At 71.8% G+C, this 57,671-nt stretch carries 45 protein-coding genes, 3 pseudogenes and 2 riboswitches (2 of these 50 cut by a window edge); of the genes and pseudogenes, 29 read left to right on the top strand and 19 right to left on the bottom strand.

Translation table 11 applies throughout. The features are described 5' to 3' along the window. The 4 genes from ABNF97_RS09550 to ABNF97_RS09565 all read left to right on the top strand — a co-directional run. Nucleotides 1-318, top strand: partial view of an MFS transporter gene (locus ABNF97_RS09550; RefSeq protein ID WP_130461725.1) — the final stretch only. The gene continues 969 nt to the left of window position 1, outside the view; only the last 318 of its 1,287 coding nucleotides appear in the window; its start codon lies beyond the left edge, outside the window; its stop codon occupies nt 316-318. Nucleotides 319-420: 102 nt separating this feature from the next. Next, nucleotides 421-1,296: a maleylpyruvate isomerase N-terminal domain-containing protein gene (locus ABNF97_RS09555; RefSeq protein ID WP_207230446.1), complete on the top strand. Its 876-nt coding sequence runs from the start codon at nt 421-423 to the stop codon at nt 1,294-1,296. Nucleotides 1,297-1,355: 59 nt separating this feature from the next. Further along, nucleotides 1,356-1,865, top strand: coding sequence for a hypothetical protein (locus ABNF97_RS09560; RefSeq protein WP_130461727.1), 510 nt, complete (start codon nt 1,356-1,358; stop codon nt 1,863-1,865). Nucleotides 1,866-1,904: 39 nt separating this feature from the next. After that, nucleotides 1,905-2,555 carry a 2'-5' RNA ligase family protein gene (locus tag ABNF97_RS09565; RefSeq protein ID WP_349338306.1) on the top strand — a complete coding sequence of 217 codons (651 nt, stop codon included), beginning with the start codon at nt 1,905-1,907 and terminating at the stop codon, nt 2,553-2,555. Between the two features lie 74 nt (nt 2,556-2,629). On the opposite strand, the gene sepH is transcribed toward ABNF97_RS09565, so the two are convergent. The 3 genes from sepH to ABNF97_RS09580 all read right to left on the bottom strand — a co-directional run bounded on the left by sepH (nt 2,630) and on the right by ABNF97_RS09580 (nt 6,396). After that, nucleotides 2,630-3,700, bottom strand: coding sequence for a septation protein SepH (sepH, locus tag ABNF97_RS09570; RefSeq protein ID WP_130461729.1), 1,071 nt, complete (start codon nt 3,698-3,700; stop codon nt 2,630-2,632). Between the two features lie 189 nt (nt 3,701-3,889). Beyond that, a complete protein-coding gene (gene serC / locus ABNF97_RS09575) occupies nt 3,890-5,017 on the bottom strand; it encodes a phosphoserine transaminase (RefSeq protein WP_349338307.1) in 1,128 nt (375 codons plus the stop codon). 272 nt (nt 5,018-5,289) lie between these two features. Further along, entirely contained in the window at nt 5,290-6,396 is a 1,107-nt protein-coding gene (locus ABNF97_RS09580; RefSeq protein WP_130461731.1) for a citrate synthase, read from the bottom strand. A 241-nt stretch (nt 6,397-6,637) separates the two neighbouring features. Between ABNF97_RS09580 and pdxH the strand changes: the two genes are divergently transcribed. The 6 genes and pseudogenes from pdxH to ABNF97_RS09610 all read left to right on the top strand — a co-directional run bounded on the left by pdxH (nt 6,638) and on the right by ABNF97_RS09610 (nt 12,198). Next, nucleotides 6,638-7,291: a pyridoxamine 5'-phosphate oxidase gene (gene pdxH, locus ABNF97_RS09585; protein ID WP_130461732.1), complete on the top strand. Its 654-nt coding sequence runs from the start codon at nt 6,638-6,640 to the stop codon at nt 7,289-7,291. Between the two features lie 128 nt (nt 7,292-7,419). Beyond that, nucleotides 7,420-8,637, top strand: a pseudogene (locus ABNF97_RS09590) (MFS transporter); the annotation flags it as partial. A gap of 235 nt (nt 8,638-8,872) precedes the next feature. Further along, nucleotides 8,873-9,811, top strand: a complete 939-nt coding sequence (locus ABNF97_RS09595; protein ID WP_349338308.1) for an aldose 1-epimerase family protein — start codon at nt 8,873-8,875, stop codon at nt 9,809-9,811. Between the two features lie 18 nt (nt 9,812-9,829). Then, nucleotides 9,830-10,483 (top strand): nitroreductase family protein, encoded by a 654-nt coding sequence (locus ABNF97_RS09600; RefSeq protein ID WP_349338309.1) that lies wholly within the window; start codon nt 9,830-9,832, stop codon nt 10,481-10,483. 197 nt (nt 10,484-10,680) lie between these two features. Continuing rightward, entirely contained in the window at nt 10,681-10,980 is a 300-nt protein-coding gene (locus tag ABNF97_RS09605; protein WP_130461735.1) for a type II toxin-antitoxin system VapB family antitoxin, read from the top strand. A gap of 33 nt (nt 10,981-11,013) precedes the next feature. After that, nucleotides 11,014-12,198: an acyl-CoA dehydrogenase family protein gene (locus ABNF97_RS09610; protein WP_349338310.1), complete on the top strand. Its 1,185-nt coding sequence runs from the start codon at nt 11,014-11,016 to the stop codon at nt 12,196-12,198. Between the two features lie 46 nt (nt 12,199-12,244). Here ABNF97_RS09610 and ABNF97_RS09615 read toward each other — a convergent pair whose 3' ends face one another. Continuing rightward, nucleotides 12,245-13,264 (bottom strand): ABC transporter substrate-binding protein, encoded by a 1,020-nt coding sequence (locus ABNF97_RS09615; RefSeq protein ID WP_349338311.1) that lies wholly within the window; start codon nt 13,262-13,264, stop codon nt 12,245-12,247. Nucleotides 13,265-13,465: 201 nt separating this feature from the next. On the opposite strand from ABNF97_RS09615, the gene ABNF97_RS09620 reads away from it, so the two are divergent. Continuing rightward, a complete protein-coding gene (locus tag ABNF97_RS09620; RefSeq protein ID WP_349338312.1) occupies nt 13,466-15,265 on the top strand; it encodes a glycoside hydrolase family 15 protein in 1,800 nt (599 codons plus the stop codon). Further along, complete coding sequence (locus ABNF97_RS09625; protein ID WP_349338313.1) at nt 15,265-16,032, top strand: DUF427 domain-containing protein; 768 nt, start codon at nt 15,265-15,267, stop codon at nt 16,030-16,032. The genes ABNF97_RS09620 and ABNF97_RS09625 overlap by 1 nt, the downstream gene beginning before the upstream one ends. A 124-nt stretch (nt 16,033-16,156) precedes the next feature. On the opposite strand, the gene ABNF97_RS09630 is transcribed toward ABNF97_RS09625, so the two are convergent. From ABNF97_RS09630 to ABNF97_RS09655, 6 genes and pseudogenes are all read right to left on the bottom strand, one after another. Next, nucleotides 16,157-17,326 carry an endo-1,4-beta-xylanase gene (locus ABNF97_RS09630; RefSeq protein ID WP_349338314.1) on the bottom strand — a complete coding sequence of 390 codons (1,170 nt, stop codon included), beginning with the start codon at nt 17,324-17,326 and terminating at the stop codon, nt 16,157-16,159. 211 nt (nt 17,327-17,537) lie between these two features. Beyond that, on the bottom strand, nt 17,538-18,983 hold the full coding sequence (locus ABNF97_RS09635) for an extracellular solute-binding protein (RefSeq protein ID WP_349338315.1): 1,446 nt from the start codon (nt 18,981-18,983) through the stop codon (nt 17,538-17,540). Then, the gene (locus ABNF97_RS09640; protein WP_130461742.1) at nt 18,976-19,479 is read right to left on the bottom strand and encodes a sigma-70 family RNA polymerase sigma factor; all 504 of its coding nucleotides are present in this window, start codon (nt 19,477-19,479) and stop codon (nt 18,976-18,978) included. Before ABNF97_RS09640 ends, ABNF97_RS09635 begins: the two co-directional genes overlap by 8 nt. A 57-nt stretch (nt 19,480-19,536) precedes the next feature. Further along, nucleotides 19,537-20,457, bottom strand: a complete 921-nt coding sequence (locus tag ABNF97_RS09645; RefSeq protein WP_130461743.1) for a tetrahydrofolate dehydrogenase/cyclohydrolase catalytic domain-containing protein — start codon at nt 20,455-20,457, stop codon at nt 19,537-19,539. 30 nt (nt 20,458-20,487) lie between these two features. Continuing rightward, nucleotides 20,488-20,575, bottom strand: a riboswitch (ZMP/ZTP riboswitch). Nucleotides 20,576-20,660: 85 nt separating this feature from the next. Beyond that, nucleotides 20,661-20,783: pseudogene (locus ABNF97_RS09650) on the bottom strand (bifunctional 5,10-methylenetetrahydrofolate dehydrogenase/5,10-methenyltetrahydrofolate cyclohydrolase); the annotation flags it as partial. Between the two features lie 53 nt (nt 20,784-20,836). Next, on the bottom strand, nt 20,837-21,079 hold the full coding sequence (locus tag ABNF97_RS09655) for a hypothetical protein (RefSeq protein WP_130461744.1): 243 nt from the start codon (nt 21,077-21,079) through the stop codon (nt 20,837-20,839). 385 nt (nt 21,080-21,464) lie between these two features. Here ABNF97_RS09655 and ABNF97_RS09660 point away from each other — a divergent pair, with 385 nt between their 5' ends. The 3 genes from ABNF97_RS09660 (at nt 21,465) to ABNF97_RS09670 (ending at nt 23,522) form a co-directional block, all read left to right on the top strand. Next, nucleotides 21,465-22,340, top strand: a complete 876-nt coding sequence (locus tag ABNF97_RS09660; protein WP_130461745.1) for a Scr1 family TA system antitoxin-like transcriptional regulator — start codon at nt 21,465-21,467, stop codon at nt 22,338-22,340. A gap of 11 nt (nt 22,341-22,351) precedes the next feature. Further along, entirely contained in the window at nt 22,352-22,540 is a 189-nt protein-coding gene (locus ABNF97_RS09665) for a DUF397 domain-containing protein (RefSeq protein WP_130461746.1), read from the top strand. Nucleotides 22,541-22,700: 160 nt separating this feature from the next. Then, nucleotides 22,701-23,522, top strand: a complete 822-nt coding sequence (locus ABNF97_RS09670; protein ID WP_130461747.1) for a DUF4230 domain-containing protein — start codon at nt 22,701-22,703, stop codon at nt 23,520-23,522. Here ABNF97_RS09670 and ABNF97_RS09675 read toward each other — a convergent pair. The 4 genes from ABNF97_RS09675 to ABNF97_RS09690 all read right to left on the bottom strand — a co-directional run bounded on the left by ABNF97_RS09675 (nt 23,503) and on the right by ABNF97_RS09690 (nt 27,265). Next, nucleotides 23,503-24,759 carry a hypothetical protein gene (locus ABNF97_RS09675; protein WP_130461748.1) on the bottom strand — a complete coding sequence of 419 codons (1,257 nt, stop codon included), beginning with the start codon at nt 24,757-24,759 and terminating at the stop codon, nt 23,503-23,505. The genes ABNF97_RS09670 and ABNF97_RS09675 overlap by 20 nt on opposite strands. After that, complete coding sequence (locus ABNF97_RS09680; protein ID WP_130461749.1) at nt 24,756-25,862, bottom strand: ThiF family adenylyltransferase; 1,107 nt, start codon at nt 25,860-25,862, stop codon at nt 24,756-24,758. Before ABNF97_RS09680 ends, ABNF97_RS09675 begins: the two co-directional genes overlap by 4 nt. Nucleotides 25,863-26,322: 460 nt before the next feature. Beyond that, nucleotides 26,323-26,529: a PspC domain-containing protein gene (locus ABNF97_RS09685; RefSeq protein WP_130461750.1), complete on the bottom strand. Its 207-nt coding sequence runs from the start codon at nt 26,527-26,529 to the stop codon at nt 26,323-26,325. A gap of 322 nt (nt 26,530-26,851) precedes the next feature. Then, the gene (locus ABNF97_RS09690) at nt 26,852-27,265 is read right to left on the bottom strand and encodes a nitroreductase/quinone reductase family protein (RefSeq protein ID WP_130461751.1); all 414 of its coding nucleotides are present in this window, start codon (nt 27,263-27,265) and stop codon (nt 26,852-26,854) included. 232 nt (nt 27,266-27,497) lie between these two features. Here ABNF97_RS09690 and ABNF97_RS09695 point away from each other — a divergent pair, with 232 nt between their 5' ends. The 5 genes and pseudogenes from ABNF97_RS09695 (at nt 27,498) to ABNF97_RS09715 (ending at nt 35,258) form a co-directional block, all read left to right on the top strand. Further along, a complete protein-coding gene (locus ABNF97_RS09695; RefSeq protein WP_130461752.1) occupies nt 27,498-28,868 on the top strand; it encodes an L-serine ammonia-lyase in 1,371 nt (456 codons plus the stop codon). A gap of 213 nt (nt 28,869-29,081) precedes the next feature. Beyond that, nucleotides 29,082-29,909 (top strand): ABC transporter permease, encoded by an 828-nt coding sequence (locus tag ABNF97_RS09700; RefSeq protein WP_130461753.1) that lies wholly within the window; start codon nt 29,082-29,084, stop codon nt 29,907-29,909. 11 nt (nt 29,910-29,920) lie between these two features. Then, nucleotides 29,921-30,655, top strand: a complete 735-nt coding sequence (locus ABNF97_RS09705) for an ABC transporter ATP-binding protein (protein ID WP_486484926.1) — start codon at nt 29,921-29,923, stop codon at nt 30,653-30,655. Next, a pseudogene (locus ABNF97_RS09710) lies at nt 30,655-32,784 on the top strand (DUF5941 domain-containing protein); the annotation flags it as partial. The gene ABNF97_RS09705 and the pseudogene ABNF97_RS09710, both read left to right, overlap by 1 nt. A gap of 194 nt (nt 32,785-32,978) precedes the next feature. Continuing rightward, on the top strand, nt 32,979-35,258 hold the full coding sequence (locus tag ABNF97_RS09715; protein WP_349338316.1) for a bifunctional glycosyltransferase/CDP-glycerol:glycerophosphate glycerophosphotransferase: 2,280 nt from the start codon (nt 32,979-32,981) through the stop codon (nt 35,256-35,258). Between the two features lie 52 nt (nt 35,259-35,310). On the opposite strand, the gene ABNF97_RS09720 is transcribed toward ABNF97_RS09715, so the two are convergent. After that, complete coding sequence (locus ABNF97_RS09720; RefSeq protein ID WP_165436643.1) at nt 35,311-36,963, bottom strand: glycosyltransferase; 1,653 nt, start codon at nt 36,961-36,963, stop codon at nt 35,311-35,313. Between the two features lie 129 nt (nt 36,964-37,092). Here ABNF97_RS09720 and ABNF97_RS09725 point away from each other — a divergent pair, with 129 nt between their 5' ends. The 6 genes from ABNF97_RS09725 (at nt 37,093) to ABNF97_RS09750 (ending at nt 47,064) form a co-directional block, all read left to right on the top strand. Next, entirely contained in the window at nt 37,093-39,189 is a 2,097-nt protein-coding gene (locus tag ABNF97_RS09725; protein WP_349338317.1) for a hypothetical protein, read from the top strand. Nucleotides 39,190-39,295: 106 nt separating this feature from the next. Continuing rightward, complete coding sequence (locus tag ABNF97_RS09730; protein ID WP_349338318.1) at nt 39,296-40,603, top strand: ABC transporter ATP-binding protein; 1,308 nt, start codon at nt 39,296-39,298, stop codon at nt 40,601-40,603. 66 nt (nt 40,604-40,669) lie between these two features. Further along, nucleotides 40,670-41,764, top strand: a complete 1,095-nt coding sequence (locus ABNF97_RS09735) for a hypothetical protein (protein ID WP_130461759.1) — start codon at nt 40,670-40,672, stop codon at nt 41,762-41,764. A gap of 365 nt (nt 41,765-42,129) precedes the next feature. After that, entirely contained in the window at nt 42,130-43,659 is a 1,530-nt protein-coding gene (locus ABNF97_RS09740; protein ID WP_130461760.1) for a multicopper oxidase domain-containing protein, read from the top strand. A 197-nt stretch (nt 43,660-43,856) separates the two neighbouring features. Continuing rightward, nucleotides 43,857-44,672, top strand: coding sequence for an HAD family hydrolase (locus tag ABNF97_RS09745; RefSeq protein ID WP_349338319.1), 816 nt, complete (start codon nt 43,857-43,859; stop codon nt 44,670-44,672). 16 nt (nt 44,673-44,688) lie between these two features. After that, on the top strand, nt 44,689-47,064 hold the full coding sequence (locus tag ABNF97_RS09750; RefSeq protein WP_130461762.1) for a glycosyl hydrolase family 65 domain-containing protein: 2,376 nt from the start codon (nt 44,689-44,691) through the stop codon (nt 47,062-47,064). A 23-nt stretch (nt 47,065-47,087) separates the two neighbouring features. Here ABNF97_RS09750 and ABNF97_RS09755 read toward each other — a convergent pair whose 3' ends face one another. Beyond that, nucleotides 47,088-48,116: a VldE C-terminal domain-containing protein gene (locus tag ABNF97_RS09755; protein WP_130461763.1), complete on the bottom strand. Its 1,029-nt coding sequence runs from the start codon at nt 48,114-48,116 to the stop codon at nt 47,088-47,090. Between the two features lie 3 nt (nt 48,117-48,119). Then, nucleotides 48,120-48,250: riboswitch (cyclic di-AMP (ydaO/yuaA leader) on the bottom strand. Between the two features lie 231 nt (nt 48,251-48,481). Between ABNF97_RS09755 and ABNF97_RS09760 the strand changes: the two genes are divergently transcribed. Then, nucleotides 48,482-51,124 (top strand): phospholipase D-like domain-containing protein, encoded by a 2,643-nt coding sequence (locus ABNF97_RS09760; protein WP_349338320.1) that lies wholly within the window; start codon nt 48,482-48,484, stop codon nt 51,122-51,124. A 90-nt stretch (nt 51,125-51,214) separates the two neighbouring features. Here ABNF97_RS09760 and ABNF97_RS09765 read toward each other — a convergent pair whose 3' ends face one another. Then, nucleotides 51,215-51,679 (bottom strand): cupin domain-containing protein, encoded by a 465-nt coding sequence (locus tag ABNF97_RS09765; protein ID WP_349338321.1) that lies wholly within the window; start codon nt 51,677-51,679, stop codon nt 51,215-51,217. Nucleotides 51,680-51,790: 111 nt separating this feature from the next. Between ABNF97_RS09765 and ABNF97_RS09770 the strand changes: the two genes are divergently transcribed. Then, entirely contained in the window at nt 51,791-52,267 is a 477-nt protein-coding gene (locus ABNF97_RS09770) for an Rrf2 family transcriptional regulator (protein WP_165436646.1), read from the top strand. A gap of 126 nt (nt 52,268-52,393) precedes the next feature. Here ABNF97_RS09770 and ABNF97_RS09775 read toward each other — a convergent pair whose 3' ends face one another. Together ABNF97_RS09775 and ABNF97_RS09780 are read right to left on the bottom strand one after the other, a co-directional pair. Then, the gene (locus ABNF97_RS09775) at nt 52,394-53,452 is read right to left on the bottom strand and encodes a TolB-like translocation protein (RefSeq protein ID WP_349338322.1); all 1,059 of its coding nucleotides are present in this window, start codon (nt 53,450-53,452) and stop codon (nt 52,394-52,396) included. Continuing rightward, the gene (locus tag ABNF97_RS09780) at nt 53,449-53,967 is read right to left on the bottom strand and encodes a SigE family RNA polymerase sigma factor (RefSeq protein ID WP_130461768.1); all 519 of its coding nucleotides are present in this window, start codon (nt 53,965-53,967) and stop codon (nt 53,449-53,451) included. Before ABNF97_RS09780 ends, ABNF97_RS09775 begins: the two co-directional genes overlap by 4 nt. A gap of 154 nt (nt 53,968-54,121) precedes the next feature. Here ABNF97_RS09780 and ABNF97_RS09785 point away from each other — a divergent pair, with 154 nt between their 5' ends. Beyond that, nucleotides 54,122-57,671, top strand: partial view of a S8 family serine peptidase gene (locus ABNF97_RS09785; RefSeq protein WP_349338323.1) — the 5' portion only. 170 nt of this gene lie beyond the right edge of the window; the window shows 3,550 of its 3,720 coding nt (coding positions 1-3,550); its start codon is at nt 54,122-54,124; the stop codon falls past the right edge of the window.

Here is a 57,671-nt window from a genome sequence, read left to right on the forward strand (position 1 = left end):
CTGACCGGGTTCTTCACGGTCTTCTTCGCCCAGGCGTCCAACCAGCGGGTGCAGCTCGGGGTCGACGCGGCGTTCCGGGGCCGGGTGATGGCGCTCTGGGTACTGGTGTTCCTCGGCACCAACCCGGTCGGCGCCCCGATCGTCGGCTGGATCGCCGAGCGCTACGGTGCCGGCGCGAGCATCTGGATCGGCGGCCTGATCTCGCTGGCCACCGCCGGTGCGGCGCTGATCTGGCAGTTGCACCGCACCAATACCCGGCTCCGGCTGCGCATCCTGCCGCTGCCGCGCTTCTACGTGGTGCACCCCGTCGACACCTGAGGCACGCCGCGGAGGTCTGCCGGGCGCCGCGGCGGGTGACGTCGATGCGCGCGGCGCCCTGCGGGCATCGGGCCCCTCTGGTTAGCTGGCCTCATGCTGCGCGTGCGACTTCTGGAGTGCCTGGCCGCCGACCAGGCCCGGCTGCGACAGGTGGCGTCCGCCGATCTGGCCGCCACGGTGCCGAGCTGTCCGGACTGGACCGTCGCCGACCTGGTCCGGCACGTCGCCCTGGTCTACCTGCACAAGGTGGAGTGCATGCGGACCGGCCGGATTCCGTCGTCGTGGCCGCCGGACCTGTCCGGCGAGGAGCCGCTGGCGCTGCTCGACCGGGCCTGTCTCGCGCTGCGCGCCGAGTTCGACAGCCGGGACCCGGCCGCGCTCGCCCCCACCTGGTACGACCCGGACCAGACCGTCGGCTTCTGGCTTCGGCGGATGGCGCAGGAGACGGTCATCCACCGGGTGGACGCGGAGCTGGCGACCGCCCAGCCCGTGACGGAGATCCCCGGTGATCTCGCCGCCGACGGCATCGACGAGGTGCTGCGGCTCTTCCTGGGATACGGCACCCGGCGGTGGCCCGAGGAGTTCACCGACGTTCTCCCCGATCCCGCCGTCCAGGTCCGGGCCACCGCCGGCCCGGCGAGCTGGCTGGTCCGACTCGGTCCGGAGGGTGCGACGGTCGCGTCCGGCCGAGCGGCGTCCGGCCGGCTCCCGACGCCGCGGTACGCCGCCCCGGACCAGGCACCGGTCATGCGGTCGACAGGTGTCGGCGGCGACCGCTCGGCGGCGACCGCCGACGAGGCGTCCGGGACGGGGGACGAGCCGCCGACCGAGGTCGAGCCGGCGGCGACGGTCAGCGCGAGTGCGGACCGGCTGCTGCTCTGGCTCTGGCGGCGCTCCGCCGCCGACGCCGTCAGCTGGGCTGGCGACCGGGCGGCGGTCGACCGGCTGCGCCTGGCCCTTGCCCCGGCTACCCGATGAATGCTCCTGATTGCAAAACCGGTGGCGGGCCCGGTTGACGCCGGTTAGCGTCGGAGGACATGGCCATCGTGCATGCTTTCGCGCTGCCGCTGGCCCTTCTTGCCGTAGCCTGCCTGCCGGTCGCCGTGGCCGCCCTGATCTGCGCCGACGAGCTGATCGGCAACTTCGTCCGCTGGTCCGTCGACCGCCGGGACAGCCGCCGGTCACGCCAGACGCTGAGCCGCCTAGACCGGGCGTTCGAAGTGGACGTGCCCGCCCGGGAGGTCGAGATCACCGAGTTCGACCAGCCGGGCCATCCGGCGATCGAGCGGATCGCCGCCGACCTGCGCCGGCTGGGCGACCAGCGGCTCGGCCTCGCCGGGCGGTCCCGGCTCTGGCAGGACGCGGTGCTGGAGGCGTACGACGACCGGCTGCGCCTGGCCAGCCGATGCCTGGGTGTGCCGGAACACCTCGCCGATCTCGACGGGATGGACCTGGAGATCGAGCGGGTACGCGTCGAGGGCGAGTTGCAGGCCGCCGGTCTGGTCCTGCCGTCCCCGCACGCCGGGCCGCGCCAGAGCAGCGGTTGAGCCGCCGACCGGCGTCCCGATGCCCGGAGCGGGGTTGAGATGCGGCTCTTCGTGGCCGTCTACCCGCCGCCCGAGGCACTGGACGACATCGTCGCGCAGACCCGCCGGCTCCGGATCGGGGCGGCGGCCGACGCCGGGATCAACGTACGGCTGGCCGCCCGGTCGAACCTGCACGTGACGGTCGCGTTTCTCGGTGAGGTGCCGGACGACCGGCTCCCGGCCGTGGCGGAGGCGCTTTCCCGGGCCGTCGCGCTGTGGCACCACCCACCGGTCCGGCGCCGCCGCTCGGCCGAACGCCGGCCTGCTCCGGTCGAGCGGGTCGGGGAGCCGCAGTGCGCGCGGCAGCGGGCGCCTCGGCTTCAGTTCGGCGGTGGTGGGCGGTTCGGGCGGGGACGGTTCACCGTGCTCTGGGTGGGGCTGCTCGGCGAGGTCGACGCCCTGCGCCGGCTGGCCGCGACGGTCCGCCGGGAGCTGCGCCGGTCCAAGGTCCCGTTCGACGTCCGACCGCTGCGACCGCACCTGACCCTGGCCCGCCCCGGCGACCGGCTGGACCGGGACAGTCTCGACGAGGACCTGCGCACCCTCGACGGGTACCTCGGACCGTCCTGGCCGGCGACCGAGTTGGTGCTGGTACGCAGCCACCTCGGCCCCCGGCCGACGTACGACCGGCTCGCGACCTGGCCGTTGTAGCGACCCTGTCCGGAGGAGGCCGAGCCGGGCCAGCCCCGGGAGCGAGTGGATCGACAGGCAGGCCCGGCGGGCGGTCAGGACGTTTCGCGGGCGGCGGGGCCGCTGCCGAAAAGGACGTCGTCCCAGCTCGGCAGGCGCTTGCGCGGCTTGCCGGAGGCGTCACCGGACTCGCCGGAGCCGGCCGCGGCGGCGCGGCGCGGCCGGAGCACCGCCAGCGACGGCACCGCCGGGACCTCCTTCGGGGCGTCGGCGTCGTCGTCGAACGCGGAACCGGAGCCGCCGCCGAGCAGCGCGGCGGCACCGCCGGAGACCGGACGCTGTCGGGGCGCGTCCGGCGACGCCATCGACGCGGCCGGGTCGAGGCCGCGACCGGCGGTCGAGCCGAGTGGCCGGTCGAGCCCGGCGAGCAACGCGTCCCGGCCGGCCCGGATCGGATCGCGGCCGGGCCGGGCGTGGTCGCTGGCTGCCGCCGGCAGGCCGTGCCCGCCACGACTCGGCTCCACCCGGGACGGACCGGGCAGGGCGTGGCCGCCGCGTTCCGGCGCGGGCTCCTGGCCGAGCAGCGGTGCGGGGCGCTCGGCGCAGAGGTACTGCGCCATGTCGTCGTGCGGGGTCACCGCCTGGCGGGCCTTGTCGAGATCCCAGATCGCCTGGGCGGTCGCCTTGCCCGAGGGCCAGGTCGCGATGATCCGCCAGGTGCCGTCGTCGCGCCGGTAGGCGTCCCAGGAGATCTTCTCGGTGTCGATCCCGTGCTGGGAGAGCCGGCCGTCGACGATCTCGGCGAGCGGCGCCTGGTTCTCCGCGTTCTTCAGCCGGGTCCGCCGGGCGTGCTGGGCGAGCATCGCCCGCTCCTGGAGCACCGGCCCGGCGTAGCGCAGCACCCGGTCGACCGGAACCCCGGCGATCCGGGCCACGTCCTCGGCGGACTCGCCGGAGCGGATCCGGGCCTGGATGTCCCGTGGCGACAGCGAGGGTGCCGGCTCGGTGCCGGAACCGGCCGCGACCAGTGGTGCGCTGCCGGGCTCGCTGTGCAGGACGGTCGCGACCCGCTCGTCGATCGGCAGCGCGAGAAGACGGCCCACCTCGTCGGTGAGCACCATAGCTTGGCCGTCCTCGGAGAGGGCGACGAAGCGTACTGGCCGCATCGCGTTGCCTCCGTCCCGCCTCGCTGGCCCCACGCCACAGGTCAGACACCCGGGCGTCCTCGTCACACGGTACGCTGCTCCGTCACCCGTTGGGGAGAGGCGCGCCCGCATGTCGCGGGTGAGCTGCACGAATTGATCACTCGGGTCGGGCGGCCCGGTCGACCAGCCCGGCCCGAGGGACGGTACGGCTCAGAGCCGATCGACCACGTAGTCGACGCAGGTGGTCAGGGCCTCCACGTCGCTGGGCTCGACGGCCGGGAAGAGCGCGATCCGGAGCTGGTTGCGGCCGAGCTTGCGGTACGGCTCGGTGTCGACGATCCCGTTCGCCCGCAGCGCCTTGGTGATCGCGGTCGCGTCGACACCGTCGGCGAAGTCGACCGTGGCCACCACGTTGGAGCGCAGTGCCGGATCGGTCACGAAGGGTGTCGCCACGGTGGAGCGCTCGGCCCAGCCGTACAGGATGGCGGCGCTCTCGGCGGTGCGCTTGGTCGCCCAGGCGAGTCCGCCCTGCGCGTTCATCCAGTCGGTCTGCTCGGCGGCCATGAAGATCGTCGCCAGTGCCGGAGTGTTGTACGTCTGCTCCAGCCGCGAGTTGTCGATCGCGGTGACCAGGTCGAGGAAGGCCGGGATGTAGCGCCCCGAGGACCTGATCTCGGTGGCCCGGGCCAGCGCGGCCGGCGACATCAGGGCGAGGAAGATCCCGCCGTCGGAGCCGAAGCACTTCTGCGGGGCGAAGTAGTAGACGTCGGTCTCCCGGACGTCCACCTCCAGGCCACCCGCGCCGGACGTCGCGTCGACCAGCAGCAGCGCGTCGTCGTCGGCGCCGGACACCCGGCGGATCGGCACCGCCACACCCGTCGAGGTCTCGTTCTGCGGGGTGGCGTAGACGTCGACGCCGGCCTCGGCGACCAGCGACGGTGCGCTGCCCGGATCGGACCTGCGCACGGTCGGCTCGCCCAGGAACGGCGCGTCCTTCACCGACTTGGCGAACTTGGCGCCGAACTCGCCGAAGCTGGCGAACTGTGCCCGGTCCCGGACCAGCCCGAAGGTGGCCACCTCCCAGAAGGCGGTGGTGCCGCCGTTGCCGAGTACGACCTCGTAGCCCTCGGGCAGGGAGAAGAACTCGGCCATGCCGCGACGCAGCCGGGCGACCTGGTCGCGTACGGTCTTCTGCCGGTGCGAGGTGCCGAGGTACGTCGTGGCGACCTCGGCCAGCGCGGAGACCGCCGCCGGACGCACCTTGGACGGGCCGCAGCCGAACCGGCCGTCAGCGGGTTTGATCTCGTCGGGAATCCGAATGGTCGATACGTCAGCCACGGTTACGAAGATCCTTCCGATGGGCCGAGGCGGCCCGGGAGCCGATGGGCCTGGAGGCCCAGAGCCGATGGGCCTGGGGGCCCGGGAGCCGAGCGGTTGGTCCGGCGACGCTGCCGTTGCCCAATCCTCGCACCTGCGCCGCGCGGTCCGGGGGACGATCCCACGGCGGCGGCTGAGTTCTGCCCCACATCCGCACCGGCCGGTTCGCCCCGAAGCGAACGAGGGCTCCCGCCCGGCCGCGCCACGCGCCGGGAGGGAGCCCTTTCCGCAGCTCAGACGTTGTGTCGAACGGCCTCCCAGCCCTCCACCTCGGCGGGCTTGCGCGGCCCCGGGCCGGTGTACCGGGCGGCCGGCCGGACCAGTCGCTTCAGTTTCTTCTGCTCCAGGATGTGCGCGCTCCAGCCGCCCATCCGGGCACAGGTGAACATCGAGGTGAACATGTGCGCCGGTACCTCGGCGAAGTCGAGCACCACGGCCGACCAGAACTCGACGTTGGTGGCGAGTACCCGGTCCGGCTTGCGGGCGTGCAGCTCCGTCAGTGCGGCCTTCTCCAGCGCCTCGGCGATCTCGAAGCGGGGTGCGCCCAGCTCCTTGGCGGTACGCCGGAGCACCCGCGCCCGCGGGTCCTCGGCCCGGTAGATCCGGTGCCCGAAGCCCATCAGCCGCTCGCCCCGGTCGAGTACGCCCTTGACGTACCCCTCGGCGTCGCCGCTGCGCTCCACCGCCTCGATCATGTGCAGTACCCGGGACGGTGCACCGCCGTGCAGCGGGCCGGAGAGCGCGCCGATCCCCGACGAGATGCAGGCGGCGGCGTCGGCACCGGTCGAGGCGACGATCCGGGCGGTGAAGGTGGAGGCGTTCAGACCGTGTTCGGCGGCGGAGATGAAGTAGGCGTCGACGGCCTTGACGTGTCGCGGGTCGGGCTCGCCGCGCCAGCGTTTCATGAACCGCTCGACGATGGTCTCCGCCTTGTCGATCTCCTTCTGCGGTACCGCAGGCAGGCCGAGCCCGCGCGCCGACTGGGCGACGAAGGAGAGCGCGGTCACCGAGACCCGGGCCAGGTCCTCGCGGGCCTGCTCGTCGGAGATGTCGAGGAACTGGGACAGCCCCCAGTACGGTGCCAGCATCGCCACCGCGGACTGCACGTCGACGCGGATGTCGCCGGAGTGCACCGGCACCGGGAACGGTTCGGCCGGGGGAAGGCCGGGACCGAACCGGCCGTCCACGAGCAGGGCCCAGACGTTGCCGAAGGAGACCTGGCCGATCAGGTCCTCGATGTCGACTCCGCGATAGCGCAGCGACCCCCCTTCCTTGTCGGGCTCGGCGATGGCGGTCTCGAAGGCGATCACGCCTTCCAGCCCCGGTTTGAAGTCGGACATGCGCGCTCCTGGATCGGTCGTCCGTGCATTCAGGGCCCGCCCGGCGGTACCCGGGGCGATCCCTTCGGAACTCAGCGATGTATTCGTGCCATCTTGCCCCTGGGTAACTAACTTTGCGAGAGGTCACGGCTGTGCTACGCGCGACACGGGCGGCGCGGACGCGCTCGCCCCGGGCCGCCCGCCGGCCGACCGGGTCGGCGCGGGTCCCGGCTCACCGACGGACGGACAAGGATGTGACGTGATGCGGGACACACCCCCGGCCGGGCTGCGCCGGGAGTACGGGTCGGCCGACGGGCTCGCCGAGGCGGACCTGGCACCCGACTGGTGGACGCAGTTCCACCGCTGGTTCCTCGACGCGGTCGCGGCCGGGCTCCCCGAGCCGAACGCGATGGTGGTGGCCACCGCCGACGCGAGGGGGCGGCCGAGCAGCCGGACCGTGCTGCTGAAGGGGTACGACGAGCGCGGGTTGGTCTTCTACACCAACTACGAGTCGCGCAAGGGCGTCGAGGCGCGGGTCAACCCGTACGCCAGCCTGCTGCTGCCGTGGTTCCCGATGCAGCGCCAGGTGGTGATCTGCGGCACGATCGGGCCGGTGGACCGGGCCGAGACGGAGGCGTACTTCGACACCCGCCCGCGCGGGTCGCAGCTCGGGGCCTGGGCGAGCCCGCAGTCGGCGGTGCTCCCCGACCGGGCCGGGCTCGACGACCGGTTCCGGGCGGCCGTCGAGCGGTTCCCCGAGGGTGTACCGGTGCCGCCGCCACCGCACTGGGGCGGCCTGCGGGTGGTGCCGACGACGGTGGAGTTCTGGCAGGGCCGGGCCAGCCGGCTGCACGATCGGCTGCGCTACCGTCGCACCGGTGCGGACAACTGGATCGTTGAGCGGCTGGCGCCTTGACCGGTGCTGACCCCGGCACCGGTCGGGTCGGCGGTGACCCGACGTCGAACACCGGTTCCCCCGTACCCCCGGACGGGACCGCCGCCCGGACCGCCGCCGGGACCGCGGGTCGGTTCTCCCGGTGGGCGATGGACGTCCGCCCGCTGCGGGTGCCGGCCTACCGGCGGCTCTGGATCGGCAACGGCGTGTCGATGTTCGGGTTCCAGCTCACCGCGGTCGCCGTACCGGTGGAGATGTTCGCGCTGACCCAGAAGTCCCTCTGGGTCGGTCTGCTGGGCATCGCCGGGTTCGTCCCGCTGCTGCTCTTCGGCCTCTGGGGCGGTGCGGTCGCGGACGCGGTGGACCGCCGCAAGCTGCTGCTGGCCAGCTCGGTGCTGATGTGGCTCTCCACCGGTGGCCTGCTGCTCCAGGCGCTCTTCCGGGTCGGCAGCCCGGTCCTGCTGCTGGCGTTGGTCGGGGTGCAGACGACCGCGTTCGCGATAAGTTCACCCGCCCGGCAGGCGATCATCGCCCGGTTGGTCCCCGCCGCCCTGGTGCCGTCCGCGAACACGCTCGGCTACACCACCTCCACCGCCGGTGGCGTACTCGGTCCGCTCGCCGCCGGCCTGGTCTTCTCGGCCGGGCCGGTCGAGGCGGTGCTGCCGGTGGCGTACGGGGTGGACGCACTGCTCTTCACCGTCTCGCTCTGGGCCACCTACCGGCTGCCCCCGATGCCGCCGCTGGACGACGGCGGGCCGCCCCGGCGGGTCGGCCTGGCCAGCGTGGTGGACGGGTTCCGGTACCTGGCCACCACTCCGGTGCTGCTGCTCTCGTTCGCCGTCGACATCATCGCGATGGTGCTGGCGATGCCCCGGGCGCTCTTTCCCGAGGTGGCACAGGAGCGGTTCGGCGGTGGTTCGGCGGTCGGCTGGCTGTTCAGCGCGATCGCGATCGGGTCGGTGCTCGGCGGACTCACCTCGGGCTGGATCAGCCGGGTCCGCCGGCAGGGCCTGGCCCTGGTCTGCGCCGTGGTCGGCTGGGGGGTGGCGATCGCCGTCGCCGGGCTGGCCCGGCAGCTCTGGCTGGCGGTGCTGCTGCTCGCGGTGGCCGGGGCTGCCGACCTGGTCAGCGCGGTGTTCCGGCAGTCGATGTTGCAGGTCTACGCCCCCGACCGGCTGCGCGGCCGGTTGCAGGGCGTGAACATCACGGTGGTGGCCGGTGGACCCCGGCTGGGCGACCTGCGCGCCGGCACCACCGCCGCCGCCTTCGGGGTGGGCTTCGCCTGGGTCGGCGGCGGGGTGGTCGCGGCCGTACTCGCGCTGCTGCTGGGAATCCTCTTCCCGGCGCTGGTGCGCTACCGGGCGCCGCACCCCGACGACGAGGATGCCGGGCCGGTGCGGCGGGAGGCGCGGCAGGGCCAGCCCACCGGTAGCGGGCCGGGCGGCGCGGCGGTCGGTTCCGAGGTGGTCGGTTCCGAGGTGGTCGGTTCCGAGGCGGGGAGCGGCGCGGCGGTCGGTTCCGGGGCGGCCGGTTCCGGGACGGGGAGCGGCGCGGCGTCCGGCCACCCGGGCGCCGCCGCCGGGTAACGGCTATCGTCCCGGCATGGACAACGTCACAACGACGGCCCGGTCGCTCTCCGGTGCACAGTGGACGATTTCTGCCGCCGGCCAGGAGGCCGTGGTGGTCGAGGTCGGTGGAGGGCTGCGGGCGTACCGGGCCAACGGCGTCGACTATCTCGACGGGTACGCGGAGGACGAGCTGCCGCCGGGCAGCGCCGGTCAGGTGCTGGCCCCGTGGCCGAACCGGATCCGCGACGGCCGGTACACCTTCGCCGGCCAGGAGTTGCAGCTTCCGCTGACCGAGCCGCAGCGGCACACCGCGATACACGGCCTGGTCAACTGGCTGCCGTGGCGGCTGGTCGAGCAGTCCCCGGAGGCGGTGGTGGTGAGCTGCGAGATGCCGGCCCAGATCGGCTATCCGTGGCCGCTGTCGCTGCGCGCGCAGTGGCAGATCGGTGCCGACGGGCTGCGGGTACGCCACGAGGCGACCAACGTCGGCACGGTGCCCTGCCCGTTCGGCTTCTCGGTGCACCCTTACCTGCGGCTGCCCGGGGTCGCCGTCGACGACATGCGGCTGCGGTTACCGGGCCGCAGCCGGCTGCTGCTGGACGGCCGGCTGCTGCCGATCGGGGCGGCGAAGGTGACCGGCGGGGAGTACGACTTCACCGAGCCGCGCCGGATCGGGCCGGCCGTGCTCGACCTGGCCTTCGGGGACCTCGACCCGGCACTGGTGCACGAGTGGGGGTCCAGCGTCACCCTCTCCGGCCCGGACTCCACGGCGGTGAGCATCTGGGCCGATCGGTCGTTCGGCTGGTGGCAGGTCTTCACCGGGGACACCCTGGTCGGGGAGCGTTACCGGCGGTCGGTCGCGGTGGAGCCGATGACCTGCCCGCCGGACGCGTTCCGCTCCGGGCGGGACGTGATCGTCCTCGAACCGGGGCAGACCTGGCAGGGGAGCTGGGGCATCCGGCCCGGCACCTGACACGACAGGGGGCGGGCGATGGAGTTTTCGACGGTGGTCCGGCGGCGACGGATGGTGCGCAACTACGACCCGGACCGGCCGGTACCGCCGGAGCTGGTGGATCGGCTGCTGGAGCACGCCGTCCGGGCCCCGTCCGCCGGGTTCGCCCAGGGCTGGGCGTTCCTGGTGCTGACCGAGCCGGCGGACCGCGAGCTGTTCTGGGCGGCGACCACCCCGCCCCGGGCTGAGGTGTCCGGAGGGGGCCCTTCAGCTACCGGGAACGACAAGCGGGGGCCCGTCCGCAACCGGTGGCTGACCGGGATGCGGCGGGCGCCGCTGATCGTCGTACCGTTGGCGAACCGCTCCGCCTACCTCGACCGGTACGCCGAGCCGGACAAGGGGTGGACGGATCGCGACGAGTCCCGCTGGCCGGTGCCGTACTGGTACGTCGACACCGGGTTCGCCGCCCTGCTGATGCTGTTGACCGCGGTGGACTCCGGGCTCGGGGCGTGCTTCTTCGGCATCCCGCCGGAACGGACCGGGTCGTTCCGGGAGGCGTTCGGGGTGCCGGACACCTTCACCCCGATCGGCGCGCTCAGCATCGGTTATCCGGCGCCGGATCATCGATCATCGTCGTTGCGTCGTGGTCGCCGGCCGCTGGCGCAGGTGGTGCACCGGGGACGGTGGGGCTGACACCGCTACCCACGCTGGTCCACGATGTCACCGGGAGGCAGTAACGAAACTGACATCCGTGGACAAACCACGGGCTAGTCGGAGGTCGTTAGGCTGACGGACGTCATTGGTACGGTGCGGCGCGCGAAACGGGCGGGCCGCCGGAGTAGCGGCAAGGGGTCGGGCCAGCACGGCCATGGGGAGGGGAGCGTGCCGTCGTGATCTTCAAAGCGGTTCGGGACGGGCGTCCCTACCCGGACCACGGGCTCACCTTGAAGCAGTGGGCAGAGATCCCGCCACGCCCGCTGCGCCTCGACCAACTCATCACGACCAAGCGGGAACTCGCACTGGACAAGCTGCTCGCCGAGGACTCCACCTTCTACGGCGACCTCTTCCCGCACGTCGTGCAGTGGGGCGGTGGCCTCTACCTGGAGGACGGACTGCACCGGGCACTGCGCGCCGCACTCCAGCAGCGCAACCAGATCCACGCCCGGGTCCTGGTGCTGCCGGCCTCCTGATCCGGGTGGGCCGCGCTGACTAGGGTGGCGGTCATGACCGAGGCGACCTCCGGGACATCCCCGCTCGACCTGCTCGACCTGGACGGTTCGTTGACCGAGGAGGACCGGCAGATCCGGTCCGTGGTGGAGCGGCTCGTGGCGAGCCGGGTACGCCCGCACGTCGCCGGATGGTACGAGACCGGCCAGGCCCCGGTGCGCGAGTTGGCGGTCGAGTTCGGTCGGGTCGGCCTGCTCGGCATGCACCTGACCGGGTACGGCTGCGCCGGCGCCTCGGCCGTCGCGTACGGGCTGGCCTGCCTGGAGCTGGAGGCCGGCGACTCCGGCGTACGGTCGCTGGTCTCGGTGCAGGGATCGCTGGCCATGTACGCCATCTGGCGGTACGGATCAGCGGAGCAGAAGCAGCACTGGCTGCCCCGGATGGCGACCGGCGAGCTGATCGGCTGCTTCGGGTTGACCGAGCCGGACCACGGCTCCGATCCCGCATCGATGACGACCCGGGCCCGCCGGGACGGCTCCGACTGGGTGCTCACCGGCGGCAAGATGTGGATCACCAATGCGCCGGTCGCCGACCTCGCCGTCGTCTGGGCGCGCACCGACGAGGGGGTGCGCGGCTTCGTCGTACCCATGGCGACGCCCGGGGTGACGGCCCGGGAGATCCGGCACAAGATGTCGCTGCGCGCCTCCTCGACCGGGGAGATCCTGCTCGACGAGGTCCGGTTGCCGGCGGACGCCCTGCTGCCGGAGGCGGCCGGGCTGCGGGCCCCGCTGGGCTGCCTGACCGAGGCGCGGTACGGCATCGTCTGGGGTTCGCTCGGCGCGGCCCGGGACTGCCTGCACGCCACGCTCGACTACGCCACCGGCCGGGAGCAGTTCGGCCGGCCGATCGCCGGCTTCCAGCTCACCCAGGCCAAGCTGGCCGACATGGCGGTCGAGTTGCAGAAGGGCTATCTGCTGGCGCTGCACCTCGGCCGGCTGGCCGACGCCGGGCGGTTGCGGCCGGAGCAGGTCAGCGTCGGCAAGCTGAACAACGTCCGGGAGGCGATCGCGATCGCCCGGCAGTGCCGGACGATCCTCGGCGCCAACGGCATCAGCGGGGAGTACCCGGTGCTCCGGCACGCCAACAACCTGGAGAGCGTGCTGACCTACGAGGGGACCTCCGAGATCCACCAGTTGGTGATCGGGCAGCGGCTCACCGGGCTCTCCGCGTTCGGCGGCTAGCCCGGCGAGCGCACTGCCGGCCGTGGTCGTCGTGGCGGCGTCCTGGTCAGGCCACCTTGCGGGCGGTGCGGAGCGCGGTGGCCAGCGTCTCCAGGGCGGCGGCGCTGCCGGCGTACGAGAACCGGGGCTCGCTGTTCCAGCCGACGACCTGGTTGGCCCGGACCGCCGGGAGCTGCTGCCAGGTGGGCTTGCCGGTCAGGTCCTTCGGCTGCAGCGTGGAGCTGCGGTTGTCCAGCAGCAGCAGGTCGGCCGGGTACTTGTCGGCGTTCTCCCAGCTCAGGCTCTCGAAATAGCCGCCGTCGTCGAGCTTGCCCGGCACGGTGATGTCCACGCCCAGCGACTTGTAGTAGTTGATGTCGGAGTTGACGCCCGGGTTGGAGGCGTAGAACAGATCCTCGGCGGCGGAGCAGGCGAGCACCCGGATCCCGGGGTTGGCGGCGAGGGCCTCCCTGATGCTGGTGGCGGCGGCCTCGAACCGGGCCTTGGCCTCGGTGACCTTCGGCGCGTTCAGGTCGGCGCCGAGCGCGGCGGCGAGATCGGCGTGCCGGCCGATCACCTTGTCCAGCGGGGTCCGGGAGGCGACCAGCGCCACGGTCGGCGCCAGCGGGACGATCTGGTCCTTGCTCTCGTCCGGCACGTACCAGAGCGAGTTCTTCTCGTACTCGTGCGTGACCAGCAGTTCGGGCTTGCTCGCGGCGTACGCCTCGATGTTGAACTCGCCCCAGGTGTTGCCGATGACGGTCAGCTCGGCCACCGGCAGGTCGCCGGCCTGTACGTCCGGGCTGCCGTCGGCGCGCTTCGTCGGGCCGAAGACCCCGACGATCTGGTCGGTGACGCCGAAGTCGTAGAGCGCGGCGGCGGTGCCGACGAACGCGACGACCCGGTCGGGCCGGCTCGCGGCGGAGGCGGTCTGGCCCCGGTCGTCGGTGAAGCTCCACGCGCCACCGGCGCCGGTGTCGGTGCCCGGATCGTCGTTCTGCCCGCAGGCTCCGAGCAGGGCGGTGAGGCCGAGGGCGCCGGCCGCGCCGAGCAGGTTCCGGCGGCTGAACTGGCGAGGGTGCGGCATGTCGTGGTGCTCCTTGGCTGAGCGCTGCGCGCAGCGGAACTGTCGGTCCGGGCGGCCTGCGCTCGCCCGGTGGGTAGGTTAGCCTGACCTAAGTTGTGGTTGTCAAGTCGCGGGCATCCGACGGTCGGCGCAGCACGAAGGGCCCGTGACCTCCCGCAGCGCTTCCGGATTAGAGCCGGTGGTCCGGGGGTAGGCCGTCGCGTGGAGGCCGGAGGGATCGCCGCGCACGGGCTGCTGGCCGACGGCCGGAGCGCCGCGTTGGTCGACCGCTCCGGCTCGGTCAACTGGTGGTGCCCGGAGCGGTTCGACGCGCCCTCGGTATTCTGCCGGCTGCTGGACGTCGCCGGTGGGCACTGGTGGATCCGGCCAACCGGGCGCTTCGAGGTGCGCCGCGAGTACCTGCCGGACACCCTGGTGCTGCGTACGGTGTTCCGGACCGAGCAGGGCGAGGTGTCGCTGACCGACGCACTGCTGCTGGAGCCGGGCGCCCGGGGACACGGGATCGGCTGCCGCTCCCCCGGAGTACTCGTCCGAATCGTGGAGGGGCTCTCCGGGATCGTTCCGATGGTGTTGTCGTACTCGCCCCGGTTCGAGTACGGCCGGCGGATCGCGTACCTGGTGTGGCGGGACGGGCGGCTGGTCGCGACCTCCGGGCCGACGACGTTGACGCTGACCGCCCCGATGCCGCTGGCGGTGCGGGGATCCGAGGCGACGGCCCGGTTCACCGTCGGCGCCGGACAGCGGGACACCTTCGTCCTCGCGTACCGGCCGACCTTCCACGAGGTGGCGTCGCACCAGGTCGACGCCGCCGACCCGCTCGGCGACACGGTCGCGGGCTGGCGGTCCTGGGCCGCCCACCACGACTACCAGGGCCGCTATCCGGAGCTGGTCCGGCGCAACGCCCTGGTGTTGCAGGGGCTCACCTACGCGCCGAGCGGCGCGGTGGTGGCCGCCGCGACCACCTCGCTGCCGGAGGCGCTCGGCGGTGACCGCAACTACGACTACCGGTACGCCTGGCTGCGCGACTTCAGCCTGACCCTGCGGGCACTCTGGGTCGCGGCCTGCCCGACCGAGGCGAACCGGCTCTTCGGCTGGGTCGCCTCGGCCGTCGGCCGGACCGACGGCGAGCCGGTGCCGATCATGTTCGGCGTGGAGGGGGAGCGGGACCTGACCGAGCGCCGGATCGAGACGCTGCGCGGGTACGCGGACAGCAGCCCGGTCTGGGTCGGCAACGAGGCGTGGCGGCAGCGCCAGCTCGACGTGCCGGGTGAGCTGCTGGACGCGGCCTGGCGGTTGCGCGACTATCTCGACCCGATGCGTGCGGAGGTCCGCGACCTGCTGCGCGACCTCGCCGACCAGACGGTGGCGAGGTGGCGGGAGCCGGACGCCGGGATCTGGGAGGCCCGGGACACCGAGCGGCACTACCTGTCGTCCAAGGTGGGGTGCTGGGTGGCGCTGGACCGGGCGATGCGGTTCGGTGACCGGCTGGGCGCCCCGGACGACCTGGCCCGCTGGGCGGCGGCCCGGGAGGAGATCCGGGAGACGGTACTCCGGGACGGCTGGAACGCCGAGGTCGGTGCTTACACCGGCGCCTTCGGCTCGGACCGGCTCGACGCCAGTGCGCTGCTCATGCCCATCGTCGGCTTCCTGCCCGCCACCGACGTCCGGATGCGGGCGACCATCCGGCTGATCGAGGAGCGACTCTCCCGGGGTGGCCTCGTCCGGCGCTGGGCGGGCGATCCGGCGGCGTTCACGATCTGCTCCTTCTGGCTGGTCCAGTGTCTGGTGCTGGCCGGCGAACGGGACCGGGCGGCGGCGATGTTCGAGAACGTGGCGGGCGTCGCCAACGACCTCGGGCTGCTCGCCGAGCAGGTCGACCCGCACACCGGGGAGCAACTCGGGAACTTTCCGCAGGCGTTCTCGCACGTCGGACTGATCGGTGCGGCCTGGGAACTCACCACCGTCCCGGCCGGGGCGGCACCGGCGGAGAGAGGAAGCTGATGTCCCTCTATCCACGCGCGATCGTCCCGATCGACCACATCGAACCCTGTCCCCGGCGCATCCGCGCCCTACTGAACGGCGAGTGGGTCCTCGACACGAGCAGCGCCCGGTACGTCTGGGAATGGCAGCACTACCCGCACTACTACATCCCGCTCGCCGACGTCCGCGAGGACCTGCTGGTCGACGAGCACGACGTCCAGCAGTTCAGCGGGGGTGCCGCCCGGCAGTACGGCCTCCAGGTGGGTGACAGCTACCGGCCCGGCTCCGTCCGGGTGCACACCGAGAAGTCGGTCGAGGGGCTGGCCAACATGGTGCGCTTCGAGTGGGACGCCCTGGACACCTGGTTCGAGGAGGACGAGGAGGTCTACGTGCACCCGCGCGACCCGTACACCCGGATCGACGCGCTGCGGTCGACCCGGCGGGTCCGGGTGGAGATCGCCGGGCAGGTCCTGGCCGAGTCGCAGTCGCCGGTGCTGGTCTTCGAGACGGGCGTACCCACCCGTTACTACCTGAACCGCGCCGAGGTGGACCTCGGGCGGCTGATTCCCACCGAGACCGCGACCGTCTGCCCGTACAAGGGTCGGACCAGCAACTACTGGTCGGTCCGGGTCGGCGACACCACACACCAGGACGTGGCCTGGGCGTACGACTTTCCCAGCCAGCTGATCCAGCCGATCGCCGGGATGGTGGCGTTCTTCGACGAGAAGACGGACATCTTCGTCAACGGCGAGAAGATGCCCCGGCCGAACACCCGCTGGGCGGAGTAGGCCCGCTCCGGCCGGCCCGGCCGTGGGAAACCGGACCGGCCGGAGACCGGGTGGTGGTGGGATGGCTGCTGGTGGCGAGGCGGCCGGGAACGGGCACGGGCAGGACCCGTTCCCGACCGACCTCCTAGAAGCCGCGCCTGCCGTTGGAGCCGGAGGCGACGGCGAGTACCTGCTGGAGGCCCCGGTAGGCGGCCTTGGGCTGGAAGTTCTCGTCCAACGGGGTGGCCGAGCCCTGGCCGTCGAAGAAGCCGGGAACCCAGGAGTACTTGTCGGTGAAGCCCCACACGGTGAACATCACGCAGCGCGGGGTGAGCAGGCAGGCCTGGAGCAGGGTGTTGAAGCTACCGACCTGCCCGGCCTCCTTGTAGGTGTCGACCGGCAGGAAGAACCGCACGTCGACCTCGGTGAACGCGGTCTCCAGGCCGAGCTTGTCGAACCGGGCCAGGTTCTGCGGGGCGTCGATCGGCAGCGGGTACTGGAGGTCGAGGTGGCCCTGGAAGCCCATGCCGTGCAGCGGTACCCGCTGCTTGCGGAGCTGCTTGGCCAGCTCGTAGTAGGCGGTGCTCTTCGGGTTGATGTTGTCGATGGCGTAGTCGTTGAGGTAGAGCTTGGCCCGCGGGTCGGCCGCGTGTGCCCAGCGCAGCGCGTCGGCGATGTAGTTGGGGCCGAGGTGCTGGCGAAAGATGGTGTCCCGGAGCACCGGGGCGTCGCCGTCGGTGAACGCCTCGTTGACCACGTCCCAGGCCCGGACCTTGCCCCGGAAGTGCTTCACCACGGTGGTGATGTGGTTGCGCACGATGGTGCGCAGTTCGGCGGAGTCGATCGAGCCGTCGGCGACGCCGTCGGTCAGCCAGGCGGGGGCCTGGCTGTGCCAGAGCAGGGTGTGGCCGTGCACCTTCTGCCCGTTGCGCCGGGCGAACTCGACCAGCTCGTCGGCCGGGCCCCAGTTGTACTGGCCCCGGGTCGGCTCCAGCTCGGCCCACTTCATGACGTTCTCGGCGGTGACCGCGGAGAACTCCCGGGCTGCCCGCTCGCGGTACACGGCATCGGACTCCAGGGCGGCCATGTCGATCGCGGTACCGACGCCCAGGCCGTGCTTCCTGGCCAGCACCCGCAGCGGCAGGTCCGTGGACGTCCGGCCGGGTCCGTGTGCGTGTGCGGCGGAGTTGCCGCCCTTGGCCTGTGCGACGGCGAGTGGCGCCTGGGCCGGGGCCGCGGTGGCGGTCGACGGCCCGACCGTGTAGATCACACCGACCGCGAGCACGCCGGCCAGAGCTATCCGAAGTTTTCTCATCGAAACAAGGCCTCCAGGATGTGGTTCGTCAGCCGCCGGCCGGGACCGGCGGGGATCGGCGCGCGGCGGACGGATGCACGTCGATCCCTACCGGAACGCGGGTCGGCCCCGGGTTTGCTGCCGAAACAACTGTCAGAGATCCGACACTTTGCAGCGGCGGTTCGATCTTCCTCAAGGGGGCCAGAGATGCTAATTGGACCGGAGGTGGTGCTCAGTCGACCTCCGCCATCGCCGCCACGAACTGCTCCGGGGTGAGTTCCGCCTGGAACAGCCGGCGCAGGTTGTCGAGGAGCGCCGTCGCGGCCGCCGGCTCCAGCGCCTGGTCCCAGGCCAGCCCGTACGACGGAGCCGCGGTGACCAGTTCGTGCACCGCGCTGCCGAACCCGGCGTGCTCGGTTCCCCGCAGCCGGTCGGCCGCGTCGGTCACCGGCGGCACCTCGCCGTCGGCGGCCAGCGCGTCCAGGTAGTCGTCCGAGGCGACGGTCCGGACGAACTCCAGCGCCGCCGACTGCCGGCTGCCGGCGACCACCGAGAAGTAGTGGGTCGGCACCCCGACCAGGTCGGCGGGGTTCCCGACCCCGCCGGCGACCGCCGGGAACGGCACGAAACCCAGCTCGCCCTCGGCGACGAACCTCGGGTTCCGGGCTAGCTGGGTCGGGTACTCCCAGGTCCCCATCAGCTGCATCGCGGCCCGGCCGCGGGCCAGCAGCCCGGGCGCTGCGCCGTCGTCGTAGCCGGTCGTGGCGAAGTCGGTACCGAAGGCGCCCCGCTGCGCGAGTGCCTGCGCCTCGCGCAGCGCCTGGATCACCGCCGGCTTCGACCAGGCGCCGGGGCGGCCGGCGACGATGTCAGCGGTGATGCCCGGGCCGCCGAGCCGCTCGGCGAGGTACATCACCCACATCAGCTCGGTCCAGCCCTGGGCGCCGCCGAGCGCGATCGGGGTGATCTTCCGGGCCTGGAACGTCTCCACCAGGGAGAGCAACTCGGCGTAGCTGCGTGGCGGCCGCACGCCGGCCTCTTCGAAGACGCCCTTGTGGTAGAAGAGCACCACCGGGTGGGTGCCGCCCATCGGGATGCCGTACTGCCGACCGTCCACCATGCCGCCGGCCAGCGCGCTGGGCAGGAACCGGTCGGCGACGGCGGGTTCGTTCCACATCGGGGTCAGGTCGACGAGCAGCCCGTCCCGGGCCAGCCCGGCCAGGGTCGCGCCACCCCAACTGGCGAAGACGTCCGGGCCGTCCGGCGAGCCGATTCCGCTGGCCAGCCTCTCCTTGTACTCCTCGTTGCCGAAGGTGGTCAGATCCACGTCGACCTCGGCGCCGCGGTTGTACCGATTCACCAACCTGCGCAGCGCGGGCTCGGTGCCCGGCTGGGTGATCGCCCAGACCCGGATCGTCCCCTGCACCGCATCGTCGGCCGTCGGCACCGACGGCACCGCCCGGAGCAGTTGCGCGCCGGTCAGGGTCACGGCCATCACCAGCACCGCCACCGCCAGACTGGCCAACCCGGCCCGCTGCCGACGCCTGCGCCGGTAGCGCCGGCGGATCGCCGCGAGCGCACCGGGAGCGCTCGCCGGCAGGGCATCCTGGGCCTGGGTCAGGGTGACGGCCAGCTCCTCGGCCAGCCGCTGGTCCACCGGACCTTCCTCGTCAACCACGTCCGCTCCGAATCGTCGACTGTGCGGGCGCCAGGTGCGCCCGCAGCACGCGCTTGGCCCTCGCGTACCGGCTGGAAACCGTGCCCGGAGGCTCGTCGCAGATGCCGGCGATCTCGCTGAACGTGTACCGGTACAGCACGTGCAGCACCACGACCGTCCGTTCCGCCTTGCCGAGCTGCTGCAACGCCTGCCACAGCGCGCCGTTGCCCACCGCGGTCGCGGCCGGGTCGTCGGGCCGGTGCTCGATGTCGTCGGTCAGCACCTCCCGGCGCCACCGCCGCCACCGGCTCACGTTGCGGGTCACGATCACCTGTCTCGCGTATGCCTCGGGGTTCTGGCCGGCCTTCGGCCACCGCTGCCAGACCTCGACCACCGCGATCTGGGCCAGGTCGTCCGCCTCGGCCGCGCTGCCGCTGATCAGGTACGCGAACCGCCGCAAAGCGTCCAACCGCGCCCGAGCGAACTCCTCGGCGTCGCTGAACGCACCGTGGGCCATCAGGCTCCTCCTCCGCGTTCCTAACGCCGGCCGCCGTCGATTCGCTGCACCTCGAACCTATCGGTCGAGGTGTTTCAGATCACCCATCGAAGCGGTGGTCTGCCGCTCGGCCAGTTCGACGGCGTTGCGGAACAGCATCGCCACGGTGGTCGGGCCGACCCCGCCGACCCGGGGAGTGATCGCCCCGGCGACCGACGCGCACGACTCGTCGAGGTCGGGCAGCAGCCGCCGTCCCCGGTAGCGGACACCGCCGCCGATCGCGACCGCGCCGGGCCGCAGGTGCTCCGGCCGCACGATTCCGGGTACGCCCACCGCGGCGACCACGATGTCGGCCCGCCGGGTGTGCCGCTCCCAGCCGGGCACCCCACTGTGTACGACGGTCACCGCCGCGTCGGCGGTCGGTCGCTTCCGACCCAGCAGCAGGGAGAGCGGGCGGCCCAGGGTCGTACCGCGACCGAGGATCACCACGTCGCGACCGGCGACCGGGATCTCGTGGAAGGCGAGCAGCGCCTCGATTCCGGCCGGGGTGCACGGCACCGGGCCGGGCAGCCCGGCGGCGAGCCGGCCCAGGTTCTCGGGGTGCAGCCCGTCGACATCCTTGGCCGGGGTGATCGCGAGGACCGCCGCCGGATAGTCGAGGTGGGCCGGGGTGGGGTGCTGGACCAGGATGGCGTGCACCGTCGGGTCCTCGTTGAACTCGCGGATCGCCCGGAGCAGGTCGGCCTGGCTCGCGCTGCCGGGCAGGTGGACGTGGGGTGAGGCGAAGCCGAGGTCGGCGGCGCGCTGCTGCTTCATCCGGATGTAGCCGGCGCTGGCGGAGTCGTCGCCGACCAGGATCGTCGCCAGGCTCGGCGCGACACCGCTGCGGCGCAGTGCGGCGACCCGGACGGTCACGTCGGCGAAGACCGCCTCGGCGACGGGGGCGCCGGGCAGGAGCCGGGCGGTGTGGGTCGCGGCCTCGGTGCGGGTCTCGGACATGGGCACGGGGCTTCCTCTCGACGGGGAAAGCCCCGACACCCAGGCGTACGGCGACGGAGTCGAGTCCGGCGTCCGCTTCCCGGTGGTGCTCCACCCGACGCCAGTCACGGCCGCCGGGGGCAGCGTACCCGCGGGGAGCTCCGAGAACGTGGGTACTCAACGATCATGTGTCAGCCTGGCATGCGGGTCCGCGTCTACATCGACTACTGACAGCTCTGCCGCTCGGCCAGTTCGACGGCGTTGTGGAACAGCATCGCCACGGTGGTCGGGCCGACCCCGCCGACCCGGGGAGTGATCGCCCCGGCGACCGACCCGCACGACTCGTCGGCAGCGGCCGCCGTTCCAGCCGAACGACATCAGGGGTCGGAGGCAGCGCGGGTCAGGTGCGCCTTGCCGCAGGTCGCAACAGCACCAGTCCGGCGACTTGGACGAAGATCTCCCGCTTGTCAATCGCCATGCCGTCCCGGTCGAGCATGTAGCCGGCGATCCAGGCATACCCGTAGTAGGTCGCGCGGAAGTCCACCGCGACGACCCGCATTCTCAACTTCCGTTCTCCCCCGAACTGAACGCTGGCCGCTGCACCGACCCCGATCACGTCCCCGGGCACGGGCGCGCGGTTCATCGGACCCGCACCCAGCGGCCTTCATGCCACCGGTAGTCCTTGACCCGGCTGCGCCGCGCACTCCGGTACCACGCCTCCCCGTACTGACGACACGGCCAGTCGTCCCCGCACCGACAGAACCCTCGGTCGTGGAGATGTGACCACACCGGCCCGTGTCGCCTGCGTGCCCACAGCATGAACTCCCGCAAGCACCAGCGGATCAAGAACACGCCCGGACCTCCCGTCGGTCGGGAGCGCGGTGGCCGGGCCTTCGGGTTGGTCATCCGACCACCGCACCCGGCATCACCGTCCCACGCAAAAGAGCGATCCGCAATATGCGGATTACAAAAATGCGGATCGCATTTTGTGATCAGCACTCAGGTTTTCCGCATGGCAAGATGACGGCATGCGTCAACGCCAGAGCCCTACCGTCAGGCGGCGGCGCCTGGCGCTGACCCTGCGCCAGCTCCGCGAGCGGGCAGGGATCTCGTCATCAGAAGCCGCGAGGCGCGTTGATCACGACGCGAGTTGGCTCAGCCGGATCGAGACAGCCGAGGTCCGCCCACATCCGAACGACGTACGGGCGCTCCTGACGCTGTACGGCGTGGAGGGTGACCAGGCCGAAGCCGTGATCACGGTGGCCCGGCAAGCGAAGCAACGCGGATGGTGGCAGCGGTACAGCGACGTCTTGCCGGACTGGTTCGCCGCATACGTCGGGATGGAGTCAGAGGCATCCGTCATTCGGACCTACGAGTGCCAGATGGTCCCCGGCCTGCTGCAGACCGAGGAGTATGCGCGGGCAGCATTCCAGGGCGCCCCCGTCCCGATGCAAGACGGCGAGGTGGAACGACAAGTCTCACTACGGATGGAGCGGCAAGCCATTCTGACGGGCGACGATCCACCGATGCTGCGGGTGGTCATCGACGAGGGTGCGGCTCGCCGGATGGTCGGCGGTCCCGAGGTACTGCAACGGCAGCTCAACCGGCTGGTCGAAGACTCGACCCGGAGCAACGTCCACATTCAGTTACTTCCCTACGCGGCCGGAGTGGGCTTCGACGGCAGCTTTGTGATCCTCGACTTCCCGCCGATGCCGGCCCCGTACCCGGACGCGGCCGAAGACCGGATGGTGTACGTCGACACTCTGACCGGAGCGCTGTACCTGGAACAGCCTGGGGAGGTTACGGCGTACGCCGCGGCACACGAGCAACTGCAAGCCCTTGCGCTGGCACCCAAGCCCACGCGAGATACGCTGCGTGCGATTGCGGCAGACCTGAGCACCTAGGAGGGCACGGCATGGCTCGCGTCATTTGGCGCAAGAGCACTAGGTCCGGCTCAAGCGGCAACTGCGTCGAGGTCGCCACAGCGCCCCGTGTGGTCATGGTCCGGGACAGCAAAGACCAGGGCGGCCCGGTGCTGACGTTCACCTCGGCCGCGTGGTGCGCGTTCATCGCCTCCACCGGAACAGTTCCGCAACAGCCTTGATGGTCTGGGCCGGTCCTTGGCGCCGCAGGGGCGGACAGTAGCCTCCTGAGCTGCGTGAACGTCCGGCCGATCCGGGTCGGTAAGGCTCGACTCGCGGGTGTCGTACCGGGGCCGTACCGTTTTCCTCAGATGCTCCTTTGGACAAGGACGGTGAGGGCCGATGTCCCGAGAAGGCGATGTCAACCAGCCCACGCGTGAGTTCCCCGGCTATGCGAAGGGGCAGGCCACGCCGCCCGGCCCGGCCGACCCCTGGGCCGACGGCACGACGCACGACGACACCCGGCCGTTCGACGCGGACGAGGCGCGACCGGAGCAGTCCGACCCGGAGCCGTCGGGCGGCAGCCGGTGGGGCCGTGGCGTGTTCGTCCTGGTCGGCATCATCGGCGTGGTCGCCGTGCTGGTGCTCGGCGTGCAGGTCAGCGGGATCCTGCCGGACTGGCGTAATCCGTTCGCCAAGGAGCAGACCGACCGCAGCCAGCCGCCGCTGCTGAAGTCGATCCAGGACCTCAGCCGGTTCGTCGCGGCGGAGGGCAACTTCGAGGTCGTCGTCGACCTGGAGAACGACCGGAAGTACGTCCCGGACTTCCTCCTCGGCGAGCGGACCCTCTTCGTCGGGGCCGGCACCGTCGACGCGTACGTCGACTTCGGAGCGCTCGGTGACGACGCGGTGGTGGTTTCCGAGGACCGGAAGTCGGTGGAGATCAAGCTGCCGGCACCGCAGCTCGGCGAGGTCAACCTCGACCTGGAGCGGAGCTACATCTTCGCCGAGGATCGCGGCATACTCAACCATCTCGGTGAGGTCTTCGGCGGCGACCCGAACCGGCAGCGGCAGGTCTATCTCAAGGCCGAGCAGAAGATCGGCGAGGCGGCCAAGAGCAGCGGGCTCGGCGAGCGCGCCCAGGAGAACACCCGGAAGATGCTGGACCAGATGCTCCGGTCACTCGGCTACGAGCAGGTGACCGTCACCTACGTCCAGCCGTAGACCGACGGGTGAGGTGCGCGGCCGTGTCGCTGGTCCACCGGCGGATCCGTGCCCCGTGCCGACGCCACCAGAGCCGGCACCAGAGGAGTTGGAAACCGACGACCACGAGGATCGTGGCGAGGGCATCGGCGATCTCCAGCCAGGCGCTGCCGGCGCTCAACGCATGGACAGCCTGCCAGATCAGATGGAGGGCAACCGGCAGACTCACGCCGACGGCGACGCCCAGGCATGCTGCCGTACCGACGACGAGCAGCACGGTGTAGCCGCGCACCGCACGACGCTCGCCGCGTGGCAGCTGCCGGCTCGGATCATCGATCGCCGCCGACCTTCGCCACAGCCTCCCGGCGAGGTACGTCGCGAAAGCGGAACCGTCTGCGTACAGGTTGCGCGAGCGAGTGAGGTCCTGCAGTACGAAATAGAGGTCGGTCCGCATGAATATCAGGAGTTGCGGGGCGAGCAGGAGAACCTCACTCAGCAGGACGATAGCGGAAATCCGGTGCACCGCCGTGGTTGGGTTCGCCACCACTACGACCAGCGTCGCGATCGATGCGATTGAGGCGTCGAGCGCCATACCTGCCAGGTAGACGGTCATCCGTTGCGTTCGATTCGCGGCCCAGATTCCGGTCACATCCGTCTGGGCGACGAGGAAATGGAGGCGTGTACTCAACCGAATCCGGCCCGGAACGCCGACGGCTCGCGCAGCGGCCAGGTGAGCCAACTCGTGAATGAAGATCAACGTCCAGAACAGGATGGCCTGCCCGAGGAGCACCAGGCTGCCGCTGGTGCTCCACACCATCACCTCGGGCGTTGGGAGCAGGTGAGGATGCGTGACCGCCGCGATCAGCCCTGCGGCGATCACGACGCCGACGATGACGCGTATCGCGCGGCCCTGCACCCACCGGGTGTGGGCTGGCCGCAGCCAGGGGAAGGTTGGCCGAATCGGCGGCAACGACGCCACCTCGCGCCCATCGATCGCGGCCACAAACCCTAGTTCGGCAAGCTCGGTGACGAAGTCCGCGACATCGATCTCGCCGAGTCCTTCCGCTACTAGGCGATCCTGACTCACCTCGACGCTGCAACCCTCGCGGAGGAGATCGATGGCGCGCACCCCGACGACGGGTAGGGCCACAAACTCCCCGATGTCGATCCGACCTACGACCCACTCGTCGCCATCGGGCCGGATATGCAGCTCATGGAGCCGTACCGCGGACGATCCCTCGATGATCATCGTGGTCATCCGCAGACGGGGCAGCCAGGTTGCCGGCCAGGGGACCCCGTCATGACCAGATGATCAGGCGCCACCAGGTTGACTCCGTAGACGCAGCCGGTCGGGAGCTCCGGCGCCCCGGTGAGGACCGCAATCACCGCGTGCCCGACGAGATGGCCCGAGATTCCCGCCGAGGCGGCCATCACGCCGGGGCCGCCCAACCCCAGCACGAAGTCCATCGACGCCTCGTCGCGCTCGGCCTGCGCACGTTGCCGTTCGCGCTCGGAGTTCACCAGGCACTCGTAACAGGCTCCGCCGCCGGGCGTGAAAGTACCGACCGTCACCAGCGGTCCGTTGTATCCGGCGCCGACCCAGGGAACGCCGGCAGCGGCGCAGGCACGGTTCGTCCACGCCCGGATCCCGTCGGCGCCCCGGGGCTCATCCGCGCACAGGGCAAGCACATCGCACCCGACCAGCAGCTTTGTCAGATCCTCTGGCGCTGTCACCCGCAACCGCTCGCCGGTCACCGCGATATCCGAGTTGAACCGGCGCAGGCGTTCCACCGCGACGTCGACCTTTGCCCGGCCGACGTCGCTCTCGGTGTACAGCATCTGCCGGTTGAGATTCGACAACTCGACGACGTCAGCGTCGACGCAATGGAGTCGTCCGACCCCGGAAGCCGCCAACGCCCACGCCGCGGTGGCACCGGTCCCGCCCAGGCCGAGTACCAGCACGCTGGCATCGCGCAGCCTCAGTTGAGCCTGCCAGCCATGGGCCTGCTGGCGCAGATCGACCCAGCGGAAGAATGCCTGGCTGCGGCTGTACCTCTCGCGTTCACGGGGGCTCAACGCGTCCGGTACGGCAGCAGCTGCGTCCTCCACGTACCCCGAGGCGATCAGCTGGTCTGTTACCGCCACGGCTTCCTGTGTAGACAGCCAAGGGTGTTGCTCGCACACATAGGCCGCTATCTCGTCCAGGCTACGGGTACCGTCCATAGCCTGCAGCGTGGCCCAGGCCACGCCGTCGGCGTCGGAGATCTCGGCCGCAATCCCGAATACTCCGCCCCCGATCCGGATCCGGCCATCGGCCAGTCGGTACGGCTCGTGCTCAGACTTCACCCGCGGCTTCTGCATGCGCCACCCGCATCCCTAACCGTCGGGCCGACGCCGCACACGTCGGCGCCGGCCCAGCCTTCGACCGGGCAACGGTCAGGCGCTCGCTCCGTTGCAGAGCACGGTCGTCTCGATCTTGTCGAGCTTCCGGATCTCTACCTTCCGCGGCTTGCGCGTCTCGCGCACCGGCACCTTGACTTCGTTCTTGGACATGAGTCTTACCACCTTCTCTCATCTGGTGGACTCGCGAGTACATACATCGTTGTCGACCAAACTGCGTCAGTCAAAGCGGCTGTGACCTGCGGTTTCAAGGATCTGTTCAGGCGGCTCGGCGCGGACACCGGCACTCGTGCCGGCACCGCGCAACGAAGTAGAAATCCACCCGGGCGCCGCGCGTTCCGCGCGCAGCACGGAGGGAATCCCCGTCCTTCAGGGCGGGGAGATCGTCAGGTATCCGGCTCGGAAGTCGACCGTCCCACTGTCAGTGCGTTCCGGCGTAGTAACGGTCCTCGTTCGGCATGATGATCCAGAGCGCCAGGTAGATGACCACCTGCGTGCCGGGAAGCAGCAGCGAGAGGACGAAGAGCAGCCGCATCATTCCGGCGGACATGCCGAAGCGGCGAGCCAGGCCGGCGCAGACACCGGCGATCATGCGGTTGTCCCGGGGGCGGGTGAGCTTGCGGCTCATCGACGTCTCCTCTGCTTCGTTCAGACGGGCGGCTGATTCCACGGTAGGAACGGATGGCTGCGCCGCCCTCGGTCTCCAGACGGATCCAGACACCGCGTACCCGTAGGTACTTACCCGGGCGGGGCCGGCGGACACCTGCGACAGGTCCGAGCAGCGATTCGGCAACCCCTGCTTGCTCGGCTTCAGCGAACTCGGCTCGCAACTAAGCATTCGTCTCAGGCCCGTGCCGCTCGGGTCGGTTGGCTCTTGCAGGCGCTGTGCGGCCTTGGCGGATTCCTCGTAGGAGGGCCGGCCGGAACGCACGGCCACATCCTCGTGGTCATCATGCTCGCGGGGCAGGTTCCAGTACGACGACCGGGATCTGGCGGGTGGTCTTCCGCTCGTAGTCGGCAAAGCCGGGATACGCGGCCTTCTGTGCGCTCCAGATCCGTTCCCGCTCGTCCCCGGCGGCGACTCTGGCGACCAACTCGACCTTTTCCGTACCGATCTCCGCTTGGGCCTGCGGATGCGCGAGCAGATTGTGGTACCAGTCCGGATTGGTGGGCGCACCTCCCTTGGAGGCGAACACGGCGTAGCCATCGTCCACCTTCTGGTACATCATCGGGTTTACCCGAGGCTGGCCGCTCCTGGCGCCGACCGTGTGCAACAGCAGCAGCGGCGCGCCAGCGAACTGACCGCCCACCTGCCCACCGTTGGCGCGAAACTCAGCGATGATCTTGTCGTTCCAGTCACTCATGCCTTCTCCTCGCCCGGCGCGTACCAGATCCGTGAACACGATTCTGGCAGTCCCGGCCGGGGGTGGGACTCCGATGCACATGGCCGCCGGGCTCCGGCCGATGCCGTCGGCGACGGGCCGGGGCGGAGCCGGGTAGGCTCGCGGACCGGCAGCTCAGGGGCGATGCTGGGGAGAGTCCCGGCGACTGCCCGGGGCCAGGGTCGGCAACGGGGCCGACCCGGGAGGGGTTTCGATGATCAGCGCCTTCGACCTGTTCACGGTCGGGATCGGGCCGTCCAGTTCGCACACCGTCGGTCCGATGCGGGCCGCCAGGACCTTCGCGACCGGTCTCAAGGCCGACGGGCTGCTCGCCGGGACGGCCAGGGTCCGCGCCGAGCTTTTCGGCTCGCTCGGCGCCACCGGGCACGGGCACGGCAGCGGGCCGGCCGTCCTGCTCGGGCTGCTCGGGGAGGCGCCGGAGACGGTGGACCCGGACCGGGTCGCCGAGACTGTGGCCGGGATCCGGGCCAGTGGCCGGTTGGGGGTGCTCGGTGCGCACGAGGTGGACTTCGACGCGGACCGGGACCTGGTGCTGCATCGCCGCCGTTCGTTGCCGTTCCATCCGAACGGGATGACCTTCACCGCGTACGACCCGGCGGGTGAACCGGTGCGGGCCCGGACCTACTACTCGGTGGGCGGCGGGTTCGTGGTGGACGAGACGGCGAGCGGCGCGGACCGGATCAAGCCGGACAGCACCCGGGTCCGCTATCCCTTCGGCACCGGAGTCGACCTGCTGGCCCTGACCGCCGAGACCGGGTTGCCGATCAGCGGGATCATGCTCGCCAACGAGCGGTCGTGGCGGAGCGAGTCGGAGATCCGCTCCGGCCTGCTGGAGATCTGGCGGGTGATGCGGGAGTGCGTCGACCGGGGCAGCCGGCGGGCCGGGACGCTGCCGGGCGGGCTGCGGGTCCGGCGCCGCGCCGCCGAGCTGCGGCGGAGCCTGGAGGCCGACCCCGGTTCGACCGACCCGCTGCGGGTGATGGACTGGGTGACGCTCTTCGCGCTCGCGGTCAACGAGGAGAACGCGGCCGGTGGCCGCGTGGTGACCGCCCCGACGAACGGCGCGGCCGGGATCATCCCGGCGGTTCTGCACTACTACACCCGGTTCGTGCCCGGGGCGTCCGACGAGGGCGTACTGCGCTTCCTGCTCGCCGCCGCCGCGATCGGGGTGCTGTTCAAGGAGAACGCCTCGATCTCCGGTGCCGAGGTCGGCTGCCAGGGCGAGGTCGGGTCCGCCTGCTCGATGGCGGCCGCCGGGCTGGCCGAGGCGCTGGGCGGTACGCCGGCCCAGGTCGAGAACGCCGCCGAGATCGGCATGGAACACAATCTCGGGCTGACCTGCGATCCGGTCGGTGGTCTGGTGCAGATTCCGTGCATCGAGCGGAACGCGGTGGCCAGCATCAAGGCGATCACGGCGGCCCGGTTGGCGCTGCGCGGCGACGGGGACCACGCGGTCTCGCTGGACAAGGTGATCAAGACGATGCGGGAGACCGGCGCCGACATGAAGGTCAAGTACAAGGAGACCGCCCGGGGTGGCCTCGCGGTCAACGTCATCGAGTGCTGAGCCCTGGCTGACCCGGTCGGGGAAGCCGGTCGGGTAGCGTTGGCACGTTACCGGGGAGGGGGGCGCAGCCCGGTCAACCCTCATTTGGGCGATTTTTCCGACTGCTACCCTATGTCGGGCTTTCGGGCCTCGGTGCCGCCGCGGTCCGGGATGCCGCCGTGGGCCGGGATCCGGCCGCGAGCGGTCGGACCATGACGAGCGCGGGAGGCGGCTGTGGCGTCTGGCGTGGTGGCGGTCTGGTCGCACCGCAACACGCTGCGGCTGCTCGTCCGCCGCGACCTGGCCGTGAAATACCAGCAGTCGGTGCTGGGCTACCTCTGGTCGCTGATCGAGCCGCTCGGCATGGGCGTCATCTACTTCTTCGTCTTCGGGGTGCTCTACCGGTCCGCCACCGACCGGCACCTCGGTGACGCCGCCGACTCGTACCCGCTCTTCCTGATCACCGGCATCTTCGCCTGGATGTGGACCAGCGCGGCGATCGGCGAGGCGACCGCCGCGCTCACCGGGCAGGCCCGGTTGATCACCACGATGAACCTGCCCCGCGAGGTCTTCCCGATCGGCCGGGTCGCCGGCCGGTTCGCCGAGTACCTCGCCGGGCTGCCGATCCTGGTCGCGGTCGCGATCGCCTACGCCTCGCTCGACAGGATCGAGTTCGGGGTGTCGCTGCTGGCGCTGCCGCTGGCGGTGCTGATCCAGGCGACCCTGCTGATCGGGGTCGCGCTGCTGCTCTCCTCGCTCAACGTGCTGATGCGGGACATCGAGCGGCTGATGCGGCTGGTCACCCGGGTACTCTTCTATGCCAGCCCGATCATCTACCCGCTGGCCCTGGTCCGGGACTCCTCACTGCCGGACTGGGTCAAGATCGGGTACGAGCTGAACCCGCTGGTCGGGATCTTCCAGCTCCACCACGCGATCTGGTACCCGGACGAGTTCCCCGACGCCCGGCTGCTCGGGGTGGCGGTCGGCGGCAGCCTGCTCGTGCTGCTCGCCGGCTGGTGGGTGTTCCGCCGACTCGAACCCGCGGTCCTGAAGGAGCTGTGATGCCCGGGGCGATGGTACAGGCGGAGAACCTGGGCATCCGGTTCGTCCGGAACCGGCGGCGCAACCTGCGGCTGCGGGAGATCTTCATCCACCGGGGCGGCCGGCAGCCCGCCGCCGGGGTCTTCTGGCCGCTGCGCAACGTCTCGTTCTCGGTCGCTCCCGGCGACACCGTCGGGATCATCGGCCGCAATGGCACCGGCAAGAGCACCCTGCTCCGGCTGATCGCCGGGGTGCTGATCCCGGACGAGGGACGGATCCGGGTCGGCGGCGCGGTGGCGCCGCTGCTGGAACTCTCCGCCGGCTTCTCCAGCGACCTGACCGGGCGGGAGAACGTCCACCTGGTCGGCTCGCTGCACGGGCTCAGCCCGAGTTTCCTGCGCCGGCACTTCGACGAGATCATCGAGTTCGCCGGGGAACAGATCGCGAAGGCCATCGACACCCCGGTCCGGCACTACTCGTCCGGGATGAAGGTGCGGCTCGGCTTCTCGGTGATCGCCCAGCTCCAGCACCCGGTGCTGCTGATGGACGAGGTGACGGCGGTCGGCGACGCCGACTTCCGGAAAAAGTGCTACGACACCATCGACCGGCTCATCGCCGAGGGCCGTACCGTAATGCTGGTCTCGCACAACGAGAACGATCTCACCCGGTTCTGCAGCCGGGGACTCTACTTCGACGGAGGACGATTGCGGGTGGACGGCACCATAGGCGAGGCTCTTGACGCATACCACGACGTGGTCAGGCCCTGATGCTGGCGATCCTGCTCACCCCCACCCGGCCGGGCGGGCCGCTGACCCGCCCCGACGGCATGCCGCTGGCCGCCCGACTCCGCGAGCAGTTGCGCGCGGCCGGTGCCCGGGACGTCGTCATCACCGACGACCCGGGCGAGGTCGCCGTGCTGGCCGGCACCGCCCGGGAGCCGGTGCTCCTCTGCTCCGGTGACCTGGTCGCGCACACCGCCGTACTCCGGCACCTGGCCACCAGTCCGATGCCCGGCACCGTGGCCCTGGTGCTGCCCGAGCCGGGCGCCGGCCCGGTCGGCGTGGTCGAGGACCGCAACCAGGTCGTCGCCGCCGGGCCCCGGGGGCAGGTCGGCGCCGCTGGGTCGCTGACCGCCGCCCCGACCGGCGCCTCCGGCGGAGCGGTACGCGTCGGCGTCTCCGACCTGCCCGCCCTGGTCGCCGCGGCCCGGGCCGTCGCCGGGGCGCCCGCCGACCCGGCCACTGCCCTCGCCGGGGCGCCCGTCGACACGGCCGCGGCCCTCGCCGGGGCGCCCGCCGACACGGCCGCGGCCGTCACCGGCGGCGTCGACCCGGTCCCGCTGCTGGACCGGCTGCTCGCCGCGCTGGCCCGCTCCGAACCGGCCGACACCGGGAACCCGGCGGCCGGTACCGGCATCACGATCTTCGCCCACCGGGTACGCCTGCTCGTCGCCCGCCGGGTGGCCGACCCGACGGCGCTGGCCGAGGCCGAGGCGGCGGTGGCGGCGGTCGACCCGGACCGGGCCGAACTGCGGCTCTCGGTCAAGGAGAAGGACGACTTCTTCACCACCTACTTCGTCAGCACCTGGTCGCCGTGGGTGACCAAGCTCTGTGCCCGGCTCCGGCTCACCCCGACCGGGGTCACCGCGATCTCGGTCGCCTTCGCGCTGGCGGCGGCGGTGCTCTTCGCCGTCGGCGGCCGGCCGGCCCTGGTCGGCGGCGCGATCCTGCTCTACCTCGGCTTCGTACTCGACTGCGTGGACGGGCAGCTGGCCCGGTACACCCGGCACTTCAGCCCGTGGGGCGGCTGGCTGGACACCATCGCCGACCGGGCCAAGGAATACCTGGTCTACGCCGGTCTCGGCATCGGGGTCGAGCGGGCCGGCGGGCCCGGCTGGGCGCTGGCGATCGCGGCGATCACCCTGCAGACGGTCCGGCACATGACCGACACCTGGTACGGCGCGCTGCACGACGAGGCGGCCAGGCGCCCCCGCCCGGCCGGGCAGCCGGCCGGCTCCGGCGGGCTCGGCGACCGGCTCAGCCAGGCGTCGAACCGGGTGCAGGCCGACACCGGCTCGTTGACGTACTGGGCGAAGCGCACCGTGGTCTTCCCGATCGGCGAGCGGTGGGCACTGATCGCGCTGACCGTGGCGATCTTCAGTCCGCTGGTCAGCCTGGTCGCCGTACTGGTCTGGGGCGCTCTGGCGGCCGCGTACACGCTGGCGCTGCGTACCCTGCGGGCCCGGTCGATGCGGGTGTCGGTGCTGACCGGGGTCGACACCACGCTGCACCGCGACGACGGGCCGGCGGTCCGCTGGCTTGCCGCGCTCGGCCGGGCTGCCGGGCTGCCCGGGCCACTGCCGCTCGCCCTGGTCGGGGTGGCGGCCGGCCTGGCCCTGCTCGGTGCCGGCCTGGTCGGTGTCGGCACCGGGCCGGCGCGCTGGCTGGTGCCGCTCGCGGTACTGGTCGGGCTGGTCGCCGGGCTACCGGCGGCGGCACCGCACGGCGGCGCGCTGGACTGGCTGGTGCCGGCCGCGCTGCGGGCCGCCGAGTACCTGCTGGTGATCGGGGCCGGGCTGCTGGTCGACGCGGACGGAATGGTGATCTTCGCGCTGCTCTTCGTCCTGGCGCTGCGGCACTACGACCTCACCGCCCGGTTGGAGAAGCGGGAGCGTGCACCGCTGATGCACGCGCTCGGGCTGGGCTGGGACGGCCGGCTGATCCTGCTCGCCGTCGCCGTACTCGTCGGTCCGGTCGTCGGTCGGGTGGCGCTGGTGTCGCTCGCCGGCTACCTGTCGGTGATTTTCCTGGTGAACGCGCTCCGTGGCTGGGTACCCAGGGACATTCCCGCGCCACGACAGCCGGCCGACGCCGCCGTCGGGTCCGGTGGCCACCCCGCCGCCCCCGACCGGTTCGCGCCCGCCGGGGCGGGGGAGGGGAACGCCGCGGCCCCGGGACGGCCGGACCGGACCGGGACGCCGGAGCGGCGGGAGTGGGACGGATGACGCCGCTTTCGAGGTGACCGGGCACCTGTGCGGGCGGCGCGCGGCGGGAAGGGACGCATGACGCTGCCAGCGGGAGTACGGCGCCGATGGCGCTGATCAGTTTCGTCGTACCGGTCTACCGGGTGCAGGGCTATCTGCGGGAGTGCCTCGACTCGATCCTGGGCCAGCCGGTGCGCGACGTCGAGGCGGTGGTGGTCGACGACTGCTCGCCGGACAGCTGCGGCGAGATCATCGCCGAGTACGCGGCCCGGGACGACCGGGTCCGGGTGGTGAGCCTGGACCGGAACGTCGGGCTGGGCGAGGCCCGCAACATCGGCCTGGACCGGGCCACCGGCGAGTACGTCTGGTTCCTGGACAGCGACGACTGGCTGGCCGACGGCTGCCTGCCGGCGGTGGCCGAACGGCTGCGCCGGGTCGAACCCGAGGTGCTGGTCGTCGACCACGTGCGGGCGTACTGGGACCACCGGACGCTCGGCAGCGGCCTGGACCGGACGGTGCCGGACTCCGGCGACGAGGTGTTCGCCGTGCGGGACCGGCCGGAGGTGCTCGGCGTGCTGCACACCGCCTGGAACAAGGTGGTACGCCGCCGCTTCCTGGTCGAGGTCGACCTGCGCTTCGGCCCCGGCTGGTACGAGGACGTCTCCTTCGGCTATCCGGTGCTCCTCGCCGCGGACCGGATCAGCGTGCTGGACCAGGTCTGCGTCAACTACCGCCAGCGGCGCTCCGGAGCCATCACCCGGACCCGGGACGACCGGCATTTCGAGGTCTTTCCGCACTGGCATCGGGTCTTCGAGCTGATGGCGCGCTGGGGGCCGGCGTACGACGACCTCCGGCCGCTGATCTTCGAGCGGATGGTCTGGCACTACCTGATCGTGCTCGGCAACGGGCGACGGCTCTCCCCGCGGCTGCGCCGGAACTTCTTCGACCAGGTGGTGGCGGACTACCGGCGCTGGCTGCCGCCGGGCGGCTACCGGATGCCGGGCGGGATCGACGGGCTGAAGCACCGGCTGGTGGCCGGCGGACACTGGCGGACATACGCGGTGCTGCGCGCGCTGCACCACTCGCGGCGGGGCGGGGCCGGGCGCCTCGTCCGGCGGGTTCTGCCGGCACTGCCGTCGTGGCGCCCGGCGTCCCGGGCGCGGCTGCCGGCGGCTGCGGACCGGCTGCCGGCGGCACCGTCCGAGCCCGTCCGGCTGCCGGCGGCACTGTCGGAGGCGGCCAGGCTGGCCCGCAAGGCGCTGCTCCGGGCGTACTACCACGCGCAGTTGGGGCGGCGGCTCGATCCGGCGCTGGCGCTCTACGCCGCGTACTGGTATCGCGGTTACGCCTGCAATCCGGCGGCGATCCACCGGAAGGCCGCCGAGCTGGCCCCGTGGATCCGGGGCGTCTGGGTGGTACGCCGGGACCGGGTCGCCGGCCTGCCGCCCGGGGTGCCGTATGTGGTGGCCGGCAGCCGGGCCTACTTCCGGGCGCTTGCCCGGGCGAGGTGGCTGGTCAACAACGTGAACTTCCCGGACTACGTGGTCAAGCGGCCCGGCTCGGTGCACGTGCAGACCCACCACGGCACCCCGGTCAAGGTGATGGGGCTGGACCAGCAGGGCTATCCGTACGGCGCGGCCGGGCTGGACTTTCCGGGGCTGCTGCGCCGGATCGACCGCTGGGACTACAGCGTCAGCGCCAACACCTTCTCCACGCAGATGTGGGAGCGGGCCTATCCGGCGGAGTACCGGACCCTGGAGGTCGGCTATCCGCGTAACGACCGGCTGGTGAACGCCGGGCCCGCCGAGGTCGAGGCGGTCCGGCGTGGGCTCGGCATCGAACCCGGCGAGCGGGTGCTGCTGTACGCGCCGACGCATCGGGAGCACCGGCCCGGGTACTCGCCGCCGTTCGATCCCGGTGCGCTGCTGGAGGCGCTCGGTCCGGCGGGCCGGCTGCTGGTCCGGGGCCACTATCTCGACCCGGGCGCCCGGCCCGCCCCGGCGTCGCCGGACGGTCGGGACCGGGTGCGGGACGTGACGGAGCATCCCTCGGTGGAGGATCTCTACCTCGCCGCCGACGTGCTGGTCACCGACTACTCGTCCGCGATGTTCGACTACGCCACGCTGGACCGGCCGATCGTGGTCTACGCACCCGACTGGGCCGAGTACCGGCGCGAGCGCGGGGTCTACCTGGACGTGCTCGCCGAGGCGCCGGGGGCGGCGGTGACGGAGTTCCCCGAACTGCTGGCGGCGTTCCGGACCGACGCGGTGGACGCCCCGCCGGCCGCGCTCGCCCGAAAGCGCTTCCGGGACCGCTTCTGTGCCCTGGACGACGGCCGGGCGGCCGAGCGGGTGGTCCGGCGGGTCTTCCTCGACGAGCCCGACTGAGCGGGGTACCACCGGGATCCGGTCGGTCGAACGGGGCACGACCGAGATCCGGTCAGTCGACCGGGGCGGACCGGCGGCGTACCCGCTGCCGGACCCTCTCGGCGGCGAGGCCGGCGTACCGGCCGGCGACGAATCGGGTGGCCGAGGCGAGCGAGCGGATCCCGCCGACCGGGATCGTCTCCACCCCGGCCAGGGCGGCCCGCCGGGCCCGCTTGTCCGGCCGGACCACCAGCCGGGGCCGGGGGGAGACCCACTTGTTCTCCGGCAGCAGCCGCAGGTCGATCACCCCGAAGTCGTCGCCGCTGACCCAGCGCCGCCCGGCCACCTCGGCGACCACCTCGTCGAGGGCCTCGTCCGGTCGGCGCACCCGGAAGGCACGGCTGAGCGCCGAGGTGCGCCAGAGCGAGAGCCCGTCGTCCGGTGCCGTCGCCCCGATCGGCAGCAGCCGGACCAGGCCGACCTGCCACTGGTCGGCGACCGCCACCAGCCGGCGTACGGTGTCGGCGTCGACCCCCAGGTGCGGTCCGAGTTCCAGCAGGTACGGCGCGGGGTACGCGGTCGTCGGCGGCTGCCCGGCCAGCTCCACCCGGGGTTCGGAGCGGTAGGTCGCGGCGAGCAGCCGCAGGTCCAGCAGCGGGTCGACCAGTACCGATCGGCGGTCGTCGGTCAGTTCCGTCCACTGCGCCACCAGCACCACCCGCAGGTCGGTCTGGTCTCCGGCGAGCAGCCGGTCGACGCAGGTGCGGACCATCTCGTACGGCCCGTCGGCCCGGACCACCGCCACCACCAGCGGTACGGCCCAGCTCCGGTGTGCGGCGGGGCGCAGGTAGCGGGGCTGCGGCATCAGGTCGGCCAGGAACGGCCGGTTGTACCGCCGCAGTGCCTCGCCACGGGTCATCATGTGCGACGGCCCGAGGTGCCAGCTCCGGGCCCGGGGTTCGGGGACGAACACCGCGCCCGCCTGGGCCAGCCGGTAACCGAACTCGGTGTCCTCGCCGAGCCGCAGCTCGGGGTTGAGGCCGCCGGTCTCGGTGTAGAGGGCGCGGGCCAGGGCGGCGGTGGCGCCGACGTGTGCCCGGAAGTTCAGGTGGTCACCGCGCCGGAGCTGGTCGGTGTCGTCGATGAGGCGTTCGACGTAGTCGTGCGGCTCGGAGTCGTCGAGCCGGAAGAGCCGATCGGCGGTGCCGGCCGCGCAGCTCTCGGCGACCTGTTCCGGGGTGGGCCAGTCGGCGTCGACGAAGCGCTTGTAGCCGAGGGTGACCGCCTCGTCGCTGACGTGCTGCCAGCGAGCCTGCGCCGCCACGTGCTCCGGGAAGACCACCATGTCGGCGTCGAGCCAGTGCAGGATCTCGCCCTCGCTGTGCTCCGCGCCGACGTGCAGCGCGGCCGACCGGCCCCAGCCGGCCGCGTGGTCGGCGACCCGGAGCAGCCGGCAGTTGTCGGGGCGGATCCGGGGCAGGACCAGCGGCGGGTCGCTGCCGTCGTCGACCACCACCACCTCCAGCAGCCCGGACGGGTACGTCTGCGCGGACAACGCGGCCAGGGTGAGGTCGAGGGCGGGTTGGCAGTCGTGGGCCGGGACGATCAGCGAAACGGACCGGGTCGGCTGCCAGTCGCCCAGCTCGGGTGGGGTGAGCCGACTCCAGTCGTTCCGGAACAACCGGATTGGCGGATGGGCCGTCGCGGCCCGGGGGCGGATGGGCACGCGGCACAGTGTAATCATATGATTGCTCAGAGCTGACAATCGCGCGCCGCGTGGCGGGGGTCGGTCCAAATCGGCTCCGCGCCGACTACCGTGAGTGCCTTCGTGATAGCGACACGTAGCGTGGTGTTGGTGTCGGCCGACGAAGGGATCGGCGTGCCAGGCAGGGACGACCCGGAGAAGTACCTCCGCTGGCGGATCGCCGTCGGCGAACCCCGCGGCCGGCGGCGGTGGCCGCTGGGCACGCTCGGCTCCCGGCTCACCGAGATACCCGGACCGTCGGCGTCGACCCGACTCCCCGACCAGGCCACGCCGGACCGGGCGGCGGCCGACCGGTCCGCCGAGAACCGCGCCGGACCCGCCTGGCAGCGGATGTTCGTCGGCCGGATGGCCGTCACCGCCCGGTCGGTGACCTGGCTGCGACACCTGCTCGACCATCCGGCCGGGCTGGTCCGGGTACGCCGGGTCGCCGTCGTCGTGCAGGACTGGGAGATCCCGCAGCGCGGCTGGTCCGGCCGGCTCGGCCCGGTGCCGCACCTGCTCGCCCAGCGGATCGCGCTGCCCCGGCACGACCGGGGCCGGGCGGCGGTCGAGATCGAGCTGCGCTGGTCCGTACCGCTCCGCTCGGTGCTGGCGGCCGTGCTACCGCTGCTCACCCCGATCCGTCCACTGCCGACCCCGGGCAGCCCGGAGGTGACCGCCCAGGACGTCCTCCCCGGCTGGCTCGGCGCCGGGCCGGGGCTCGCGGTCGTCGCGGGGGAGCTGCCCGGCAACCCGGCCGTCCGGCCGTACGACCTGGTGCTCCGGCCGGACGGCGGCGAGCCGGCGGTGGCCGGGGACATGGCCCGGACGGCGTACCGGGCGCGGCTGACCGTCGACCGGCTCGGCGTGCCGGCGATCGGGGACGGCGACCGGCTCGGCGTGCCGGCGACCGGGAACGGTGGCCGGACCGGGCCGGTACTGCTCGACGCCGAACACGCGGTCCCGGTCGGCCGGTACGGGCCGTTCGGGCCGGACGCGCCCCGGGCCGAACTCACCTTCGCACCCGGGCCGGACGGCGCAAGTTGGCGGATCCGGGGACCGGCCGGGCTGGACTGTCGGGGTCGACTCGACCGGCCGTGGCTGACCGAGCGGGACTGGTCGGCGCTGGCCGGGATCGGGCTGCTCGACTGCGGCCCGATCCCCGGGCTGCGGCCCCGGGCCGAGGCCGCCCTGCTGCTGCACCTCGCGCTGACCGGCGTACTGCTGCGGGCCCCCGGCCTGCCGGTGTCCTGTCGGGCGCAGCTCGCCGACGAGGTGGTCGAACTGCTCCGCGCCCCGCTGCCCGACCATCCGGCCGGCCGGCCCGACCCGCGGGGCGAGCTGGAGTGGGAGGCCCGGGCGGTACGCCAGCGCCGGGCGGTACTGCGCCGGCACGCCCGGGGCTTCGCGCTGCCCAGGCTGGCGGCGGCCACCTTTCCCGGCCTCGGCGGGCTGCCGTCGGTCTCGGTGCTGCTGGTGACCCGCCGGTTGGAGCACGTCCTCGACGCGGTCGCGGCGGTGGCGGCACAGAGCTATCCCGAGCTGGAGATCGTGCTCTGCCTGCACGGCGTCGGCCTGCCGGTCGAGCTGCGCCAGCGGCTGGTCGACTGCGGGCGGCCGGTCGAGGTCGTCGAGGTGCCGGCCGGGCAGAGCTTCGGCGAGGCGATGGTCGCGGCGACCGCCCGGGCCCGGGGCACCCTGGTGACGAAGGTCGACGACGACGACACGTACGGGCCGGAACACGTCTGGGACCTCGTCCTCGCCCGGCACCACTCCGGGGCGACGCTGGTCGGCAAGGCGGCCGAGTTCGTCTACATCGGCGCGCTGGACACCACCGTACGGCGGGACGCCGGGGCCGCGGAGAGCTTCGCCCCGGCCGTCGCCGGCGGCACGATCCTGATCGGCCGGGGCGACCTGGCCGAGGTCGGCGGTTGGCGCCCCGTGCCGAGTTCGGTCGACCGGGGCCTGCTCGATCGGGTCCGCCGGGCGGGTGGGCTGGTCTACCGGACACATCCGCTCGGCTACGTCTACCGCCGCCGGCCGGCCGGGCACACCTGGGATCCCGGACTGGAGTACTTCCTCCGGGACAGCGGCGCGCAGTGGACCGGGCTGCCCCGGCACGCCGAATTCGGCACCTCCGGCACCGATCCGGCGCCGTCGACCAGCCGGTGGAAGTTTCATCAGCGGGGGTTGAATCGAGTCTGGTAACCGTCATGTCACAACGTGAACATGGCACGTTTACCCGATGGGCTTCCGTGATGATCCTCGTCACAGTCATTCCCGGGGCCGGCCATAACGCTGCGGGGAGGTGACGGTGACCACCGTCGCGCTCAAAGACGTCACGAAGGTATTCCCGGATGGGACCGTGGCGGTAGACAACGTGAGTCTCGACGTCAACGACGGCGAGTTCATGGTGTTGCTCGGGCCTTCGGGCTGCGGAAAATCGACAGTACTGCGGATGGTCGCCGGCTTGGAGGACCCGACCACCGGCGCCGTGTTGCTCGACGGTGAACTGGCGAACGACCTGCCGCCGCGGGACCGCGGAATTGCCATGGTCTTCCAGGATTTCGCGCTGTATCCGCACATGTCGGTGGGGGCCAACATTGCCTTCCCGCTCCGGCTCTCCGGTGTCGAGGAAGGGCCGCGTGCCGAGCGGGTGGCCGACGTGGCGAGTGCGCTCGGCATCGCCGACGTACTCGGCCGCAAGCCCAGTCAACTCTCCGGTGGGCAGCGGCAGCGGGTGGCGATGGGTCGGGCCATCGTCCGCCGCCCCGGGCTGTTCCTGATGGACGAGCCGCTCTCCAACCTCGACAGCGGCCTGCGGGCGGAGCTGCGGGCGGAGATCTCCGGACTGGTCCGCGAACTCGGGGTGAGCACCATCTACGTCACCCACGACCAGGCCGAGGCGCTGACCATGGCCGACCGAGTGGCGATCATGCGCAAGGGCGTCCTGCAGGACGTCGGGACCCCGACCCAGGTGTACGGCCGGCCGGCCACCCTCTACGTCGCCGCGTTCCTGGGCAGCCCCCGGATGAACCTGCTGGAGGCGACCGTCTACGTGCACCTCGACCGGTACGTCGCGCTCAACCTCGGGGAGCAGGCGCTCTACCTGCCCTGGGACGACATCCGGGCCCGGGCGGTGGCGCACTACCACGGCGAGCGGATCGTGGTCGGGATGCGGGCCGAGGCGCTGACCCCGGTGGCTCCGGACACGCCGGGCGACGTGTTGCAGGGGCGCATCCGGTACCTGGAGCACCACGGGCACGAGTCGCTGGCGTTCCTCGACATCGGGGCGACCGCGATCGTCGTCGACGACCTGGGCGGCCCGGTGACCGACGAGCGCCCGGCCGGCGGGGGCCGGGGGCTGCGCCGGCTCGGCCAGGTGATGCAGCGGCTGACCGGGCGCAGCGTCGGCTCCGCGCAGCCGGCCCAGGAGGAGCGCGGCGGCCGGGGCAGCGTGCTCGATCCGGGCCGGCACCACCGCCGCCCGGCCGAGCTGGCGGTACGGCTGGCGCCGTACCCGGCGGTCACCTCGGGCCACCCGATGGCCGTCTCGGTACGGATGGACGCGGTGCACTTCTTCGACGAGCGCGGCGACCGGATCGACGTGGGGTGGCGCTGACCGACCCGCATCCCTTAATGTCTGTCGATTTCCCATCCATGGTTGTCCCCGTTAGGAGAGCCGCTCGTGTCACAGGAACGACCCGGCCTGCTCGTGATCGAGCGGATCCTCCGTGACCGGCAGGGCGTCTGGCAGCAGATCGTCGCCGAGCGCGACCTCAATGCGCTCACCGGCCAGATGCTGGCCAGCTCGGCGATCGCGCTGGCCTGTTACGGCGCCGTGCTCGGTGCTTTCCACAGCGTGTTGATGGCCCTGACCTCGGCGGTGAAGCTGCCGCTGCTGTTCCTGGTCACCCTGGCCATCTGCCTGCCGACGCTGTACCTGTTCAATCTGGTCTTCGGGGCCCGGCTCTCGGTGCGGCAGGCCATCTCGATGGTGATGGTGGCGATCACGGTCACCTCGATGCTGGCCGTGGCGTTCGCGCCGATCAGCCTCTTCTTCCTGATCACCGCACCGGACTACGCCTTCTTCAAGCTGCTCAACGTGGCGATCCTGACCCTGTCGGCCCTGGTCGGGCTGCGTTTCCTGACCGGCGGCATGCAGGTGCTCAACGCACACGGCCTGCTCACCGCCAGCGCCGCCCGGTCGGCCGGCACCGCGACCGCCGCAGCCCGGTCGGCCGGCGCCGCGACCGTCGCGGCGGGCGCCGGGCAGCCGGCGGTGCAGCCGGCCGCCACCACCCAGGGCGGTGCCCGGCCCGGTGCCGAGCCGGTGCCGGTCGCGGTCGGTGCGCTGCCCGGCGAGACGCCGGCTACCACCGCCAACGGGGACGGGCCGGCCGCCCCCGCCCAGCCCGCACCGGCCACCCCCGCCGCGCCTGCGGCCACCGCACCGGCGCCGGCCGACGCGGCGGTTCCCGCTCCCGGCCTGGTCCCGGCTCAGCCGGCGCCGGCGCACCACGTGATGCCGTACGGCCACCGCGCGGCGGACCCGTACCCGATCGGCCGCCCGGGAGTGGCGCAGTTCCCGTCCGACGGTCCCCGCCCGGCCAGCATGACCCTGCTCTACATCTGGATCCTGCTCTTCGGGTTCGTCGGTACCCAGTTGGCCTGGACGCTGCGGCCGTTCTTCGGTGACCCGGCACAGCCGTTCGCGTTCTTCCGCACCATCGACGGCAACTTCTACGCGGAGATTCTGCGTAGCCTGGGCAGCCTCTTCTGAAGCCGCCCCGGGCCTTGCCCGGGCGGAGATCCGCAACCGGCGGGTGGCGATGGGCCCGGTCCGGGCGACCGCCCGGCCGGGCCCGCCCGGCCGCGGAAGCGGGCGCCGAGTTCGAGACCGGCGCCCGCCCCGCGATTCCCATCCCGGTGGTGATCGGCACCGAGGACGGCGTGCCGACCACCGAGATGGCCCTGTACTGGACGCTCAAGCCGCGCTGACCGCCCGGCGCCCCCGGGGACGTGCTTCCCCGAGGCTCTGTCCGGGTCTCCCTGAACCGTCCCTGACTTCCGCCGCCCGGAATGGACGACCGCCCCGATATGAAGGCAGGCTACATGTAGTCATCTGAGTTATGGGGAGGTGTCGGCATGGCCGGCGGGGGATCGCGGCTGTGGCTGCGGGTGCTGCTCGGAGTCTTCTCGGTCGTACTACTGCTCTGCGGGATCGGCACGGCGGTCGGCACCTGGGTCTGGACCCGCAGCGCTGTCGACACCCGTGGCGAGGTGGATTTCGTCAACCGGCTCGCCGTACCGCCGCTGGCGCAGTCGCGGATCGACGACCAGGGACGCCGGGTCTTCGACCTGCGGGCCCAGCCCGGCCAGCGTGACTTCGGCCAGGGCGGCCCGACCCCGACCTGGGGCTTCAACGGCGACTACCTCGGCCCCACCCTGCGGGCCAAGCGCGGCGAGCAGGTGATGGTCAACGTCGTCAACGGGATCGGCCGGCCGACCAGTGTGCACTGGCACGGCATGCACCTGCCGGCGGCGATGGACGGCGGCCCGCACCAGATGGTCCGGCCCGGCGCCACCTGGTCGCCGCGGTGGAAGGTCGACCAGCCCGCCGCCACGCTCTGGTATCACCCGCACCCGCACGGCGAGACCGCCGAGCACGTCTACCGGGGACTGTCCGGGATGTTCATCCTGGACGACGAGCCGTCGGCCGCGCTGGCGCTGCCCCGCCGGTACGGCGTCGACGACATCCCGGTGATCGTGCAGGACCGGCAGTTCACGTCCGACGGGCGATTCGACGACAGCGGTTCGTTCGGCGGCGTCGGCATCCTCGGAGACACACTCCTGGTCAACGGGACCGTCGGGCCGTACCTGGACGTCACCACCGAACGGGTCCGGCTGCGGCTGCTCAACGGCTCCAACGCCCGGACGTACGACTTCGGCTTCGCCGACAACCGCGCGTTCGACCTGATCGGCACCGACGGCGGCCTGCTGGAACGCCCGCACCGGACCGGCCGGATCCGGCTCTCCCCCGGCGAGCGGGCCGAGGTCGTGGTGTCGGTGCGGCCGGCGGAGCGGTTGGTGCTGCGCAGCTACCCGCCGGACCAGGGCGTCGGCTTCCCCGTCGACCGCTTCACCGGCGGCGACGACACCTTCGACGTACTCGAACTGCGGGCCGCCGGCAGCCTCACGCCGGCACCGGAGACGCCGGACCGGCTGGTACCGGTCGAACGGCTCGACCCGGCGTCGGCCGTCGAGACCCGCCGGTTCCAGTTGGCCGGTTTCCAGATCAACGGTCGGTCGATGGACATGGACCGGATCGACTTCGCGGTCACCCGGGACACCACCGAGATCTGGGAAATCAAGAAGTTGGACGGCATCCCGCACAGCTTCCATGTACACGACGTGCAGTTCCAGGTGCTCTCGGTGGACGGTCGGGAGCCGCCGCCGGAGCTTCGCGGCTGGAAGGACACCGTGCTGCTCGCCGCCGGGGACTCGGTGCGCATCATTGCCAGGTTCGCCGACCACGCCGACCCGAACATGCCGTACATGTACCACTGCCACCTGCTGGCACACGAGGACCAGGGGATGATGGGGCAGTTCGTGGTGGTCGAGCCCGGCCAGCGACCGGGACGACCGCCGAGTGGGCACGGCCACGCCCACGGCTGAACCAGCGGGCTCCGCCCGGCGGCACGGTCGTCGGCGGAGCCCGCCCCGGTGCGTCGGCCGGCGGAGCCCGCCCCGGTGCGTCGGCCGGGGGAGCCCGCCCCGCGTGCATCGGCCGGGCGGGAGCCCGCCCCGCGTGCGTCGGCGTGGCCGAACCCGAAAACGTGCCGCACGAGGCCTTCCCGGTTAGGTTGTTAGGCGTGTTGGGCCTACCCGCGCACGTGACCGCCTGCCTCTTCGACCTCGACGGCGTACTGACCCAGACCGCCCGGGTGCACAACGCCGCCTGGGCGGAGACCTTCGACGACTTCCTCCGCCGCTGGGCCGAGGCCACCGGCGAGCCGTTCCGGCCGTACGACCCGGGCGACGACTACAACCGGTACGTCGACGGCCGCCCCCGGGCCGACGGGGTGCGGACGTTCCTCGCCTCCCGGCAGATCACCCTGCCGGAGGGCCAGCCGGACGACCCGCCGACCGTCGACACCGTCAACGGGGTGGGCAACCGCAAGAACGTCATCCTGCTCCAGCGGATCCACGACGACGGGGTGCTGCCGTACCAGGGATCGGTGGCCTACCTGCATGCCGCGCGGGCCGCCGGGCTGCGTCGGGCCGTCGTCTCGGCCAGCGCCAACGCCCGGGACGTGGTCGCGGCGGCCGGGCTCGAACCGCTGGTCGAGGCCCGGGTGGACGGCGTCGTCGCCCGACGGGAAGGGCTGCGCGGCAAGCCCTGGCCGGACACCTTCCTGGCCGGCGCCGCGCTGCTCGGGGTCCGCCCCGACCGGGCCGCGGTCTTCGAGGACGCGCTGGCCGGGGTCGCCGCGGGCCGGGCCGGCAACTTCGGTTTCGTGGTCGGGGTCGACCGGGTGGGCCAGGCCGACGCGCTACGCGAGCACGGCGCCGACATCGTGGTGCGCGACCTGTCCGAACTACTCCCCGAGGCGGATGGCGGCCACCCGGCGGCAGCCGGTCGGGGCGGTGCCGGAACGGCGGGGGCCGGGCCGGAGGTGGTCCGGTGACTGCGAGGAGGCGCCGATGATCCGGGAACGGGCCTATCCCGTCGAGCCCTGGCGGGTCCGGGAGACCCGGCTCGACCTGGACGTACTGGCCCAGTCCGAGTCGGTGTTCGCGCTCTCGAACGGGCACATCGGACTGCGCGGCAACCTGGACGAGGGCGAGCCGCACGGCCTGCCGGGGACGTACCTGAACTCCTTCTACGAGCTGCGGCCGCTGCCGTACGCGGAGGCGGGCTACGGCTTCCCCGAGTCCGGCCAGACGATCGTCAACGTCACCAACGGCAAGCCGATCCGGCTGCTCGTCGACGACGAGCCGTTCGACGTCCGCTACGGCGAACTGCTCAACCACGAGCGGGTGCTCGACCTGCGTGCCGGCACCCTGCAACGGTCGGTCGAGTGGCGCTCTCCGGCCGGGCGTACCGTGCGGATCTGCTCGACCCGGCTGGTCTCGTTCACCCAGCGTTCGGTAGCGGCGATCGAGTACCGGGTGGAGCCGGTGGACGGCCCGATGCGGCTGATCATCCAGTCGGAACTGGTCGCCAACGAGCAGCTTCCGGCGCAGAGCCGGGATCCCCGGGTGGCGGCGGTGCTGGAGTCGCCGTTGCAGTCCGAGGAGCACCTGGTGCACACCGACGGTGCGCTGATGATCCACCGCACCAAGGCGAGCGGACTGCGGGTGGCCGTCTCGATGAGCCACGAGGTGTACGGGCCGGAACGCAAGCTGGTCGGCACCGAGGCGTACGAGGACTGGGCCCGGACCACCGTCACCTCGGTGATCAAGCCGGGTGAGCAGCTTCGCCTGGTCAAGTTCGTCGCGTACGGCTGGTCGAGCCGCCGCTCCCGCCCGGCGCTGCGCGACCAGGTGGCGGCGGCGCTGGCCGGCGCCAAGTTCTCCGGCTGGGACGGGCTCTGCGCCGAGCAGCGCGGCTATCTCGACACCTTCTGGAACGACTCCGACGTGCAGCTCGAGGGTGACCCGGAGGTGCAGCAGGCGGTCCGGTTCGGACTCTTCCACGTGCTCCAGGCCGGCGCCCGCGCCGAACTGCGGCCGATCTCGGCGAAGGGGCTGACCGGGCCGGGGTACGACGGGCACGCGTTCTGGGACAGCGAGATGTTCGTGCTCCCGGTACTGACCTACACCCTGCCGTCGGCCGTCGACTCCGCGCTGCGCTGGCGGCACTCCACCCTGCACCTGGCCCAGGAGCGGGCCCGGACGCTGGGACTGCGCGGCGCCGCGTTCCCGTGGCGGACCATCCGGGGCCAGGAGACCTCGGCGTACTGGCCGGCCGGCACCGCCGGATTCCACATCGCCGCCGGCATCGCCGACGCGGTGCGTCGATACGTGCAGGCGACCGACGACGAGCAGTTCGAACGCGAGGTCGGGCTCGAACTGCTGGTGGAGACCGCGCGACTCTGGCGCTCGCTGGGGCACCACGACCGGCACGGCCGGTTCCACCTCGACGGGGTGACCGGGCCGGACGAGTACACGGCGGTGAAGAACGACAACGTCTACACCAACCTGATGGCCCAGCGGAATCTGCTGGCCGCCGCCGACGCCGCCGCCCGGCATCCCGAGGAGGCGTGGAAGCTCGGCGTCGACGACGAGGAGACGGCCGCCTGGCGGGACGCGGCGCACGACATGCACGTCCCGTACGACCGGGACCTGGGCGTGCACCCGCAGGTGGAGGGCTACACCCGCTTCCAGGAGTGGGACTTCGCCGGCACGCCGCCGGAGCAGTACCCGCTGCTGCTCAACTACCCCTACTTCGACCTCTACCGGAAACAGGTGATCAAGCAGGCCGACCTGGTGCTGGCGATGCACTGGCGCGGCGACGCGTTCACCGACGAGGAGAAGGCGGCCAACTTCACCTACTACGAGCGGCGTACCGTCCGCGACTCGTCGCTGTCGGCGTGCACCCAGGCGGTACTGGCCGCCGAGACCGGGCACCTCGAACTCGCGCACGACTATCTGGGCGAGGCGGCCCTGATGGACCTGCACGACCTGAACCAGAACACCCGGGACGGCGTGCACGTCGCCTCGCTGGGCGGGGCCTGGATCGCCCTGGTGGCCGGCTTCGGCGGGATGCGCGACCACACCCAGACGCTCTCCTTCGCCCCCCGGCTGCCGAGCCGGATCGACCGGCTGGAGTTCTCGCTCCGCTACCGGGGCGTGCACCTGCGGGTCGACGTACGGCGGGACGAGGCGACGTACTCGCTGCGCGACGGCGAGCAGGACGACGCCCTGGAGTTGCTGCACCACGGAGAGAAGGTCCGGATCAGCTGCGAGGAGTCGGCGACCCGGCCCATCCCGCCGGCCCGCCCGACCGGCCCGCAGCCGGCCCAGCCCGCCGGCCGCGCCCCGGCCCGCCGCACCCCGGAGAGCGAGCCGAGCTGACCCGCCCCGGGGGGCCGGCGGACCTAGATCAGTGACAGGTGTACGTGGTTGGTGTGGTCGCTGGACGGGTCGCCGTGCGCCCCGCCGTACGACTTCCAGCCGGTCGTCGGCAACCAGATCTGCCGGTACCAGATCACGTACAGCACACCGAGCCGGTCGGCGTTGCGGACGAAGAACGCGGCGAGGTTGTTGCCGTACATCCGGTCGGCACCCTTGGCGGCACCCCGGAAGCCGCCCTTCTCGGCGGAGAAGTCGCAGGCCCGCCCCTTCGGGTGCTCGTACGGGCCGCCGGAGCGGTAGCAGCCGGTGAACCGGGTGAAGCCGGCCCGGCGCGCCTCGGTGTAGGCGTGCAGGGTGCGCGGGGTGACGCAGCCCGTGGTGGTCGGGTCGGGCAGGCTGCACGACTGTGGTGGCCAGGAGCCGTCGGCGGCGCGTGGCGCCGGCCGGGCCACCGGTGACCTGGCGTTGACGAAGCCCCCGGTGGAGGCGCCACCGACCTGGGCCAGCGCCCGCTCGGCGGCCTGCTTCTGCCGCAGCATGATCGTGAGCTGCCGGCGCTCCTCGAGTACCTCGGCGTCCAGCGCCTGCTTCGCCCGGGTGGCCCGCTCCCGGGCCTGGTGCAGCCCGCGCAGCGCGTCGTTGTCCCGCAGGGCCACCGCCTCCAGGCCACGGGCGCGCTCCAGCAGTTCGTCGGCCGAGCCGCTGTGCAGCAGTACCATCACCGGGCCGATCCGGCCGGTCCGGTACGCCGCCCGGGCCACCTGTTCCACCCGGGGGCGCAGCTCCGCGATGCGTGCCTGCACCCGGCGGAGTTCGGCGGCGATCCTCGCCTGCCGAGCCTGGGCGTTGGCCAGCGCGTTCTTTGCCTGTAGGTAGCCTCGGCCGGTCGATTCGAGCAGGTCGCGCAGGAGCGGCGTGTCGCCCTCGTCGCCGAGGATGGCGGGGCTGTCCGCCTCCGCCACGCCGGGCCGGAGCGCCGCCCCGGTGAGCGCGCCGAACGTGGCGAGCAGGGCCAGGGCCAGCGGTAGCCGCCGACGTGTGGATCCGGTCATGCATGTCCCTCCGTCGCCCGCCTACCGAGTTAGCTGACGGGTTCGGGACGGAACAAGTCCCTACCGCGGTTGCGGACTCACCCCACCTACCTGGGTCCCCGGCTCACCCGAGAGTGATTCGGCGGCGGTCACGCCGGCGCGGAGGGGTGCGCCACCGGGCGAGACCGGGGTCAGCGTACCTGATCAACTGGGTCGAACAGGTGGATTTCGGAGTGATCCGGCGTGGAAATTGCCTCGGGGCGTGCCGGGAGGTACGTCGGCGGTGCCGGTGCGACGGACGGGCTGGAAATCGAGGGCGATCTTGGTAGCCTGATCCGCCGCCGGGCCCTCGGCGGCCTCCGTCGCCACCCCAGAGGGGAGTATCCATGCCTCGGCGTCTTCGATCGCTCCTGCTCGGCGTCATCGTCGCGGCCGGCTCGGGCATTCTGCCCGCCACCCCCGCCGCCGCCTCCGTCGCGACCGTCACCAGTGGTGACAGCACCGTGCTCTTCCTGCGGCCGAACCTCGACCCGGTGCCCGATTCGGTCTACGCGACCCCCGACCCCGGCCGGAACGGCGCGCGCTTCCTTCCCTACCAGACCCCCGGGCTCCGGGATCAGATCGCCGACCTGGTCGCGCTCGCCGCCCCCGGCTCCACCGTGTACGGATCGCTCTACACCTTTTCCGACCAGGGAATCACCGACAACCTGCTGGCGGCGCACGCCCGCGGCGTCAGCGTACGGCTCATCGTCGAGGCCTGCACCAGCGGCACCACCGCGTCCTGCGGGGCGCTGTCCAACCAGGTGAACCGACTCGTCACCGAGCTGGGCAGCTACCGTGTCGGCGCAGGCGGATCCTGGACCTGGCAGTGCCGCATCTCCTGCTCGTCCGGCGGGACCGGCATCAACCACAACAAGTTCTGGGTGTTCAGCGAGCTCTCCGACGGGCGTACCGACGTCACCGTGGTCAGTTCGGCGAACCCGACCAAGCCCCAGCAGCAGATGTGGCAGAACCAGGTGCGGGTCGACAACGACCCGGCGCTGGCCAGCGCTTTCCGCAGCTACGTCGGCCGGAAGCTCCAGGTCACCGGAACGGCGAAGTCGTACGAGCGCGGGCACGTCGACGCGGGCAGCACACGGCTCTGGTTCTCGCCACGCGAGTTGCCGAGCGCCAGCGAGAGCGCGACGATCGCGGAGTCGTTCAACCCGCAGAGCAGTCGCTCCGACATCGTTGCCGCCGCCATCGACGACGTGCAGTGCTCGACCGGCAGCTCCGACGACATCATCCGGATGGCCATGTGGGGTTTCCGGGCCGCCCGGCCCGAGGTGATCGACGCGTTGGGTGACAAGCAGGCTGCCGGATGCACCGTCGAGGTGGCCACCGGCGAGCACCAGGACGCGTTGCCCGGCCTGACCGCACGCGGCATCGGTGTCTACGCGATGGATCCCGGCGGATGCCGGCAGTCGTTCTTCACCGTCGAGGCCGGGGTCAACGGCGAATGCTCCGACGGCAGCATCCACTCCAAGTACCTCCTGGTCCAGGGTGTGTCCCGCAAGGACAACCAGCCGCACCGGTACGTCTACACCGGCACCCAGAACCTCACCAACGGCGCGTTGAAGAAGAACGACGAGACCTTCATGCGCCTGGACAACCCGGAAATCTACGACGGATTCGTCGCCGACTTCAACGCCATCAAGAACGCGGCGGTGACCATCTCTCCGGACCGGTACCCGAACGCCGGGTTCGCGACCGCGAACGCCGTGGCGACCGGTGACCAGTTCACCCCCGCGGTCGCCTCGATCCGCGACTCCGCCGGCCGGAACGTCACCGTGTCCGCGTTCGCCTCCGGCACGGCGAGCGGGCTGAACAACGAGATCCGGCTGGGCCGGTTCGTCGACGGAGTCCGCCGGTCCGAGGTGGTCGTGCGGACCGGAGGCAGCACCAGATGGAACTACCGCACTCCGGATGTGGGCCTCGCCAGCACCGGTGACGCGGTGGTGACCTGGGCCGACGACAGCAACGGCAACGGCGGGTACGAGATCCGCGCCCGCCGGGTTCGCCCGGACGGCACCTTGGGCCCGGTGGTCAACGTGAACTCGATCGCCGACGGTGACCAGAGCGAGCCGTCGATCGCGGTCCTGCCGGACGGGCGGTACGCCGTGACCTGGCAGGACGTTTCGACGGCCGGTGCAAGCTCCATCCGGTACGCCTCGTTCTCGGCGTCCGACGCCCGGCTCTCCCCGCTGACCGGCGGCTACGACGCCCCGGTCCAGGCCGTGCCCGGTGGCACCTACCGCAAGCCGGACGTGGCCGTCACCTCGGCCGGCACGGTGGCCATCGCCTGGGAGGACGACGAGGACGGCAACGGCGGGTACAGCATCCGGGCCAAGACCGGCACCCTGGCGGGCGCCTTCGGCGGCACCGTGGCGGTGCACACCGGATCGCTCTCCGACGGTCAGCAGCGCGATCCGGCGGTGGCCGTCGCGGAGTCCGGCACCTGGTACGTCGCCTGGTACGACGGGCACACCGGCCGGACCGGCTATGACGGCAACCCGCAGTCACAGATCTACGTACGCGGATTCACCGGCTCCACGGCCGCCTTCGCGCCCCGGACCATCAGCGGCCCGATCCACCGGTGGAGTACCGGTGCCAACGGCGCCTACCAGGTCATCACCCAGACTCCGTACCAGTCCGACCGGGTGGGCCGGCAGGCGCGTCCGGACATCGCGGTGGACGGCTCGGGCAACGCCGTGGTCACCTGGCAGGAGAGCGGCCAGGTGACCGGACTGACCAGTGCCAGCAGCGGCACCGAGGTCTGGGCCCGGGGAATCGGTCCGGACGGGACGAACGGCAACACGTTTCCGGAGAGCCGGCTGAGCGTCTTCACGGCGAACCGCCAGGACCAGCCGGCGATCGGGATGGACCCGACCGGGATGTTCACGGTCGTCTACGCCGATGACTGGGACGGCAACGGCGGTACCCAACTGAAGATCCGGTACGGCCTGCGCAACTGCGCCCAGACCTGCTGACCGTCGGTAGGCCCGGTAGCGACGCGACACCGGGCCGGGCGGTCATCTGCGGCCGCCCGGCCCATCCACCGGGGCCATCTGAGGTCGTGGTCAGCCGCGTGCCGCCCACACCGGGCTCTCCACGTAGTGGTTGTCGTAGCGGTCCTGGGTTTCGCCGACCTCCTGCCAGGTGGCTTCGCCCTGGTGCACCCGGTCGAGGAGGCGGTAGTAGTCGAACCGGGGCTTGCCAGGGGTGATCACGACGAGGAAGTCGGCGTCCTGACCGGCGGCGGGGGCGAAGGCGTGCGGGGTGTTTGGCGGAACGAAGAGCGTGTCTCCCTTGTGCAGGGTGTGCAGCTCGTCGCCGACGAGCATTTCGAGGGCGCCGTCGAGCACGAAGAACAGTTCGCCGGAGCGGGTGTGCAGGTGCGGTGGTGCGCCGTCGGTGCCGCTCCTGAGCAGGGTGCGGTTGCTGGTCAGGGTGCCGCCGGTGTGCTCGGGGTCGAGTAGCAGGGTGATCACGCTGGTCGGGTCGCTCTCCAGAACCTCGGCTTCGGCTGCGCGTACCAGGGTCATTGTCGGCTCCTTCGTTGCTTCGCTGATTCCTGGACACTACGAGTCCAGGATTGGTGTGCGCTAGCGATCATGACCGGCGTCACAGTTTCTGGACATGTAGAGTCCAGAACTATGCGGATGAGTCAGGGCGTCGAATGGGCCCTCCACACGTGCCTCAACCTGAGCTGGCTGGACGACCCGGTGCCGACCGGCACGCTCGCGGCGTTCTACGAGCTACCGCCGGCATACCTGAACAAGCAGCTCCAGGCCCTGGTCCGGGCCGGGATCCTGACCTCGACCTCGGGGCCTCGCGGGGGCTTCCGGTTGGCCCGGGCCCCGGAGGAGGTCTCCCTGCTGGACATCGTCGCCGCGATCGAGGGCCCGGAGGAGCTGTTCCGGTGCGACCAGATCCTCCGCAAGGGGCCGGGGGAGCATGCCGGCGTCGACTATCGGCAGTCCTGCGCGTTCGCCCAGGCGATGCGTGGCGCCGAGCTGGCCTGGCGACGGGAGCTGGCCGGTAAGAGCGTGGCGGACGTCCGGGCCGACGTCGAGCGCGGGCAGCCCGATGCCCCGGCCAACACCCGGGCCAGGATCGCGGAACTGCGCTAGCGGACGATCCCAACGGTACGGCCGCCGGCCGACCCCCGGCGCCGCGATCGGCTGGGTGCCGCCGTGGCGTGGCGGCACCCAGCCGGAGTGTCCGGAGGGAGTCGAACCCCTACCTTCGATCCCCAGTTACGAGCAGGTGACGGTGATGTCGTTGGCAGTCACCGCATCGGGGCGCAGGGGCACAACCTGGACGACCTGGCCGGCGAGGTTGACGGCCCGCACCTCCGACCCCTCGAAGCCATCGGTCCAGTGCCGGAGAACGAGATGCTCGTCGTCGATCCAGGCGATGATCTGGTTCTGCCCGCTCAGCCGGATGGTCCGCTGGGCGGCTCCGGTGTCCGTCGCGACGATCCTGATCGGGGCGTCAGGGAGAGGGTTGTGCAGCGCGATCCGGGTGCCATCGGGGGAGAAGGCGTCCGCCGAGGTCAGTGCGGCGGTCGCCGGCAGGGTGCGCGCCAGCCGCCCGGAGCGGTCGTAGAAGCGGATGCCGGTCACCTGGTCGGCCTGGCTTTCGCCGCCGTCCTGGGTGATGGTGCGTGCGACCTGGTTGCCGCCGTCTGCCCAGACGAAGCCGTGGGCGCCGGTGTTGTCCGCATAGAGGTCCACCTTGGCGAAGGCGCTCTTCAACGTCACAGCGTCGACGATGGCGAAGCCCTGGTCGCCGAGCCGCGGGGCTACGGTGAACAGGATTTCCGTGCCGTCGGGCGACCAACTGCCCGGCCCGGTGTAGCGGTCGATCCAGCGCACAGCGTCCGGGTCGGTCGGGTCGAGGATGCCACTGCGCAGTGGGCTGGTCGAGGTGTCCTGGCCTGCCTGCACCAGCACCCGGGTCCCGTCCGGAGACGGCACCACGCTCTGGTACGGCAGCTCGATGTACGTCCCGGTAGCGTTGCGCAACAGGGATCTCGTCGTGGCGTCCTGCGGGTCGGTTGTGCTGTAGGCACTCACGACCAGCGGACAGCTCGTCGCGCCACCGAACTGCGAGTTGTTCCCGCCGGCCGCCCCCAGGCCGAGGGGGACCGCGGCGGCGACGAGCGCTACGAGGGCGCCGGTGGTCACGGCCATGCGTACGCGGTTTTCGCGCCGGACCCGGCGCACGACGGCGGGTCCGATACCAACCGGCGGCGGTACGGCGCCGAGCCGGTGGAACGCCTCACGCACAGCTCGGTCCAGGTCGGTGCTCATCGTCGGGTCTCCCGTAACTCAAGGCTGTCAAGGTCTGGGCAGAGTGCGCGCAGCCGGCTGAGGGCCCGCGTGGTCTGGCTGCGGACCGTTGAGGGTTTGCAGCCGAGCAGGTGCGCGATCTCGTCGTCGGCAAGATCCTCGAGGTAGCGCAGCACGAGCACCGCACGGTGCTTCGGCGCGAGCTGACGTAGCGCGTCCTGCAATGCCAGGCTCAGATCGATCCGGGCGGTGGCGTCCGGTGCCGTCCGCTGGTCCGGAACACGATCCGTGCTCAGTTCACGGCTGTGTCCCGGCCGCCGCCACCAGCTGACCTGCTGGCGATACATGGCGCGGCGCAGGTACGCCTCCGGCGAGCCCTGGATGCGTTTCCAGTGCCGCAGCGCTTTCGCCAGGACTGTCTGGAGAAGGTCCTCCGCGTGGTGGCGGTCCCCGGCCAGGGCCAGGGCCGTACGGAACAGCACGTGAGACCGGGCCTCGACGAACGACACGAATTCGCGCTCGGTCTCAGCGTCCACCTGACCACCGCTTCAGGTGCCGGAGACGCTTCAGGTGCCAGCAAGCGGGGGCGCGTTGTTCAGTCATGCCCAATAGACGCAGCCTGGGCCGCGGCTGCTGCTTGATGATCGTCACCATCTGGATGGCAGCACCTGGGCGCGCACGCGCGTCTGGATGGGCATGACACTCAAGAAGTCTGTGCTCGCGGTGGCGCTGGCCATGGCGACGGCGCTGGCAGTCGCCGATTCGCCTGCGTCCGGCCTGGCTGCCGGTCCCGAGCGCGCCGTGCTGGCGTCCCACATGTCCGGGCAGTCCGTCACGCTCATCACCGGGGACCGGGTCATCCTGACCCGTTCGGCGCACGGTCGGGACGCTGTGGCGGTGGATCCCGGGCCGGGCCGGGACAGCTTGCTGTTCCAGCACCACCGAGACGGCGCCGGGCACGTCGTGGTCATCCCCGAGGACGTGCGGGCGCCGCTGGCCGCCGGACGGCTGGACCGGCGCCTGTTCGACGTCACCGCTCTCGCCGAGCAGGGCTTCGACGATGCTCACAGCCGCGACGTCCAGCTGCTGGTCTCCTTTACGGCGGGCAGGTCCGCGCCGGCCGCTGTTCGGACATCCGGGGCCAGGATCAGTCGCGACCTGCCCAGGCTGCGCATGTCGGCGGTGACCGAGCCGAAGCGCAGGGCGGGGGAGTTCTGGCGCACGGTGCGGGGGGCGCAGCCGGACGCGCCAACGCTCGCGCCCGGGGTGGCCAAGGTGTGGCTCAACGCGCGGGTGGCGGCGTCCCTGGACCAGAGCGTGCCGCAGATCGGCGCGCCCGAGGTGTGGCGGGACGGACTCCGTGGTGACGGCGTCACCGTTGCGGTGCTCGACAGCGGCTACGACGCGACTCACCCGGATCTGGTCGGTGCGGTCGACGACGCGCGGGGATTCACGGACGCTGGCGGGCAGGACGTGACCGATCAGACGGGGCACGGCACCCACGTGGCATCCATCATCGCCGGACGCGGCACCGCCTCGGGCGGCCGATACACCGGCACGGCGCCGGGCGCCAAACTGCTGGTGGGCAAGGTGCTCGGCGACGACGGGCACGGGTTCGAGGACTGGATCATCGCCGGCATGCAGTGGGCAGTCGACCGGCACGCCCGGGTCGTGAACATGAGCCTCGGCGGGCCACCGACCGATGGCACCGACCCGCTCAGCGAGGCGATCAACCAGCTCAGTCGCGAATCCGGCACGCTCTTCGTCGTCGCAGCCGGCAACGACGGCACCGCCGGTTCGGTGGGCACGCCCGGCGCCGCCGACGCCGCGTTGACCGTCGGCAGCGTTACCAAGACCGACGACATCAGCGCATTCTCCTCCCAGGGGCCGCGCGTCGGTGACGACGCGGTCAAGCCTGACGTCACCGCACCGGGTAGCGACATCGTGGCTGCGCGCGCGGCCGGCACTCCGGACGGTGACCGTGCGCCGGTCAACGACCACTACGCCCGGCTGTCGGGCACCTCGATGGCGGCACCGCATGTGGCCGGAGCCGCGGCACTGCTGGCCGCGAAACACCCGGACTGGCGGGCCGACCGGCTCAAGACGGCGCTGATGACGACCGCCCGCCCCGCCACCGGCCACTCGGTGTACGCGCAGGGCGCCGGCCGGATCGACGTCGGGGCCGCGGCCCGGCAGCCGATCTCCACCGACGTCGGATCACTCAGCTTTGGCCGGTTCAGCTGGCCCTATTCCGCGCAGCGCTCGGTAACGAAAAAGATCACGTTTCGCAATGACGGATCCGAGCCGGAGACGCTGACGCTCGGCCTCGGCACCCGTGACTCCAGCGGTGCACCTGCCCCGGGAGGCGTGTTCTCGGTTGCTCCCGCATCGTTGACCGTGCCCGCCGGCGGCACTGCCACCGCGGCCGTCACGGTCGACCCGACCGATGCCGCGCCAGGCCTGTTCGGCGGGGCCCTGACCGCTACCTCCGCCGGTGGTCAGGCGGTGCGAATCGTGCTGGGGGCGAGCTTCGAAGTCGAAAGTTACCACCTGACGCTGCGTACCCTGGGCCGGGACGGCCGGCCGACGGACCTGGTCGATCTGGGTGTTCTACCGGCAGACCCTTCGTCGCCGGCCCAGTATCCGTTTCCCGACGCGGACGGACAGGCGGTGTTGCGGCTGCCCAAGGGCGAGTACGCGATCGCCGGTTTCATCGCCACCCCGGCGAACGACGGATCGGCGGCCTCGGCAACGGCGGTGATCCAGCCGAAGTTCGACATCGGTGGGGACACCACCGTCACGCTGGACGCGCGCGCCGGCCAGCCGGTCGAGGTGCGGGTGGCCGGCGAGCCGACCGCCCGGCAGGTGCTGCGCAGCGACGCCATCGCCTACCGGTTGGGCACCACCACCTTCGAGTTCGGCGCCATAACCGGGGGGGATCTGCCGTTCTACGCGGTGGGCGCCCGTGACATCGAGGGCCTGGACTACTACACCTTTGCCACCTGGGCACGCCCTGACCTGACACTCACGGTTTCCGCACCGGAGCAGTTCGAACTCCCCGTCCGGTACGCCGACACCAGCCCTCGGGTGACGGGCGACCGGACCTACCGGGTGGTGGACGCGGTTCTGGGGCGGCCAGAGGACCTCACCAAGGTGGACGTGCGGGGAAAGCTCGTCCTGCTCCGGCTCGACGACAGCATCGCCCCTGCCGAACAGCTCGACGCGGTGGTCCGTGCGGGCGCCACCGCGGCGCTCTATCCACAGTCGGGGATCTTCCCTCTGCCCTTCTTCGAGCCGACCGCAGTGCCGGTGCTCGCCACCAGAGCCTCCTCGTTCTACCGGCTCGCCGCACTCAGCGCAGCCGACCCGGCAACCGTCCAGATTCACGGGTACGCCGAGCGCAGCCCGTACTCGTACCACCTGGCGGCGGTCGAGCACCGCGGCCTGCCCGCCGGAGCGGTCCGGCGCTTCGATCGGACCCGACTGGCCACCGTCGACACCCGGTACCGTGCGCTCGGCGAACCGAGCCAGGGCTCAGCACGGCTCTTCGACTTCCCGCGCGGGTTTCCCGGCTTCGTGAGTGGGCTAACCGTCGACCTGCCGATGCGCCGGCTGAGCTACTACACCCCGGGGGAGTGGTTCGCGCACTTCCACCTGGACGGCGCGGACGCGATCCAGGCCAGCGAACCGGTGACCTACCGGCCCCGGGACTGGTATCACTCGGAGTGGAACGTCCCGGTGATCGGTCCCAAACTCGTGCCCGTCCCGACCGGGACCGGCGCGGACGTGCCGGCCGCGCTCAGGTCGGGAAACACCATCTCGACGGTGGTCAGGGGATACTCCGACGCCACTGCCGGCCGGTACGGGCTGATCGCCTCCGCCTACGACAGCGGCACGCTCCGCCTGAGTCGAAACGGCCAGGAGATCGGCGAACCGGGGAGGACCGATCGCGGCGAGTGGCAGGTGCCCGCAGACACCGCGACGTACCAACTGCGGCTGGACAGCGTCCGCGACTCGCCTGCCTGGCCGCTGTCCACGCGGACCAGCGCCACCTGGACGTTCCGGTCGACGCCCACGGACGGGGCCCTACCGCTGCTGGTGGTGAGTTGCCGGGTCCCGCTCGACGAGTCGAACACGGCGCGGGCGGGTCACCAGGAACCCTTCACCATCTCGGTCGCCCGCCAGCCCATGGCGAAACCGGCCACGATCGACCGGGTACGCGCGTGGTCGTCGTTCGACG

The sequence above is a fragment of the Plantactinospora sp. B6F1 genome (assembly GCF_040120695.1).
In the GTDB taxonomy this organism is placed as follows: Bacteria; Actinomycetota; Actinomycetes; order Mycobacteriales; family Micromonosporaceae; genus Plantactinospora.

Excerpts from the sequence above, each read along its gene's own strand:
- ABNF97_RS09560 (WP_130461727.1), top strand. The coding sequence starts at position 1,356 with ATGGCCATCGTGCATGCTTTCGCGCTGCCGCTGGCCCTTCTTGCCGTA.
- ABNF97_RS09565 (WP_349338306.1), top strand. The coding sequence starts at position 1,905 with ATGCGGCTCTTCGTGGCCGTCTACCCGCCGCCCGAGGCACTGGACGAC.
- sepH (WP_130461729.1), bottom strand. The coding sequence starts at position 3,700 with ATGCGGCCAGTACGCTTCGTCGCCCTCTCCGAGGACGGCCAAGCTATG.
- ABNF97_RS09580 (WP_130461731.1), bottom strand. The coding sequence starts at position 6,396 with ATGTCCGACTTCAAACCGGGGCTGGAAGGCGTGATCGCCTTCGAGACC.
- pdxH (WP_130461732.1), top strand. The coding sequence starts at position 6,638 with ATGCGGGACACACCCCCGGCCGGGCTGCGCCGGGAGTACGGGTCGGCC.
- ABNF97_RS09595 (WP_349338308.1), top strand. The coding sequence starts at position 8,873 with ATGGACAACGTCACAACGACGGCCCGGTCGCTCTCCGGTGCACAGTGG.
- ABNF97_RS09600 (WP_349338309.1), top strand. The coding sequence starts at position 9,830 with ATGGAGTTTTCGACGGTGGTCCGGCGGCGACGGATGGTGCGCAACTAC.
- ABNF97_RS09610 (WP_349338310.1), top strand. The coding sequence starts at position 11,014 with ATGACCGAGGCGACCTCCGGGACATCCCCGCTCGACCTGCTCGACCTG.
- ABNF97_RS09615 (WP_349338311.1), bottom strand. The coding sequence starts at position 13,264 with ATGCCGCACCCTCGCCAGTTCAGCCGCCGGAACCTGCTCGGCGCGGCC.
- ABNF97_RS09625 (WP_349338313.1), top strand. The coding sequence starts at position 15,265 with ATGTCCCTCTATCCACGCGCGATCGTCCCGATCGACCACATCGAACCC.
- ABNF97_RS09630 (WP_349338314.1), bottom strand. The coding sequence starts at position 17,326 with ATGAGAAAACTTCGGATAGCTCTGGCCGGCGTGCTCGCGGTCGGTGTG.
- ABNF97_RS09640 (WP_130461742.1), bottom strand. The coding sequence starts at position 19,479 with ATGGCCCACGGTGCGTTCAGCGACGCCGAGGAGTTCGCTCGGGCGCGG.
- ABNF97_RS09645 (WP_130461743.1), bottom strand. The coding sequence starts at position 20,457 with ATGTCCGAGACCCGCACCGAGGCCGCGACCCACACCGCCCGGCTCCTG.
- ABNF97_RS09655 (WP_130461744.1), bottom strand. The coding sequence starts at position 21,079 with ATGAACCGCGCGCCCGTGCCCGGGGACGTGATCGGGGTCGGTGCAGCG.
- ABNF97_RS09660 (WP_130461745.1), top strand. The coding sequence starts at position 21,465 with ATGCGTCAACGCCAGAGCCCTACCGTCAGGCGGCGGCGCCTGGCGCTG.
- ABNF97_RS09665 (WP_130461746.1), top strand. The coding sequence starts at position 22,352 with ATGGCTCGCGTCATTTGGCGCAAGAGCACTAGGTCCGGCTCAAGCGGC.
- ABNF97_RS09670 (WP_130461747.1), top strand. The coding sequence starts at position 22,701 with ATGTCCCGAGAAGGCGATGTCAACCAGCCCACGCGTGAGTTCCCCGGC.
- ABNF97_RS09675 (WP_130461748.1), bottom strand. The coding sequence starts at position 24,759 with ATGACCACGATGATCATCGAGGGATCGTCCGCGGTACGGCTCCATGAG.
- ABNF97_RS09680 (WP_130461749.1), bottom strand. The coding sequence starts at position 25,862 with ATGCAGAAGCCGCGGGTGAAGTCTGAGCACGAGCCGTACCGACTGGCC.
- ABNF97_RS09685 (WP_130461750.1), bottom strand. The coding sequence starts at position 26,529 with ATGAGCCGCAAGCTCACCCGCCCCCGGGACAACCGCATGATCGCCGGT.
- ABNF97_RS09690 (WP_130461751.1), bottom strand. The coding sequence starts at position 27,265 with ATGAGTGACTGGAACGACAAGATCATCGCTGAGTTTCGCGCCAACGGT.
- ABNF97_RS09695 (WP_130461752.1), top strand. The coding sequence starts at position 27,498 with ATGATCAGCGCCTTCGACCTGTTCACGGTCGGGATCGGGCCGTCCAGT.
- ABNF97_RS09705 (WP_486484926.1), top strand. The coding sequence starts at position 29,921 with ATGGTACAGGCGGAGAACCTGGGCATCCGGTTCGTCCGGAACCGGCGG.
- ABNF97_RS09715 (WP_349338316.1), top strand. The coding sequence starts at position 32,979 with ATGGCGCTGATCAGTTTCGTCGTACCGGTCTACCGGGTGCAGGGCTAT.
- ABNF97_RS09740 (WP_130461760.1), top strand. The coding sequence starts at position 42,130 with ATGGCCGGCGGGGGATCGCGGCTGTGGCTGCGGGTGCTGCTCGGAGTC.
- ABNF97_RS09750 (WP_130461762.1), top strand. The coding sequence starts at position 44,689 with ATGATCCGGGAACGGGCCTATCCCGTCGAGCCCTGGCGGGTCCGGGAG.
- ABNF97_RS09755 (WP_130461763.1), bottom strand. The coding sequence starts at position 48,116 with ATGACCGGATCCACACGTCGGCGGCTACCGCTGGCCCTGGCCCTGCTC.
- ABNF97_RS09760 (WP_349338320.1), top strand. The coding sequence starts at position 48,482 with ATGCCTCGGCGTCTTCGATCGCTCCTGCTCGGCGTCATCGTCGCGGCC.
- ABNF97_RS09765 (WP_349338321.1), bottom strand. The coding sequence starts at position 51,679 with ATGACCCTGGTACGCGCAGCCGAAGCCGAGGTTCTGGAGAGCGACCCG.
- ABNF97_RS09770 (WP_165436646.1), top strand. The coding sequence starts at position 51,791 with ATGCGGATGAGTCAGGGCGTCGAATGGGCCCTCCACACGTGCCTCAAC.
- ABNF97_RS09775 (WP_349338322.1), bottom strand. The coding sequence starts at position 53,452 with ATGAGCACCGACCTGGACCGAGCTGTGCGTGAGGCGTTCCACCGGCTC.